The organism is Exiguobacterium sp. J17977 (assembly GCF_018616375.1).
GTDB lineage: Bacteria > Bacillota > Bacilli > Exiguobacteriales > Exiguobacteriaceae > Exiguobacterium > Exiguobacterium mexicanum.
The window spans coordinates 228,794-286,464 of the sequence record NZ_JAEQBB010000001.1 but is presented as its reverse complement, the minus strand read 5'-3'; the positions used below and the strand labels follow the sequence as shown (position 1 = coordinate 286,464).

Sequence of the window (57,671 nt, the reverse complement as noted above, 5' to 3'; positions counted from 1 at the left end):
CGGACGAGTTCGAACAGTTTCTCTTGATGTTTTCGATATGATTGTGTTGAAAAGTTCCCCTCGTTCATAAGTCCCCTACTCTCGTTCATACGTTTTGCATTCATGATAGCATGAAAAGATATATGTATAGGTTTCCAAAATTCAACAGAAAGTCAATTTTCGATTCCCCTGTTTCTTTAGTACAGTTGACGCGTCCGTGACGAAAAATATTGACCTCATTTTTAACGGAATCCAAGGATTGAGCCATTTCCACCATTGCTTGCCGTTTCTGTAAACCCTACAATAAACATGTATTGCTTCACCTGTCGATAATTGTCAAAAGCACTCATAGAGAAGGAAGTGACCCAATGTCCCCTAAGTCCGGCCTCATGTACTCATTCGCAGCCATCGCCGCCGTAACGATCGTCGCCCAGGCCGACGAAGCCGCCGCAGCCAGCTCACACGTCGTCCGTGCCGGTGACACGCTTTGGTCAATCAGCCAACAGCACAACGTGTCACTCGCCAATTTAAAAGCCTTCAACAACTTGAATTCAGACCGTCTCGCCATCGGGCAGACGCTCAAATTAAGCGGGAACACCCCGACCACGGTGAAACCTGCCGCCATACCGTCCACTTCAGGCATGGTCACGACGGCCGCCTTGAACATGCGCCTCGCCGCAGGCACGTGGCATCAAGTGCTCGTCACGATCCCGAAAGGGCAGACGCTCAAGCCGATTCAAACGAGCGGCGCCTGGACGAAAGTCAGCTACGGCGGAAAGACTGGTTGGGTACATAACGGCTACTTGACGGCCTCGTCCGTCAAACCAGCCGCACCGAGCACACCTACGCCAACGACGCCTTCCGCTCCGGCACCGTCAGGAAACGCCACTGTCACGACGGCCGCCTTGAATATGCGCGCTGCCGCGGGCACATGGCATAACGTACTCCTCACGATCCCGAAAGGGCAGTCGCTCACACCGATTCAAACGAGCGGTGCCTGGACGAAAGTCAGCTATGGCGGGAAGACCGGTTGGGTCCATAACGGTTACTTGACGAACTCGTCAGTCAAACCGGCTACACCAACGACGCCGGTCACACCAACTGCGCCGACAACACCGGCCGCGCCGAAAGAAGAGAGCATCAACCAGTCGTACGTCACGACGGCCAACTTGAACGTCCGTCAAGGCCCGGGCATCGGTTACGCCCTCGTCACGAGCATCCCGAACGGCACGACCGTCAAAGCGACGAAGCAGAGCGGCACGTGGGTATACGTCACGTATAACGGCAAGAGCGGTTACGTCAGCACCGGCTACTTGAAACAGACGACGACTGCACCGAGCGCGCCGGTCACACCGAACGCCGGAGACGGCGGCGCGGGCAACGCCTCGTTCGACTATGTCGTGAATACACCATCGCTCAACGTTCGCACGTCGGCCTCGACGAGCTCGGCCATCATCGGCCGTGTCACAGCCGGACAGACGCTCCGGATCGTCCAGACGTCGAACGGATGGCATCAAATCTACATCGGGAATACGACCGGTTTCGTCGCGGCGTCTTACGTCAAAGCGGTGCCGAAAGGGTCTACGGTAAACCCGACTCCGGCTCCGTCACAAGGTGCTGGCCTCGCTGCCATCGCGGTCGCCAAGAAGTATGTCGGCACCCCGTACATCTGGGCGTCATCGAATCCGGCCAACGGCGGATTCGACTGCTCTGGACTCATCTATTACGCCTTCAATCAGGCAGGCTACAGCGTCCCACGCACGAACGTCGCCACATACTGGGCCGGGTCTTATTTCGGAACACAGCTCAGCAAGACGTTCGTCCCGCAAGCGGGCGACCTCGTCTTCTTCGAGAACACGTATACGGCCGGCCCGTCACACATGGGCATCATGATCAATTCAGACACGTTCATCCACGCCGGGACGTACGGCCTCGGCTATAACACGATCAGTAAAGAGCCATACTGGAAGTCACGCGTCATCGGCTACAAACGACCGTGACCTTTGGCGCATTCATTGACCCGACCTTTGTCGGGTTTTTTTTCGTGGGGCAGGATTTCCCTCGAAAGACTCGAACACGAAAGATAGAATGGGAAGAGAAAGAAGGAGGTGTCCGATGGGAAGCAATCGATTCGCTAAAATTCCGTACCGGATTTACACGATGGCCCTCGCCGTCGCTTGTCTCATCGGCGTATTGTTGTTCGGGCTCGGCCTGAGCTATTACTGGAAAGAAAAGCACGTCGCCGTCGACGAGACGGTGCGCGACTTGAATCACGCCTCCGACTTGGCCGGCGTCGAGTCGTATCTCGTCTTGCATCACGCGGCCAAGCTGTACGAGACGAACTCCGAGCAACCGACGGCGCTGCTGTCGGCCCCATACCGCGAACGGGCGCTCCAATATAACGTGCAACTGCTCGACGACTTCGAGACCGGGGTCGACGAGCGCGAACGGGAGGCGTTGCTCCGCTTCTCCGAAGACCTCGAGGACACGTTGAACGAGGACGGATCGAGCCGCTTCGAAGCCGTGCCGTTCGACGTCATCGAGTCGATCAATCGCCGTTGGCTTTATCAAGGGCTCGAACGGACCGCCCAAGAAAATACGGCCTACGAGCTGACTGATGCCATCATGCGCATGCAGATGGCGTACGTCGAAGGCGTCACGAACTTGCTCGCCGAGACACCGGACCAAGATCAGCTCGAGTTCGAGGTCTCGACGATTGCGAACGAGGCCCGGTTGATCGAGGACATCGTCGCGACCGACCCGTCGCTCGGGACGAAATCGGTCGACGACTTGATTGAGAGCGCGCTCGCCCTCGGACGGGTGACGGCCACCAATTCGACACTTGAAGCCCGTTACGTCAACGGGACGAGTTTCTATGAGGATTCGCACGCCGCGCTGCAAGCGGTACGCTCGGCGGCTGACGACACGCTCATGACCGAGCGTGATCGTTACGGCGCGCTCGCTATCGCCGTTCTGCTCATCACACTCCTCTTGTCGGGTGCGCTCTTGTTTGCCCTTTGTTACACGCGCAAGATGTACGCCCACGACTTGGGCCATTTGAAGGCACGCGCCCTCGCCATCGACCCGAGCACCGAACCGGTCGAGGAAACGTTCCCGCCAAGCCATGACTTCCGCGGCATCGAGGACGAACTTCGTGAGATTGCCGTCAGCGTCCATTCGACGGTGCACACGCTCGAGACAAAATCGAACGATTTGCTCCGGTATCACGAGCGCTGGTCGTCCCTTTTCTCCGAGACGGGGCTCGCCATCGCATTAATCGATGACACGTACGACTTCATTGAACGAAACGATGTGTTCCGCCAGTTCTTCGGCGAACGGAACTTGTATGAGATCAATCAGTTGTTCACCGACACGGGACGCCGTCTGTTGCGCGAGGCGCTCGCCGGGGTGACGGAGAACGGGACGAGCGCCCAGTTCATCCTCCACTTGAAAGGCGAACACGTCCGCTTCTTGAACGTCAAAATCATCCCGCTCAAGCGCGGTGAGACGCTCACGTATTACCTCATCCTCGAAGATGAGACCGAGCGCGTCGAACGCGAGCGCAAGGTCGACCGGCTCGTCCGGTTCGACCTCGCCACCGAACTGTATAACGAGTACGGCTTCCTGCGGGCGTGGGAGAAACAGGATATCGAGGGGACGTTCCTGTTGATTAAACTGAACGACTTCCACCACCTCGTCGACTGGTACGACCCGACGTACGCCGACTTGCTCATGACCGAGTTCGCCCGTCACGTCGAGGACCGGCTCGAGAAGTATGCGCATCACTTGTTCGGCCGTTACCGCGACGACACGCTCATGCTGTACGTCCGCGGCTTCAGCACCGTCGATGAACATGAGTTGATGGAGCTGTTCCCGACCGAGCTGTTAATCAATCAGAAACGCCAGACCGTCCACCTCCAAATCGGGGCGACGCATACGACGCCGAACTTTAACGATTGCCTGTTCGAGGCGACGAAGGCGCTACAACACGCCAAAGAGACGCGGACCCCGTTCGTCTGGTACGACGCGAGCATCCTCGCCCAGCTACAATGGGCTGCCTTGATTGAACAGGCGCTCCCGGAAGCGATTGAGCAAGGCTATATCACCGTCGCCTATCAGCCGCAAGTCGAGCTGAAGACGGGCCGGGTCGTCGGGGCCGAGGCGCTCGCCCGCTGGCAGCACCCGGAAATCGGCAACGTGCCGCCGAACGAATTCATCCGCATCGCCGAGCGCTCGGACCAGATTCTGTGGCTGTCGCACTCGATTCTCGATTTGGTCGTCGAACAGCTCGTCGCCTGGCGTGACACCCCGTTCGCCGACATTTCGCTGTCGTACAACTTGTCGGCTCATTCGGTCGATCCGTCGATTGTCACGAAACTGCGCGACTTGATGGTGACGTATCCATGGTTGCCGGATCGATTGAAAATCGAGTTGACCGAGTCGGCCGACATCATGTCACACACGAACGAGCTCGAACGGCTCGAGGACATCTCCGACCTCGGCTATTGCCTCTCGATTGACGACTTCGGGACCGGCTACGCCTCGTTCGAAGCGATTTGGCACTTGCCGATTCAAGAAGTGAAAATCGACCGCATGTACGTCAGCGGCAAAGCGAAGGACAGCACATCGTTCCTCCGTGCCGTTTCCCGGTTCGCGAGTGAACAGAAACTGACCTCACTCGCCGAGGGCATCGAGACGAAACAAGACCTCGACCGCATCATCGCCGAAGGCGTCGAACTCGGGCAAGGTTATTATTACGCCCCGGCCCTCGACGCGACAGCGTTTGAGACGTGGGTGAACGACAAAAGAGGGCATCTCGCCTGAGCGAGCGCCCCGATTCGACCGGTTGACACATGTCAGCCGGTCTTTTGTTTGATGAGATTGAGGACGAGCTTCAACGCGATCAACAGTCCGATGACCGGCAAGATGACCGGTAACGACCCGCGCGGCAACAGCCCGAACACGATGAACGCCGTCATGCCGATGGCGAAGAACAGCTTGACGCCCCGCTCATGACCTTCAAACCGCTCCCAGCGCCAAACGAGCAAAAGCAGCGTCAACGGCGCGAACAAGAACGTCAAGAAGAAGAACGGCATATGCCGTGTATACCAAGGTTGTGTCATTTCAATCGTACCTCCTCATACAACGCTTCCGTCGCCTCGTTCGACTCCACGTTCACATAAATCGGTTTGCCGCTCCAGTCGATGCGTACGGCGGCCTCGATTTCTTGGTCAAGGTAGACGAGTACGTCCTCCCCGCTCGTCGTGCGAAAGTGGCCGGTCAATCGTGAACCGACGGCGGCACCGTTCGTCCGGCGGTCGAGGCTCGGCCGATACGTCAATGTCACGGTCTCGATTTCATCATACGGCACCGTCTCGCCGTAGCTGCCCTCGATGACGAGTGCCGAGTCGGTGAGCGTCACCTCGGTCGGCTGACTGAACCAGAACAGAAGACCACCGACAAAGCCCAAGATGAGCGTCAGGACGAGAACGAGCGGGATGAGTTTCTTCTTGCCCCCAGGCCGAAGTTTTCCATGTTCATCAAAGATATTCCCGTCATACTTTTGGGCGCGCCAAAGCGTGACGACAACAAGCACGACGATGAGCAGAAACAACGGCTCGAGCGGAATGTCGAGACCCGACACGTCAATGGCGACGATGACGAGAAAGATTGTTGCGATGCCGTAACACATGAAGCCGATTAACCGCGCCACCGCCTTGATATTGACGCGTTCCTTGTCCTCACGCTTCATCGTGTTATATCCCGAGATGAGGAAGTGCCAACCCAAGCGATGGACGGCAAATCCGAGCAAAACCAAAATGAGTGCTGCAATCACGAGTCCCCACATACAGGTGTCCCCCTTTCTTCTATAGTCTACGTGAAAACGAGACAGAACGTTTCAAAATCGTGAATCTGCGTCGTATACTCAGGGTAGAACGTTCAAGGAGGAATTCGATGTATCGCACGAAAGCAGATTTTCTACAAGATTGGACCAAATCATCGACCGGCACGCTCGACGTTCTCCGCGCCGTCACCGACGAAGCGCTCGGACAGGAGATTGTGCCTGGCCACAATTCGCTCGGCTGGATCGATTGGCACGTGACGACCGCGCTCGGCTATTTCACGAACTTGCTCGGCTTCCGCTTGTCGGCGCTGAAGAGTTTGACGCAACCCGCTGACGCGTCAGCCATCGCCGACCAGTATGCGCGCTATGCCGACGAGATCCGTCAGGCAGCCGAACAGTTCTCGGACGACTACTTGTTAGAAGAAGTCGACGTCCACGGCGCGAAACAGCCACGCGGTGCCGTCTTGCGCATGATGATTGACCATCAGACGCACCACCGCGGCCAGATGACGGTGTTGCTCCGGCAGGCGGGACTCGCGGTCCCGGGCGTCATGGGACCGACGAAAGAACAGATGCAGGCGTGAAAAAAGGTGAGGCCCCGCGGGGTCTCACCTTTCGTCATGTCGATGACGGTGTATTCGCCTTGTTTTGCATCCGACCGACCCCTTCGTACTGGACGGTACCCGGGTCGCGTGCGTATTTCCACGCGTTGCGCGCATCGATCAACCGCTTCGTCCGCATCCCGTCGAACGCTTCCGGCGTCAACGCGACGAGCTCGTCCCATTCCGTGACGAGGATGGCGACGTCCGCTCCCTCGAGCGCCGCTTCGACCGTCTCGGCTTGGGGGAAGTCCCACTTGGCGAGCGGGTCGTAACCGATGACGTCGACTCCACGCATCTCCAATAGTCGAGCGAGCGTGAGCGATGGCGCGTCACGCATGTCGTCCGTCCCCGGTTTGAAGGCGAGGCCGAGCAAGGCGACCTTGAGGCCGCTCTTCGGTTCGACTTTCGAGGCGACGTACGCCATCTGGGCGTCGTTCGCATGCATGGCGGCACGGATGACCGGCAAGTCGAGCTCGTTCTCGCTCGCCACGTTCAAGAGCGCGTGCATGTCTTTCGGGAAGCACGAGCCCCCGTAGCCGAGACCGGCGTTCAAGAACGAACGCCCGATGCGCGGGTCAAGCCCCATCCCGTCTGCGATTGTCGTGATGTCCGCTCCCGCCTTGTCGGCGAGACGCGCCAAGTCGTTGATGAAACTGATTTTCGTGGCGAGGAATGCGTTCGAGGCGTACTTGATGAACTCGGCATCAACCGGTGACGTGCAAACGATCGGAACACCGAGACGTCCGTAGATGCCCGCCAGTTCCTCACACATCTCGAGGTCGTCACTGCCGATGACGACGCGATGCGGTTTCAACACGTCGGCGAGGGCGCGCCCCTCTTGGAGGAATTCCGGCACGACGGCGAACGTATGGGCCGGATACATGACCGACAGCGTGTCGGTCGTCCCCGGCGGCACCGTGCTGCGGATGATGATTTTATGTTTCGACTTGACCTCGGACAAGGCCGCGTCGACGAACGTCAAGTCACAGCTTCCGTCTTGCTTGCTCGGCGTCCCGACGGCGAGGACGAGGTAGTCGGCCGTTTCCGTGTCGGCAATCGAGTCCGTGAACGTGATTGAACCGTGGTGGTCGCGTAACACGTCTGCCATGCCCGGTTCGTGGAACGGGACGTCCCCGTTCATGAGGCGGAGCAGTCTCGGTTGATCTTTCTCGACACCGATGACTTCATGCCCCGCTTTTGCTAGCCCGCATAAGGTGGCCAGCCCGACATAGCCAAGGCCGATGATTCCAAATTTCACGATAGTTCCTCCTTCAATAGTCTTCTATTAACAGTACCGAAAAGCGGCGAGCAAGGGAAGGCTCTAACACTCTCTGAATATTCTCTGCTATAATGAGTCAAAATGAGGCTAGAAAGGAATAACCGCATGGGATTGCTCGCTTTCTTTTTGATTACGCTCTTCGTGTTCTACTGGTTTCCTATTCGAGGTGGACTTAAGACTTTCCTGCTGATTCTGATCATGATTAGCGGATGGCTCTCGATTTTCGAACTCGTCTCCATCATCGAAGCCCGCCCTTGGGTTGCGGCCCCCGTCCTCGCGCTAATCGGTTTGTTCGTTTGGAAATGGCGCAAAGACAGACGGACGAAACAGAACAAGCACCAAGACATTTGACACGGGTCGAATGTCTTTTTCAATTTCCGTACAATTTTTTTGATAAATATGGGAAAGCAATTTTTTGATGCTATCATACTGTCAGTACATGGTTTTTTTGAAAATAAGGGGAGACTATTATGAATTTTTACGGGCTCGACATCGCACCTTGGATCGAACCACTGGCCCAGTTCGTGTTCTGGTATCCGTTCTTCATGGCGCTGTTTTGGATTTCTGGCGCCCTCTTATTCAGCTTGACGCGTGAGAAAGAGGAAGAACTTGATTTAAACGAGCGGGAATGGCCGCTCATCAGCATCTTGATTCCTTGTTATAACGAAGAAGAGACGATTGCCGAGACGATCGAGTATTTGGACCGTCTCACCTATCCGAACTTTGAGATTATCGCCGTCAACGATGGCAGCCGGGACAAGACCGGCGACATTCTCGTCGGACTCGCCGACGAGTACGAACGTCTACGTGTCATCGACTGTCATGAGAACCGAGGCAAGGCGAACGCGCTACATATGGCCGCCCACGCCGCCCGCTCCGAGTATCTGCTTTGCGTCGACTCGGACGCCTTCCTCAGTGAGGAGGCCCCGTACTATCTCGTCCGCCACTTCTTGAACCGCGGCGAGCGTGTCGGTGCCGTCACCGGCAACCCGCGCATCCGTAACCGCGACACGCTCCTTAGCCGGATGCAGCTCGTCGAATACTCGTCGATTATCGGCTCGATCAAACGGACGCAGCGCGTCATGGGTAAAATCATGACCGTCTCCGGCGTCATCGTCATGTTCCGCAAGAAAGCGTTGCTGTCGGTCGGTCTTTGGGACCGCGACATGATCACCGAGGACATCGCCGTCTCGTGGAAACTCCAGAAGAACTTCTGGGACATCCGCTATGAGCCGCGTGCCCTCTGCTGGATGCTCGTCCCGGAGTCAATCTCCGGCATTTGGAAGCAACGCGTACGCTGGTCGCAAGGCGGGCAGGAAGTCGTCTTGCGTCACTTCGACATCTTCAAAGACTGGCGCCAGCGCCGGATTTGGCCCGTCTATATCGAACAGGTCGTCAGCGTCCTCTGGGCGTATGCGTGGCTCATCGTCACGGTATATCTGTTCGCGACGGCCGATACGTGGCAGGACATGTTGATTTGGTTCACGTACAACTCGTTTGCGCTCGTCCTCGTCAGCCACGTCCAGCTCATCATCTCGCTCTGGAACGACGCCCGTTATGATAAAGTGTTCAAATATTACGTTTGGGCTGCTTGGTATCCGGTCATCTACTGGATGCTCAACACGTTCGTCGTCATCGCGGCGACGCCGAAAGCAATCAGAGCCCGTGTGAAAGGAGGCTACGCGACATGGAGTTCACCAGACCGGGGGACACGGAGAAGCAGCCTGTAAGTGAGTTATATGATTACGAGCAAGAGATTCTCGTCAAGACGAAACAGAACGTGTTCCGTAAACTCATCGAGCTGTTGCTCACGGTCGTGTTCTGGTTCTACACGTTCATCGTCACGTGGTTCTTCCTCAGTGCCGTCGTCGACGTGAACGACCGCTATATCGCCATCCTCAAGACCGCCTTGAACGTCACGAACGCCGACATCCGCGAGCTGCTCTACTTCGGGCTCGTCTCGTCGTTCGTCGCCGCCTTACTTCTCTTTATATGGCGGACATATAACAAGAAAAAATATGGCCCGCTCAACCGCCGACAGATGCCGACAGACACGACGCTCGACGATTGGCTCAAACTCGACTTGATGGAACCGGAAGATATCGCCCGGCTCCAATCCGATAAGGTCATCGTGTTCACCGAAAATCCAGTGAAAGAGTTGAAATGATGCGCTACCTGAAATGGCTGATTGTTCTCTTGATTGTTGGCGGCATCGCCTGGAAAGTCTACGACGTGTCCTCGACGACGCATGAGGACGTGCCCGACGCGGCGCTCCTCCCGACCGAGGATGTCTGTCTCGGGCTCAACTTTCATCGGGTCAAACGACCGAACACGTGGAACAAACTCGTCGAGAACGTGACCGGGTCGTCTGAACTGATTCGCTATAACGTTTACGCCGACGAGTTCGAACAGCAGATGACGTGGCTCCAAGAGGAAGGCGTCCACTTCGCGACGCAGGAAGACTTGCTCAGCTATCGCGCCGGGGAACCGATTCCGGACAAATGCGTCTGGATCTCGTTCGATGACGTCGACCACACCGTCTATGAGAATGCCTTCCCGGTACTAAACGAGAAACAGATTCCGTTCACGCTGTTTATCATCACCGGTCACGTCGGCGAGGCGTTCCAAAACTTGGACCTCGCCCCGTGGTCCGAATTGAAAGACATGCAGGCGAGCGGGCTCGCCGACTTCGGGACGCACACGCACGACATGCATTACGTCAAAGACGGGGGCGCCGTGTTCTTGCCGGAGGACATGCAAGACGAGCTGCGGCAAGATTTGGAGACGAGTATCGCCGCCATCGAGTCAGCGCTCGGGACGCACGTCACGACGATTGCCTATCCGTTCGGCAACACGAGCGACGCCGTCACCGAGACAGTGCAAGACCTCGGTTTCGAACAGGCGTTCATCTTGAGCCCGAACCCGATCACACCTGACAACGATCCGTTCTATTCGAACCGGTATTTGCTCGACGCCGAACTGTTCGAGTTGTTCGTCAAACCGTATTTCGAGCAACACTGACTTGACCCCTCGTCCGATTGACGAGGGGTCATTTTCATTCTTCCGGCAACTCGACTTGGTCCCCGGCTTCAATCGTCCCGTCCATGACCTGTTCCATCTCCTCTAAGCTGAACGCGTCCACGAGCTGGATGCCGTCGACATACACCGTCGGCACATAGGCCACACCGAAGTCGCGCGTGAACAGCCGAGAGTTTTGGATGCCGATATCGACATGGTTCTCGAGTAGTTCGTCCGCGTCGAGGCCAAATTCGGACGCAAGTTCTCGGGCATACGCTTCCGTCCCGAACCCGTCCGATCCAGAGTCGAGCCCGATGCCGCGTTGCACTTCGTAATAGCGGTCCGGGATTAGCCGTTCCACGTTATAATCCACGTTCGCGAGCAGCTGTGACTGTTCGTTCAACAAGACGAGCGGCTGGCCTTTGAACGTCGCCTCACCCGTGTCAATCCAGCGCTCCTCGATTTCCGGCAGTACCTCTTCCATCCACTTCTTGCACCACGGACAACTGTAGTCGAAGACGAACACAATCTCGTGCTCGCCTTCCCCGAGCGCGACCTTTTCTTCGAGCGGGAGCTCGTAGGCCGCATATGTATGGATTTTCGTCGAGTCGACGGCCTCGCTTTGACTGCAGGCTGTAAGAATGACGATAAGTCCGACGAATAAAAACAGAATTCGTTTCATGCATAACCTCCTATTTGTTCAATTGTTCACATATTTAGTTATATCATGTCTGATTGGCAGACTCGAGTGACGTTATGGTGAAATTTGTAAAAAGAAATGACACATAAGAAAACGAGCGGACCGCATGGCCCGCTCGCTTCATTTGACGATGCGTGTCGTCTTCTTCACTTCTTGATACCCGCTTTGTGTCATCTTCACGGTAACAACCACACCTGGTTTCTGACGTGAAATCGTCAGCTTGTAGTTGCCTTTTGAATCCACTTTTGCGGTCTTGCTGACAAGCTTCGTCCCGACATATGCCTGGACGCTTGCTCCTTTATTGCCTTTCCCGGTCATCGTCGTCGCCGTCGATTTCACAGAGTTGACCGTGAACGTCGGGAACGTGTTGAGGACTTTCACAGAAGTACTGCTCGACGTGTTCCCGGCCACGTCTTTCGCGCGCACCGAGACGGTAACACCAGGCTTTGTCGTCTTCACATTGTAGCGATATGAACCCGCACTCGATGCTTTCGTCGTGTACGTGCGTCCGTTATACGTGATATACACGGTCGCGCCTTTCTCGGCTTTCCCGGACACGTACGTCGACTTGTTCGTGAGCGTCGAGACGGTCGGTTTCGTTGGAGCCACACGATCTTTCACTTTCAACGTTGACGTTTTAGTGCCGCCAAATGCATCTTTGGCTACAACTTTAAGTGTTTCGTTTGCTACTGGATAGCGATACAAGACGACCGCAAACTTTCCATCTTTGTCTGCGCGGTTTGTGCCGACTTTTTTTCCGGATGCGTCAAAAACATCGATGGCAGTAAATTTGTCTGCATACCCCGTAAGACTCTTTCGGTTGTTAGAAGCTTCTAGTTTATTTGGAACGATTAACTCCGATGGACCGCTAAAGTTTTTTGAAAGTTCATATTTAGTCGTGCCGTCTGGATTTTTCATTACAATCTTGACATCCATCGGGAATGAAGGCTTAGTAGTTGTTTGAATCAGGCTACTTTGCTGACCATATCTCATTTCACTATCGACCCATTTTTGTCCATTCACATAAATCTCATAGTATCGGTAAGACAACTTTCTATTTTCGTTAGCGAACCAAATTTTAGACCCATCATGATTAACTCGAATGTCTTCAATTTGGTAATCAATTGTGCGTAGATAGTCCTGAACCTTATTGTTTCCTAAGTCAGTAATTGTCAATCGCAAATGACTAGAATATCTCGAGATTGGATAATCTAATACTACTTTAAAGTACCCATCTGAATTCGCAGTTGTTTGTTTAGCTGAAGCACCACTACCGAAATGAATTTTTGCGAATGGCTCTGTTTTACCTTCTATAGCTTGATCTCCATATAAGCTTGGATATAAACCATTTAAATCAGGAGGTGTCATGTCTTTAACGACAAATGAGGTCGGGTCTGCATATAATCCGGATATATTTTCCCCTTCAATGGTAATCCTATCAATCCCTAATTCTTTTAATGTCTTGTTCTCCTGATTTTCAAAGGTGATACTATATACATTTTTATCAAAACGATCATGTTTAGTTACATCGACATCTTGTTTCTTAATCATTTTTCCATTTGAAAAATATGAAACGACAAGACTTTTTAGCAAGTCATCTGTGTGGACTTTAATGACACTTTCGTCTTCAGAAATTTTATTTGCATAACCCGAGCTAAACCTAGGAGGTGTAATATCTTTAGGAGAGATTCTGAATCTAGCATAATCTAATTTATTTTCTCGCTCGACTAAAAAAGCTATAGATACGTCCACTTTTGACTTTTTAGTAAAGCTGAAATTTCCACCTGCATCCGACTTTATGACTTGATCAGACAGATAATTACCGTTTGAATCATATTGATATTCAGTAATTGTAATGGTCGCGTTCGGTTCTGTTTTTCCTTTTATCGTTTGTTCACCTTCAAAAAAGTTTTCAAATGTCGGTTCTTTAATAGGATCAAAAATGCCTTCTACAAAATTCGAGCTTCGATTTTCGTTTATATAGACTCTCGTCTTAAATTTGTCTCCAAACTCGAGTTTGTTAATTGGTTTTCTACTAGATACAAGCGGTTCATTATAAACTTCGATTTCCCCATTCTTTTTCTCGATTTGAACATCAACATAAAGTTGCTCCGTTGTCGAAAAATCACTAAAAATCAAAAGGTTATCGTTAATCATTCTAATAATTGGGTCTGGTAGCGGACGCTCATCTGTTACCGCAATTGTCTTAACTAGTTGTCCATCTCCATTCTTCTGATTTACATAGACGTTAAATGAACCCGAATTAAATTTCGGCAACATCAGCTTTAGATTCCCTTGATTATCCGAAGTTGATTTCAATTCTCCATGATGTTGATTTTGATACTGTACGACAAATGTTTGATTAGGGTATGTCTTTGCTATCAATTCATTTTGCTCAGAAGTGATTGGCTTCGTAAGGTCAAACTTAAATCGACTTGAATCAAAAGCCATCTCACGTGTGAATGTAGCGACGATTTTTCCATTTTTAGATACTTCAATTGTACGAATTGGCGAACCATTAGCTTCAATATAGTTATAAATTCTACCCATCTCATCTGAGACAGCAATCAATTGCCCATCTGCTTTGATTTCAGCATTTGCAAATGTATATCCATATAATTCATAACTACTGAATTCATTTACAGAATAGAACGGGTTATCCGCTGAGGCTTGGAACGGTTCTACACTTGTCGAACCCACTAACTCACGACCTGTTGAAGGTTCAATAATCTTATATTCAAAACCTGTAAGTACATCGTTTTCTGTTAAAGATAGGTAAGTATTAAACTTTCCATTTTCATCAGCTAAAAGTTCAATTTCTTTTTCTTGATTGATTACTAAATTCATCTTTAGATAAGGGACAGTTTTTCCAGAAAGATAACCTGACTCAAATCCAAATTGATTTGATTGGTAAAGATAATTTGGTTTTACATTCACGTCTGGAACAGTCATCGTAGTGCTACGATTGCCATTAAACTGTGTATAGAATTTAACCTCTTTTGCTGCTTTTACTGGAATTGATAAGGTGCCAACATCACTGTAAGAACGTCCATCATATACAGCGACAATCGTATGATCTTCTCGTGACGAAAATTTCATTTCGTTGCTACTTGTGTTAATCCCAAGATATTGCGCCGGATAAACGACAGTAGATGCATCTTGTGAGGCATAAGCAGTCCACTTCCACTCCGCATAACCTTCTTTTGTGATTTGATACAAATGAATATCCGAACTCGTCAGTTTACTAGTGAGGGTATGTGAAAACTGACCCGTCGCATTCGTTTGGAGGTTCACTAATTGACCGTCCACGTTTAACTGGATTTGAGTGTTTGGCTCTGCTTGCCCGGTAATTACTTTACTGTCCTTGCTAAAAGGATCAATGTTATATGTTGTTGCTCCGTGCACACTTTCGCCCATTGGATAGAACGAAAATGTTCCAATCACTAGACACATAATGAATGTAAGCATAGCGATTTTCGATTTCATGATTCTCATTTTCTTGCCGCCTTTTTCTATTCAAATTAAATCCTTATAAAATATATCACCTCCTTCAAATGTTTATCTTTTCACTTTTATAGAACAGGTGAATTCAGCATGACAAAAAACGACAAAAAGAATTGCAGCCGAGTTTTTCTAACTCAAGTGCAATTCTTTTTGAGGTTCTCTCCTAGGTTCATCCCCCATAAACGCCTCCATCGTCACCGCCGTATCGGACGAAATCCCATCCTTCTTAACGACTTTCCCAACCGTCTGAAGGATGATCTTCCAGTCATTGAGGAACGTGACGTTGTCGACATATTTCACGTCGAGGGCGAAACGGTCCTCCCACGATAACCGATTGCGGCCGTTCACTTGGGCAAGTCCTGTCAAACCGGGTCGTACATCGTGACGTCGGCGCTGCTCCTCGTTATAGCGCGGTAAATACTCGACGAGCAGCGGGCGCGGTCCGACGATGGCGATGTCGCCTTTGACGATATTCAGTAAACTCGGCAACTCATCTAAACTGAGCGAACGGAGCGTCTGACCGAACGGGGTCAAACGGACTTCGTCCGGCAATAGCTCGCCATGTTCATCCCGCTCGTCGATCATCGTCCGAAATTTCACCATCTCGAAGATGACGCCATTCTTGCCGGGACGTTTCTGTTTGAACAGTACCGGTCCCCCGAACTTCCACTTGATGAGACCCGCAATCGTCAAAAGAACAGGGCTTAGGACAAGTAACGAAACCATCGCAAGGATTGCGTCTTGTGGGCGCTTCACCAAACGTTCGTACATGGTAATCCCTCCTATCTGAACGAAGAATACATCGAGTCGTAATAGGTTTGATACGCACCAGACACGATTCGCTCAATCCATTCAGGATGATCCACATACCACTGAATCGTTTCCGCAATCCCGTTTTCAAACCGATATCGTGGGGTCCACCCCAATTCATCATCCATCTTGGTCGCGTCGATTGCATAGCGTTGATCATGCCCCGGGCGGTCTTTCACGAATTGAATCAACTCGTCTGACTGGCCGAACGCTTTAATGATGAGTTGAACGAGCTCCAAGTTCGTCTTTTCATTCTGACCGCCGATATTATACACTTCGCCGAAGCGCCCCCGTTCTCGAACGACATCGATGGCTTCACAGTGGTCGCTCACATGAAGCCAATCCCGAATCTGTTGCCCGTCCCCATAAACGGGTAGCGGCAAGTTCGACATACAGTTATGAATCATGAGCGGGATGAGCTTCTCCGGGAATTGATACGGCCCGTAGTTGTTGCTGCATCGGGTCGTCTTGACCGGCAATCCGTACGTCTCGTAATAGGCCCGAACGAGCAGGTCAGAGCTCGCTTTCGAGGCAGAATATGGACTGTTCGGCGCAAGCGGCGAGTCTTCGGTAAAGTAACCGGTCGCGCCGAGCGAACCGTACACCTCATCCGTCGAGACATGGACGAAACAGACGCCTTCCTTATACTCTCGGCTGTATTTATCATCGGGGGCCACTTTCCAATGGCGCATCGCCGTATCGAGCAGCACTTGCGTCCCGAGGACGTTTGTCGTCAAGAACAGCTCGGGCTCGGTGATGCTCCGGTCCACGTGTGATTCCGCGGCGAAGTGGACGACCTCATCTACTTCGTACGTCTCGAATAATCGCGCTATCGCTTGACGGTCACGTATATCAACTTTTTCGAACTGGTAGAGCGGATCTGCTTCGAACTCTTGCAAATTCTCCAAGTTTCCTGCATAGGTGAGCGCATCGACGTTAAGAATGCGGAACGTCGGATGTTTTGCCCGTAAGTGCTTTATGAAATTTGAACCGATGAACCCGGCTCCGCCAGTCACTAGAATCGTTCGCATCTGTTCTCTCCCCTTCCTCGACGAGTGATAAGAGATATTGTCCGTAATCGGTCATCTTGAGTGTCAGCCCGATATCTTTTAGTTCATCCCGTGTGATGAAGCCACGTCGCCAAGCGATTTCCTCGAGACAGGCGATGTAATACCCTTGCCGTTCTTGTACCGTTTGAACGAACACAGCTGCTTTGATCATGCCTTCTGGTGTGCCGGTATCGAGCCAGGCCATTCCCCGGCCGAACAAGACGACGTTCAACTCACCGCGTTCCAGATACATATTATTGATTGACGTTATTTCGAGTTCTCCTCTTTCAGAAGGCTCAACACGTTTGGCGAACTCGACGACTTGGTTGTCATAGAAGTAAAGACCGGGCACCGCATAATTCGACTTTGGTTCAGTCGGTTTTTCTTCAATTGAGACGACTCGATTTTGAGCATCGAATTCAACGACGCCGAAGGCCCGTGGATCTTTTACCGGATAACCAAAGACGGTCGCTCCTTGTTTTTTCGATTGTGCCTGTTTCAAGAATCGAGTCAAATCCGGTCCGTAAAACACGTTATCTCCTAAGATGAGACAGACCGAATCATCACCGATGAAGTCAGCCCCTAAAATAAACGCATCAGCCAAACCGACCGGCTTGGTTTGCACTTTATACGAGATGTCGATCCCGAGTTGATGGCCGTCCCCGAACAAGCGCTCATATCCACCGATGTCTTGTGGCGTCGAGATGAGGAGAATCTCACGAATGCCCGCCAGCATCAACACGGACATCGGATAGTAAATCAACGGTTTGTCGTAAATCGGTAACAGCTGTTTCGAGACGGCTTTCGTCATCGGATAGAGGCGCGTCCCGTTTCCGCCTGCTAGTATGATGCCTTTCATCGTTTCATCACCCTTTCTCGAATCACGGTGCAAATCCGGGTCACGTCTTCTGTGGCAAGGTCCGGATAGAGCGGAAGTGTCAATACCCGTTCGGCAATCTCGCGAGCGACAGGTGTACGGCGGCTCGCGAACCGGTTGTGTTGCCACGCATAATCCGTCACGAGTGGATAGAAATACTTCCGCGTGAAAATTCCTTCTTTCGCCAAGGAGTCGTGCAGCTCGTCCCGCCGATTCTCCGATTCTGTGAAGATGATCGGGTAGTAGGAATGGTTCGTCTCGACGCCTGGTTGAGGTTTCAGGATGCGGATTCCATCGATACTGCTGAGTAATGTGTCATAGAATTCCCGAACTTGCTTGCGACGCGCAATCGTCTCATCGACGTGGCGCAAGTTACATATCCCCATCGCGGCTTGAAACTCGTTCATCTTGGCATTCCCGCCTGGCGCTTGAACCGTCTCAGGCCCGGTGATGCCAAAGTTTTTCAACTGGTCGAAACGCGCTTTCAAGGCCGGGTCGTTATACGTCAAGGCGCCGCCTTCAATCGTATGGAACACTTTCGTGGCGTGGAAGCTGAACATCGACACGTCGCCGAACGTCCCAATCCCGCGTCCGTTCACTTTGACGCCGAACGTATGGGCCGCGTCATAAATCACTTTCAGGTTATGCCGTTTGGCGATTGCCTCGATGGCCTCGACGTCGCACACATTTCCATACACATGGACGGGCAGGATGGCCGAGGTCTTCGTCGTGATCAATCGTTCTAACTTCGTAGCATCGAGCGTAAAATCATCGGCTCGGACATCCCCGTAAACCGGCGTCAGCCCTTTTCGAACCAATGCGTGGCTTGTCGAAGCGAACGTGAACGGTGTCGTGATGACTTCCCCCGTCAGTCCGAGTGCTTCAATCGCCGCCTCGAGTGCCAAGTGTCCGTTCGTGAACAGCGATACGTGTTCGACGCCTAAATAATCGACCAGCTCACGCTCGAGCTGTTGATGTTTGGCCCCGTTGTTCGTCAACCATCCCGTCTCCCATAAGTCACGGATCTCTTCCGTATATTCGTCGAAAGAAGGGAGCACCGATTTCGTGACCGCGATGGCTGTCGGTGTGTGATGAGGCTCAGGCGGTACTGGCCGGGTCGGGAAAGCGGCGGATTGAATGTCTACGATGTGTAACATGAGGCACCTCCTAGGTCACTTGGCGATTGGAGACGAGTGCGTAACGTTCAAGGATGAGTTGAATTTCTTGTTTAGAACAATTCATCATCACGTCGATGATGGACAGGTTCGCCTGAAACGGGAACGGCCCTTGATGATAGGTGATTGGTTGCGTCTCGATAAATGACAGATCGAGTCCCGCCCGTTCAAACACATCGGTATCGTATAGGTCCATGCCGTTAATCGCATTTACATAATGGGACGCCCCTAATCGCTGACACATGTGAAGGATTCGCGCCTGTCCTTTCAAACCGATGCCCGCACACAACTCGGACGACAAGACCATCTTCGTCGAGATGCCCAGATAGCGCGCCACTTCCTCGATCCCGGATGCCACATACTTGCCGACGTTTAGCTCGGGATTGCGGATCACCCGTTCGAGTAACGGGAAGACTTGTTCAAATTGAGAGGCTTTCTGATAGGCGTGTCGCAGCAACTTCAGCTGTTGCTCCGCGACCTCGTCCGGGTGTGCCCGCTCGTGCTCACAGATGAGACGATTTTGGCTCATCTTCTGAACGGATAACACGAACGGATGAGGATTCCCGTCAAGTAGAATGCGATTGCGGTGAATCCAGCCTTTCTTGATGAAATGAACGTCATCATACACGACGAACGTATCGACCGCATGAATCAACTGAAAGTACCCGATGTAAGGAAAGAAGTACGGTTGCATGATGGCCACGTTCATAACGGTTCTCCTTTATGAGATGATTTGTTTCGCGCGCAACGTATCATAGTACCCTTTGGCCGTGACGTCATTTCGATGGAATTTGACGAGTTCCCGTGACAGCATGCCATGTTCAATCAGACGCTCCGGATGTTCGAGGTACTGTTCAATCCCTTGTTCGATTGATTCGACCGTTACGTCACACATGTAACAGTTTTTGCCGTCTACCGAATGATGGGACACGTTATTGATTTGATGGCTGATGACGACGCCCATCCCCGAGGCTCTCGCTTCGATGATCGTCCCGTTCCCGTTCGAATACGTCGCCGGCAAAATCAAGATGTCCGCTTGCTCGTACACTTTCGGCATCTCATCCCACGCCCGAATCTCATTCAAGAAGTGGACGTTTTTCAGGTCGTGCTCGGCGATGTAGGTTTTACACGCCTCGAGCTGTTGACCTGAATGGTTCAAATAAAGCTCAAGGGAATAGCGTTTCGATAAGTTCCGGTATGCCTCTAGCACGAGCAGCGGTTGATAGCGTTCGACGAGTCGATTCGCGAACAACAGCTTGAACGTATCGCCTGGTTGCTTGCGTCTCAAGCCGTGATCGAAGTAGGCGTCGATGTCCTGGGCGTAGGTCGCATGCACAACTTTTTCAGCGTCAAAGCCAAGTTGATTCTTGAATTGCTCGACCGCCACCGTCCCCATCCCGAAATATAGGTCGGCGTCCTTGAACATCCAGTGCAACAGTCTCGTCTTGTATGGATTGTCTTCCGGATTCGTCAGTTTATCAGACGGGTCATCATCATTTTGCAGCGGCCGGAGCGGCTCGCTCATGACGACCGTCTTGATGCCGAACAGTTTGGCGATCCTCACGATGACCGCATGGCCGGCCATGAACCCCCCGAGCAGTATGACGTCCGGTTTGAAGCGAATCAACTCTGGAATCAGGCCGAGGGAGAGGTAGCCGATTTTCGGGAACCATTTCGAATGTTTCAGCACCTGACACTTGTCGCCGAGTGGGATTTTCCACCAGTCCGGGCGATTTTGGTCGAGATGCTCATAAAACCAAAACTCGGCATCGAAATATTCCTCTAAGGCGTAGCACAGTTTCACTTGGTAAGGGGAAGCGATATTCCCGATAAAGACGAGTCTTTGTTTCATCGTTCACCCTCCTTTACGGTTTGACGGGGATCGGTCGTGCCTTTCCACACTTCGCGTCGGATGTAGTCCGTGTAAGAGATCAAGATCCGCACCACTTTATCCGAGACGTTCGGCATACTGTAGTCGCTGACGATGCGAGGCCGTTCCTGTTCCATGACGACCGACAACCCTTGCAAGATTCGCTCTGTCTCGAGACCGACCATCAACACGGCCCCTTCCTCCATCGCTTCCGGCCGCTCGTGCGTTTCGCGGATATTCAATCCTCGCAATCCGAGGATGGAAGACTCTTCGCTGATCGTCCCGCTATCGCTGAGCACCGCCTTGGCGTGCAGCTGCAGGTGATTGTAATCGACAAATCCGAGCGGCTTGAGGAGCCGGACCAATGGATGGAACGAGACGTTCAATTCATCGATGCGCTTCATCGTCCGCGGATGTGTACTGACGATGACGGGAAGTCCGTATTGCGCCGCGATCGCGTTCAAACTGTCGACGAGTGCCAAGAAGTGTTTGTCGGAGTTGACGTTCTCTTCACGATGGGCTGAGACGATGAAGTAGTCGTCCGAGGTCAATTCGAGTCGCTCCAGTACATCTGAGTGTTCAATCGCCTCTCGTTTGGACATCAACACCTCGAACATCGGGCTCCCCGTCTTGATAATCCGTTCCGCCGGCAGCCCTTCGCGGAGAAGGTATTCGCGGGCGATATCGCTATACGTCAAATTGACGTCCGCCGTATGGTCGACAATCTTTCGGTTGATTTCCTCGGGAACGCGCTGGTCGAAACAACGATTGCCCGCCTCCATGTGAAAAATCGGGATTTTCCGTCGTTTGGCCGCGATTGCCGCGAGACAGGAGTTCGTGTCGCCAAGGATCAACACCGCGTCGGGACGTTCGAGCTCGAGCACCGGGTCGACTTGGATGAGGATGTTGCCAATCGTTTCAATCGGACTGCCCGTCGCCGAATTGAGGAAGTAGTCCGGTTTTCGCAAGCCGAAATCTTGGAAGAACACCTCATTCAATTCGTAGTCATAATTTTGTCCCGTATGCACGAGGACGTGCTCGATGGCCTCCGTATGTTCGAGCTTATGAATGACGGCCGACAGGCGTATGATTTCGGGACGCGTCCCGACGATGGTCATCACTTTGAGTCGTTTCATCTTGCACCTCCATGAAGTATGTGTCCGGGTGGTTCGGGTCGTAGACCTCATTCACCCACATGACGGTCACCAGGTCGGTCGTCCCGATATTCTCGATGTTGTGCGTATAGCCGGTCGGGATGTCGAGCACACGCATCATCTCTCCCGTGACGTGATACGTATGCACTTCGTCTGTGCCGACTTTCCGGAAGCGAATCAGCGCCTCGCCGCTGACGACGAGAAACTTCTCGTTTTTCGTATGGTGCCAATGGTTCCCTTTCGTGATTCCCGGCTTCGCCACGTTGATGGACACTTGTCCCCGGTCCGGTGTTCGAATGAATTCGGTGAAGGAACCACGCACATCTTCATTCAGCTTCAAGTCATAAGCGAAGCAGTCAACAGGCAAGTAGCTGAGGTACGTGCTGTAAAGCTGTTTTGTGAACAAATCATCCAGTTTCGGGACGTTTAGGCTCCGCCGACTGTCTTTGAACGTCTGTAACAAGTCGGCGATTCGGCCGAGCTCAATCGGTTCATGGACCGCGACGTCCATCTCATACACAGCGGGCGTTAGTTGTTCCGCATCGAGTAACTCGACTAGATCCATGATCACGTCATCGATATATGCCAGTTGCACGGTACGTGTAGGGTCATGGATTTCTAATGGTAAGTCGCGGGCGACTCGATAGCAGAACGTCGCGACGAAACTGTTATAATTCGGGCGACCCCACTTACCGAATAAGTTCGGGAAGCGGAACAGATAGATGGTGCGTCCCGTCGTCTCATATTCGGCTCTCAGCACACGCTCCGCCGCGAGTTTGCTCCGTCCGTACGGATTGTCCTGAGCCGCTTGAATCGACGAGGCGAACATGATCGGCGCGTCATTGGCATGAGCGGTCAGTGCTGCGACCAAGCGCTCAGTCGCCCCGGTGTTCCCTTCCGCAAAGTCGGCTTCCGTCTCCGAGCGGTTCACACCGGCCAAATGGTAGACGAACTCGGCGGTTCGGCAAAACCGTTGAAATTCGGCTTCTGACGTATCGCGCGTGCACGAATATACGTCGTGTCCCCGCGCGGTCAATTCAGCGATCAGATTCTTGCCGACGAATCCAGATGCTCCCGTTACGAGAATCTTCATGATACTTTCACCCAGCTCGCAAGCTCTTGTTGGATGTAAGGAAGCGTCAACAGGAGCTGCTTCACTTGCTCGACGTTCAACTGTTCCGTGTTCGCCGAGTTGTACTCGCCCTCGACCGTTAACCGCTTGCTGCCCTCGTTGAAGTATTTATCGTAGTTCAAGTCGCGCGTATCGGCCGGGACGCGGTAGAATCCGCCCATGTCTTCCGCGACAACGTTCTCTTCTCGCGTCAATAGCGTCTCGTACGACTTCTCGCCATGCCTTGTGCCGATGACTTTAATCGGGTTATTCGCATGGAACAGTTCGAGCAACGCTTGCGCCAATACCCCAATTGTCGATGCCGGTGACTTTTGGACCATGATGTCTCCCGCGTGCGCATTTTGGAAGGCGAAGACGACGAGTTCGACCGCGTCTTCGAGACTCATCAAGAACCGCGTCATGAACGGGTCGGTCACGGTCAACGGTTCGCCCCGTTTGATTTGATCGACGAAGAGCGGGATGACAGAACCCCTTGATGCCATGACGTTTCCGTAACGTGTGCCACAAATCAACGTCTGGTCCGGTCCGACAGCTTTCGCTTTGGCGACGAACACCTTTTCCATCATCGCTTTGGAAATGCCCATCGCATTGATTGGATAAGCTGCCTTATCGGTCGACAGGCAAATGACTTTTTGAACTTGTTGCTCGATGGCCGCGTTCAAGACGTTGTCTGTTCCTAGCACGTTCGTTTTCACTGCCTCTAGAGGGAAGAACTCACAGGAAGGCACTTGTTTCAACGCCGCCGCGTGGAACACGTAATCGACACCGTACATCGCGTTGCGCACACTGTTCACATCACGCACATCACCGATATAAAACTTGAGTTTGTCGTCATGATATAGTTTGCGCATGTCGTCCTGTTTCTTTTCATCTCGTGAAAAGATACGGATTTCTTTAATATCAGTTTTCAGGAAACGCTGCATGACGGCGTTTCCGAATGATCCTGTGCCTCCAGTGATCAATAACGTCTTGTCTTTAAACATTGCAAATCCTCTCCTTTGTCATGATGTCAGTTGCTTCTAAAGGTGATGGGAAAGTTGAGTTGGAAACAATTGCAATGACGTTGATACTATCGTGTTACCCGACTCTTTGTGAGAATAGGAAAGAAATGTTTATCATTTTTTTGAAAGATGACATGTCTAATGTTTGTATCTCATGAAAAAAGACACCCTTGCTCAGGATGCCTTCGTTGCATGACGGACAAATCCACGCAATAATTCTTTTTCGTCATCCCGAAACGTGAAGACCCACAGAAAGATAAAGTAGATGAGACCGAGCACAATAGCTTTAATGAGGAAGTGCATGAGCGAATCGACAGGCAGATATCGTTGAAGCAAGAAGCCAGAAATCCCTAGAAAAATCAAGGCTGGTGCAAGCTTCACATGACATTCGTAGAAGAATCTCCACATGTTCAATTTTAATACGCGAATATACACCATGTTCATGAAAATCACAGTGCCGACCAAGTTGCCGACTAAAATGGCGCTTGCAGCACCAATCGCACCATAATGCGGTGACAAGATAAGCGATAGGATCACACTGACCGTCGCGACAATGAGCGACGCGAACGCCCGGTACTTGATTTGATTGACCGCAATCAATGTCGTATAGGCGATTTCTTGCGTCAATGTGATGATGCCAGGCAGAATGAGTAATAATGCCACTACATAAGAGGGAAAGAAGTCTGGCCCGACCCAAAGTCCGATGAACTCCCGGCCCATCGTCGCAAAGCTGATGATAATCAAACCGACGATGTATAATTGAATCCGCCCTACGCGGATTAATAGATTGTCGAGTTCGGCCTGACGATTAAACGTGGTCATGCGCGTGACTTTCGGCAGGAATAGAGAACCGATTGCCGAGGAGATGGTCCAGACGTAGCCTTCAATCACCATCCCAATCGAGAACAAGGCGATGGAGGCACTGCTCGCCAAAGCCCCGAGGATGGTCGGTGTGATGTTTAAAATGAAGCGCTGCGCGATGGCAATCACGGTCGTCCATGAGGAGAACGTGAAGATGTCTCGGTACATCGAACGGCTGTTATGCAAAAAATCAATCGCCGTCTCTGTTTTACGCATGAGATAGATTCCTTTTCCGATAATAATCGACAGACCTACGAGCGCATTAACGAAGACAAGCGCGTATAAGCCAAATCCGAATAGGAGCGCACCGACCATCAAGACGACCGTCGATACCTTCTCAATCAAGTTGAACCAGTTGAGGACGACGAATCGTTCGTTCGCGATAAAAATCCCGTTGAACGGTTTGGTCGGAAACAAGACGACGATGTAAAAACCTACCATGACGTACAGGACTTGAAGCGTCTCGATTTCTGAAGCAGATAAACTCGCATAAATCGTGTCGATCATCATATACACACCGATCAGTACGACCCCAATCAATAGCGCGATGCCGATGAACAGTTTGAACGCGACACCGAGAAAGCGAGACGCCCCTTCTGTATCCCCGAGGGCGTGGTATTTTGACAGGAACCGTGACACAGCCGCCTCTAGCCCGAAATCCATGGCGAAGATGCTGACGAGCGACAGCGACAACATGTAGAGCCCGTAGTTCGCCTTCCCAATCTCGGCGATCATCCACGGGGTGTAAAACAGACCCGCCAGGATATTGAATCCGATGGCGACGTAAGACATAAGCACACCAATCTTGATTTGCCGAGAGCTTTTTTGTTCATCAAATTCCACTTTCGTCGTCACCAGATTCCCCTCCTCTTACTTTTGTTGCCAAAAGAACATATAAAGCGGTTCATTGCGGACAAATAAGAGCAGCAGCATCGTGATGGCAACGTAATAGACGAATAAACGCTCTCGACGCTCGAATGAACGGAGTAGCTCAGGAATCAGTAGCATGACGAAGATTGAAAAGTACTGGACAATTCGCATCATCGAAGGATTGATGAACGTTAATGGTAGGAAGCAAAGCGCCAACAGTAACGCATTTAAGTAGTGCGTTACGTTCGGATTGACCGCAATCATTTGTTCACGACGCCAAAGTGAGACAATCGTGATTAAAATCAAAATCATGGAGAAATTGAACGTGCCTGCGCCCGTATAGTAGTCATACTCGTCATAACCGCTAATGGTACGGAAGAACTCGAAGAGTGGAACCCGAAAAACGAACAGGAACGGGATCAGCGCACCCATGAACAACAGATAACGTGATGTGATCGTCTTCGTGGCCAAGAAATAAAACGGAAGGAAGACGAGTGCGGATTGATGAATCGTCGCTGCCAGCAACACGACACCGAGAAATGGCCAAAATCGTCTCGTTTGAATAAAGTAGTAGCCGATCAAAACGGCAATGGCCGTTGCAATCGTTTGGCGGATACCAGTAATGGCAAAGAACGCGTAAAACAGTGTTGAAAAGATTAGAAAACTGAGTAACGGTTCGCTCGAGTTCCGATAAATCCAAATCCCAAACGGAATCAAGAACAGGAGCGCAACCGTCAAGAGATACCATTGATAATTTTCTGTCGCCAGTTGAATTGTTTTTTGCAATAAGTAATAACCTGGATCTCTTCCGTCAGCGGCGCCAAAGAGAATGCTGACAAAATTGTCACCTAGCCGCTCCCACGATATGCCTTTCGTCTCATCAAACATCCATTTGTATTGCATTGTATCGGCACCTACACTGAAGTGTCGAAACCCTGACAAAAGAATCCACTGGCACGTCGCAATCGTCACAAACAGCAACTTTCCGTGCTTGATGCCATCATCACGCAGGAGGAGCGCCGCCCATGCAATCAGAAGCAACATATTAATCAAATAGATCCACATATGACCTCCTCCTGTTCTGCTTATCGATAACGAAGGTTCATCATTCCTCTATAGAGCATCAACACGCGATGATAGATGAACGAAGACGTTTGCAATTTCTTTTGTTCGAATTCACTTAAATGACGGTTTCCAGCAAAACGTTTTAATAAATCCTCTCTCACTTCAGGTTCAGTCGAGCGGTACACCGCTTTAAATACCGTTTTAATCTGAGGCGTGGTAACACTATTTTGGGCATCAAGTCGTACTAACAACTGTTCGAAAAAGCGAGCCGTCTCGATTGGCGCGAGGTCAGCAATTTTTTTGGTCTGTTGTTTTTCATGAATGCGTGTCTTCGAGTGTGGAGTCGTTGTCAATTTGAATTGATACCCTGCTAAAGCCATATCAACCCAACACACCCAGTCTTGAATATATCGATACGTTGTTGGGAATCCTCCCACTTGTTCGAATGCTTGTTTGGGAATAAGTAACGCGCAGCCGCTCAAACAAGCTTTGAGTAAAAGGTAATCAAACATGGCCTCATCCGTGTACAACCCTTTCAACTGTCTTCTTGGACGATGGATGGGATCCCCTGTTTCATTAATCAGTTTCGTACCACAAGACAATATATAGTTCTGAGCTTGATCACCAAGTTTCTGTAGTTCTTGGACTTGATTGTTCACCTTGTCCGGTTCATAAAGATCATCATGACTTAACCAAGAGAACCACTCACCGCGCATGTTCTCGATACCAAGATTTAGTGCGGTCGATACTCCGCCATTTGATTTTTCATAATATCGAATTTGGTCTCCAAAGCTACGGGCAATCGCCGCTGTCGCCCCACCATCTGTCGATCCGTCGTTGACTACAATCACTTCCACACGCTCATACGTTTGAGCGAGGGCACTTTCAATCGTTTCCTTCAAATAGTCCGCTCCATTGTAGACGGGGATGACAATCGAGACGAGTGGACGTTCCATTGTGGATTCCTCCTTTTTTCGTGGACCAAGCTTTCATATACTTCCAAATAATCCGTCACTCGCTCTTCCATTGAAAATGAGGTACGTGCGTGCTCGACACAAGAATCCGTGTAGTGTTCCTTTCCGAGTCGTTTCATTTTTTCGATGGCAGCTATAACGGCCTCTAACCGTTGCGGCTGTATGACTTCACCACATTCAGGAGGAACTAGTTCTGGGTTAGCTGTCGCATCGAGCACAACGACCGGCGTTCCTGAGGCCATCGCTTCCGCGGTCACTTTCCCGAATGATTCTTCGACCGATAAGTTGAGGAACACATCTGCGAGCGCATAATAGTCAGCCAACTCCTCGATACGATTCGTTGAAGGAATATGAATCACATTCACAGGTAACGTGATGTCGGGAAGGTCGCCGACGAGCAACAATTGTGCTTCTGGCAATGCCTGTGCCACCTGCAAAAAGTCAGATAGCCCTTTCGAGTCGTCCCATGAGCTAGCGACGCCTAGTAGAACGAAACGGTTCTCTAACCCAAGCGCCGAACGTAACCTTGATGTGTCCCGGGGGTAGAAAATATCGAGGTCGACCCAGTTATAAATCCGCCGAATCATCTTTGCATTCCCGAGAAATGAAAATCGTGCTTCAATCGTGATCCAATCCGAGACGCCGATGACGGCTAATCGCGAGATGTTTTCGAACCATCGTTTTTTGTCTTTCCACATTTCAGCAGTCCGATCAAGACCCCAACTTGGATTATCAAGCGCAAGTCTAGGACAGCTCCCGCATCCATCTCGCCAACGCTCACAACCGCTTCGCGTATAATGCGTGCACTTCCCGGTGTAAAACCAACAATCATGTAGCGTCAGTACTGTCGGCGTGTCAGTATGACTGAGCCAATTAAACAATGTCTCGAGATGGATATAATTGCCGTGGAGGTTGTGCAAATGCACGACGTCAGGCTTGTACGATTCGATATAATCGATGAGTTCTGCCGTCGCCCCTTTTGAGAAATAGCCTTGTTTCCCACTCAAACGAGACAAGAGCGCATGTCGTTTTTGATCGAAGGATGAACCGATGCGGAACCCACTTCCCGTATCTGGACCTGTCGCATAAGCGACGACACTCTCATGCCCATGGGCCACCGCTACGGACGAAATCTCTTTACAAATCCGTCCCGTGCTTTTTTCTTCATGAATGGCATTGATGTGTAAAATCCGCATGGTTCTCCCTCCCTCCTTACTCGTACGTATAGGCGTAATAGGCGTCCTTGCCGCCTCGTTCCCGCTTGTTCATAACGATTCCAAGCATGTGAGCACCAGACAAGACGAGCTGTTCTTTCGCCTTTAAGACGAGGTCGCGGTTTGAATTGTCACAACCTACGACGAGAATGGTTCCATCGGTCTCACTTGCCAACAGTCGACTGTCCGCCACGTGCATGAGTGGAGGAGCGTCCAAGATAACCAAGTCGTACTTTTCCTTCACCTCATCCAATAGTTGCTTCATCATTGGAGAAGCCAATAACTCAGATGGGTTCGGCGGAATCGGTCCCGCTGCCAGTAAATGAAGTTTTGGCACTTTCGTCATTTGAACCGCACGCTCAAACGATGTCCGTTTAGCGAGGACGGTAGACATACCGGTTTGCCCCGCTAGTTGGAATGTGAAGTGGACCGTCGGCTTCCGCATATCACAGTCCATGAGCAACACCCGTTTTCCGAGCTGCGCATAGACGATGGCCAAGTTCGAAGCCGTCGTTGATTTCCCTTCACCTGGCGACGCCGACGTGACAACAATCGTCTGTAACGTCGCACCAAGTGCCGTGAACTGTAGGTTGGTCCGAATCGTTCGATATTGTTCGGCGATCGGGGATTTAGGATTTGCCAATGTGATGAGGCTACGCCCAGAATCACGATGTTTGTCTTGTCTCTTTGACAGGTGGAACATGTGGGTCATCTCCTTTCGGTTCTTTGGCAGCTTCAGCTTTTGCCTTCACCGCTTTGGGATTCATATCCCGTTTTTCAATGACCGGAATTGAACCAATCACTGGCATGGACAAAATCAGTTCTGCCTCACGCTCATCGTGAATCCGTTTATCAAACGCATGGCGAATGAGAGCGAGCGCTCCTCCGATCACGAAACCAGCAAGTAGACCCATCGCGGTGTTCATAACGAGGTTAGGCGCAATCGGTTCTCCTGGTATGACAGCCTCTGATAAGATGCGAACGTTGTCGATGTTCATTAAATCTGGAATCTCACTCGCGAATACGCGCGTGATGACATTTGCAATTTCAGTTGCCACGACGGGATCAACGTATTGGACGACGATGTTGATGACTTGCGAGTCCTCTTCACTTTCTACTAAAAGAATCTCACTGATGTCTGTCGGTGCTTCAGGCACTCTTTCTTGTACTTCGTTCAAGATGGCTGGACTGCGCATGATGACGCGGTACGTGTTTACGAGCGATAGTGAAGAAGATACTTGGGCACTGTCAATCACGTTCGTACCGGCTTCTTCTTTAGGTACAATCAATACTTGTGTCGAAGCCTCATAAGTCGGTGCAATCACATACTGACTTAAATAATAGGCTGCCCCTCCTCCAATGAGCATCATCAACACGAGAAGTAAAAAGTTTTTCTTTAGGACTCCAAATATTTCTGAGAGTAACATCGTTTGACTTTTCACACGTAAGCCCTCCTTCAGACAAAGTTGCCTATACCATAATCTAATCGAGATGATGAGATCGTTCTATGTCTTTACTTCTTACCCGACGTTCTCTGCAAATCGAAAAGAAATGTCTACCATCTTTTCATGAACTATCACGTCGGCTTATCTTGAAGGAATTGAGAATAGATGCGTCGCATCTCCGTCTTCGAGCGGTCGACGTCGAACGCCTTGACCGACTCGCTGTTATGGAGCCCCATCTGGTGAGACAAGTCGAAATCGAGCTGCATCGTCCGGATGGCCTGGGCGAATCCGGCCATGTCTTCCGGCGAACATTTGTAGCCGGTCACACCGTCGATCGAATAGTCGTTGATGCCGTGCACGTTCGACGTGATGAGCGGGAGTCCGGCCGCCATCGCCTCGAGCGCGGCCATGCCGAGCCCTTCCCGTTTCGACGGGAAGACGAAGCAGTCCGCCGCCTTCATCACTTCGATGACGTCATCGCGGAAACCGAGCAAGGTCACTTGCCGCTCGAGCCCGAGCTCCTGGATGAGCCGCTCGAGGTGGTCCTTGTTGTCACCCGTCCCGGCAATCAAATAGCGGAGCGTCGGTTCTTTGAGCGAGGCGATGGCGCGGATAATCGTTTCGTGGTTCTTATTCTCATTCAACTCGCCGACCGACAACAAGACGAAATCGGTGTCACTGTCGATGCCGAGTCCACGACGTTTCAGCGGACGGTCGATTGTGACCGCCTCGATCCGTTTCGTGTCGACGCCGATGCCGGGGATGCGAAACGTGTGTGACGTCTTGAACGTCTGCGCCCGCGAGAAATCTTCCTCGTTGATGGTGACAATCGTATCGGTCATTCGGGCGAGCGTCCGCTCGACCGGATAATACAGCATCCAATTGAGCGACGGGCTGCCTTTGAAGAAATGGAAGCCGTGCGCCGTATACATGCACGGCGTGTGCGTCTGGCGGGCGACGAGCCGACCGACGACCCCGCCGATTGGCGAGTGACAGTGGACGAAGTGATAGCGGTTTGCCGTCATGACGGCTTTCAATTGTTGATAGGCACGGACGTGGCTGTTCATCCGCTTGATGTCACGCTCGAAATCGATTTGGAACAGCGTGACGCCATTCGCCTCTAGGTCCTGCTTGATGCGGGCAATCTTCTCAGGCGAATACATGCTACCCCACTCGAAGTTCGTGGCGACGTCGACTTGATAGCCCATCTCTTGAAGCATACGGATATTGTCGCGGTTGAAGCTCTCAATCATTGAGACGACCGAGGCGACCATGAGCACTCGTTTCATCGTTCTTCCCTCCTCATACACGTTTCCGAAGATAATCGACGCCACGCAACATCAAGACGAGCGGCACGGTCTGTTCGTGTTTACAAAGCTGGAAGAACGTCCGCCATTTCACATCGAAATGATGCATGTCCATCTGCGAATAGGCGCGCTTATACTCTTCTTGCCGGAGCACTTGTTTCAGCGACTCGGCCTGGGCGAAGAGTGACTTCGGTGCCGCGAGCTCGTTCAAGCCGATGCCAATCATGCTGAGGGCGATTCGATTATAGAGGGCGTGATTGTACTCCTCTCCGAGCTGATGCGTCTCGATGTAGCGCATCAAAATATGAAAGAACTGCAGGCGCGAGGAGATGAGGTTTTTGTTATACACACTCGTCTCCGATGCGGCATTGGTTTTTCGGTAATGATAGACCGGATAGTCGATGTAAATGAATCGCTGGCAATGCTCCAACGCTTGGATTTGAAAATATAAATCGATGAATGTCCCGTATGGACCGCCGAATGACAAATGTTTGATGAGGTCCCGGTGATAGAGTGTGATGCAATTTGAATTGAGCGCATCTACCGTTTCCGGGTGCGCGAGCTCGTCACCGACGAGTCCGAATAAACGGCGGTGAACATAGCGTCTCGTCTGCACTGCGTCATACGACAAATAATCCGCTTCAAAGATTCGTTTAGGGAGGGAACGGTCTGTGTATTCGCGGACGTACGTCCCCATGACCGCGTCGGCACGTTCAGCTTCCGCGTGCTCGACCATTAATCGAATCGCATCTAAATCGAGCCAATCGTCACTGTCGATGAACATGATGTACTCGCCCGATGCCAATTGTAGGCCACGATTACGGCAAGAGGAGCATCCACGATTCGTCTGACTGATGACACGTACACGTGGGTCTTTGTCGTAGCTCAAGGCGATTTCAAGACTACGATCCGTACTGCCATCATCGATACAAATAATGTCGAGGTGTGGATACGTTTGGTGAATAAGGCTATCCAGACACTGTCTCAAGTAGACGCTTGTGTTATAGATGGGCACAACCAAACTGACGAGCGGGGTAAGACTTGGCATGTGGGTCACTCCTTCTAGGTTGTCGTTTCATGATGTGAGTGGAAGGCTATGATTCTATCCTCGTTGTTCCCGTAAGCCCTTTCTGGTAACTGACAAACAGAATGAGTCGTGGATAATCTTTTCGTGAAGTATAAAAAATGAAAAAAGCCGACCTTTGGTCAGCTTCGCATGTCAGTGAAGTTGTTCTTGCCGCAAGTTTCGGATTATGTTCTCGAACAGCCGCTCGTTCACCCGGTCCGACACGTACGAATTGTGCGGGGTGAGCGTCACCCATTCGAAGTTATAGAGCGCATGATCCGACGGGAGCGGCTCGGTCTCGAAGACGTCCAAGGCGACCCCGAAGAACTTGCCTTCCTCGAGCGCCGCGATGAGCGCCGACTCGTCGATAATCGACCCGCGCGCGACGTTCAACAGGACGGCATCCTCTTTCATGGACGCAATCGCTTCCGCGTCGATGACATGATACGTATCGTCGGTGAGCGGTAAGGCGATGACGATGACGTCACTCTCCGCCAAAACGTCGTGCAGCTCATCCATCAACACGTAACGGTCGACGAACGGCACGTGCTTCTCCCGATGCCCGACGCCGATGAGGGTCATATCGAACGCCCGGAGCCGTGTCGCAATCGCTTCCCCAACATGGCCAAGACCAAGTAGCGCCACGGTCTTCCCGGTCAGCTCACGCAAGCGCCGTTCCTTTTCCCAATGCCGGTTCGCCTGTTTCTCCCGAAACGCGGCCCCGTGCTTCATGAAATCGAGCAACTGCCAAACGACCCATTCGGCCATCGGTACGGCGTACGTGTCGCCGGCGTTGTAGATACGGATGTCTCGTTCCTCGAGTTCGTCGAGCGGCAAACGGTCGAGTCCTGCGCTGATCGCTTGAACGAACCGCAGCCGTTTGAAATCCGCACATTGGCGATATTGGAACACATTGTTACAAATCAAACCCTCGACCTGTGAGACATCGATGTCCGACACGTCCGCCTCTTCCCGAAGCATCGTCACCGTATAGCCAAGTCGTTCGAGTGTCGCGAGTTGTTCAGGAGTCAACCGCACTCCTGTCGATAGCAAATTCATGACAAGATTCCTTTCCGATTTTGGATTTCCGCCGTGATGGCATCGACGGTCGAGACGAGACTCAACCGATTCAATTCCAACCACTCCGGTGTCGCGTGTTCGAGCTGTTGCTCGTACGCTCTAATTCTCCATACCCCTTCTTGGAATAGTTGTGCCTGTTTCGCATCAAATTTCCCGACCGATCCGATATTACAAAAACTGCGCGATAAAATCGCGAGTGACGAACCGAGTCGGACATGCTCCCCGAGCACTTTTTCAGCCGGAAGCTTACCTTCTCCGATTCGAGCGACGCCGCCAAAACCGAACGGGATTCCGGCCGCTTGGAGTTGATGTGTCACCGCTTCGACCGTACCATCGGCGAGTGGTTCGAACAGGAAGCTCTGCCCGTAACTGAGATGCAGGTCGTTCAATCCGATATGGACGTAGTCGATGCCCGATAGTTTGAGCACGTCCGGCATACAGGCGATAGCCTCTTTCGTTTCACATAGCAGACAGACTTCGGCCCGTTTGTCGACGAAATCGATAAACGCCGCCACTTCGGCGGCCGTCTTATAGTAAGGAAGCATGACGACATCGGCCCCGCGATTGATGACTTCATTAATCTCATAACGTGAACCTTGGAAAATCGGATTGACGCGGACGAGCAGCTCGGCATGTTTCAACACCGCACGCAGGCGGCTCACGTCACGGATGGCATGGCGTGAAATGACCGTATCGAGATGACCTTGGCGTTCTTCTTTTCCGTTTAGTTCTAAGTCGACGAACACCCAATCGACCCCGTTCTGTTCAGCGAGCAGGGCAATGTTCGGTTCATTCGTGATATACATCAGTTTTAAAGACATGGCGAGCACTCCTCTCATCAATTGATTACTTTAGGGAATTAGCCCGTCCGAAAAACAACAAAACGGAAATCCGGATAATGCTTTTGCAATCCAAACCTTTCATATAATGTTATTTATTTATCGTCTGCCTCGCCATACCTGCATGGGACACTTATGAGGAATATGCTTTGACATCAAACTATGCTCGTAACTTCTTTCTGATTTTGTTTTAAATATGGCGAATCGGAAATAACTAACGTACAGAACCATATTTTCGACAGTTTTCGGCAAAAGGGGTGACCAATTATGGAATGGATTGTGATATTTGGTGCGGGCGGTCATGCACAAGTGCTTATCGATATTCTCGAATTGATGGGTGTCTATCGGATTGCAGGAATTTATGATGACAGCCCCAGTATGCTAGGCAAGTTCATCGCCGGATATCCGGTGTTAGGATTGATTGATTCTAAGCTTGTGGCAAACAAGGGGATTATCGGAGTCGGAGTGAATCATAATCGTGAGCAGATAGCCGAGAAAATCTTACAGAACAACTCGGACTTCGAGTTCATCAACGCCATCCACCCGAGCGCCGTCATCGGCAAGAACGTCACCCTAGGTGAAGGGACGGCCGTCATGGCCGGTAGCGTCATCAATCCGAACGCCGTCATCGGCCCGCACAGCATCGTCAACACGATGACATCGGTCGATCACGACTGTGTGCTCGAACCGTTCGCCTCGGTCGCCCCGGGCGCCCATCTCGGTGGCAACGTCCATGTCGGCACCCGGACGTTCATCGGCATGAGCGCAACGGTCATCCACAACGTCCACATCGGGCACGACACGGTCATCGGCGCCGGGGCCACGGTCGTCAAGGACATCCCGAATCACGTCGTCGCCTACGGGTCACCGGCCAAACCGATTCGAGGCCGGGTCATGAACGAACGCTATCTTTAAGCAAAAACGAGGCCACCCCGCGCCGGGTGACCTCGTTTTTTCATTTCAACTCACGATGGAGCTCGCGGTCGGTGATATAGTCCGGCTCGAGTTTCAAGATGACCCGGTCGAAGGCGCGCTGGAGACCGAACATCCCCATGCAGAGCACTGCGAACAAGATAAAAAAGGACGGACCCGGCGAGCCGGAATCGTACCAGCCGAGAAGCGCGTACAGCATAATCAATCCGCCTAACGTCAGCCAAAACGGCAACCGGACGAGCCGCTGATACGTCGCATTGTCGTTGAACGAGGCTCGAATCGTGCCGAGTTTCCATTCGCGAATGGCCAACGGAATGACGCCTAGAAATCCGATACCGAGAACGACGAATTCGTATTGAGACACGTACTGGACGAGCGTTCCCGTGATGATGGCCGAAGCGGCCCCAATGATGAATGTCTTTGCATTTCCTTGCCGTGCGTAATCGACGAGGCGGCGGATATGTTGTTCACGTCTCATGGTCAAAGCTCCTTTAGTTAGTGTTAATGTATGTACGAATCCTTCCCTACGTTGGTTTCAATTCAAAATGATTCCCATCTATAGAAGTAAAAAATCTCACTTGTGACAGATTGAAGAAATCTGAAAATTCCTAAATGTAAGCGTTGACATTTTGTTTTGGCACGTGCTACATTTCAAGTATCAAATAACAACTGAACGGTCTCCTGCGCAGGAATGTTACCTTTAGTGGGCATAACCTGACTCGAGTCAGATGGTAGACGTGATTTCACGTATCTCCTCTGACACGGGTCAGGTTTTTTATTTGACGCAAACCAAAAATCTAATGAAAAAGGAAGGTATGGACATGAAGTATGAACAGCTCGCACGCGACATTATCCAACAAGTCGGCGGCAAAGAGAACGTCAACAGCGTCGTCCACTGTATCACCCGTTTGCGCTTCAAATTAAAAGACGAAAGCAAGGCCAACACGGAAGCCATCAAAAATATGGACGGTGTCGTCACCGTCATGAAGAGCGGCGGTCAATACCAGGTCGTCATCGGCAACCACGTCCCGGACGTGTATAAAGCGGTCGTCGAAGTCGGCGGTTTCCAAAACCAGTCACCGATTGAAGAAGAGGAAGGCCCGAAAGGATCATTGTTCAGCCGGTTCATCGATATCATCTCTAGCATCTTCACCCCTGTCCTCGGCGTCTTGGCCGCGACCGGGATGATCAAAGGGTTCAACGCCCTCTTCGTCGCCCTCGGTTGGCTCGACGCCACATCCGGCACGTATCAGCTGTTGAACGCCATCGGCGATTCGCTGTTCTACTTCTTCCCAATCTTCCTCGGCTATACGGCCATTAAGAAGTTCGGCGGCAGTCCATTCATCGGGATGGCCATCGGGGCGGCGCTCGTCTATCCGACGCTGTCGACGCTCACGGCCGGTGATCCGCTCTACACCGTCTTCGCCGGCACGATGTTCGAGTCACCGATTCATATCACGTTCCTCGGTGTGCCGGTCATCTTGATGACATACTCGACATCGGTCATTCCAATCATCGTCGCGGCGTTCTTCGCAGCGAAGCTTGAGAAGTTCTTGAAGACGGTCATCCCGGACGTCATCAAAATGTTCATCGTTCCGTTATTGACATTGCTCATCATCGTCCCGCTCACGTTCATCTTGATCGGACCGATCGCGACTTGGGCTGGGATGTTGCTCGGTAGCGCCACGGTCGCTGTCTACAATTTGAGCCCACTCATCGCCGGGATCTTCCTCGGTGGTCTCTGGCAAGTATTCGTCATCTTCGGCCTTCACTGGGGACTCGTCCCGGTCGCCATCAACAACTTAACGTCACTCGGGGCTGACCCTGTACTCGCACTCGTCTTCGCGGCCTCATTCGCGCAAATCGGTGCCGTACTCGCAGTCTTCCTCCGAATCAAAAATCAAAAAATCAAAACGCTCTCGATTCCGGCCTTCATCTCAGGCATTTTCGGTGTCACTGAGCCAGCCATTTATGGGGTCACGCTCCCACTTAAAAAACCGTTCATCATGAGCTGTATCGGTGGTGCCGTCGGTGGTGGAATCATGGGTGTCATGGGCACGCAAGTTTATATCATCGGTGGTCTCGGCGTCTTCGGTTACCCGTCGAACATCTCACCGGAAGGCATCACGACCGGCTTCTACGGCTCACTCATCGGGACGGCCGTCGCCTTCGTCGTCGGTTTCGTCTTGACGTACTTGTTCGGTGGCGTCAATAAAGCGGTCGCCGCAACGTCACAACCAGAAGTCACACCGGTCTCACAAGAAGTATCAGCCACGAAAGTCGGCCAAGAACAAATCCTTAGCCCGCTCGCGGGGAACGTCGTTAACTTGAAAGACATCTCGGACGTCGCCTTCTCATCGGGCTCGCTCGGTCAAGGCGTTGCCATCGAACCGACGGAAGGCAAGCTCGTCGCTCCTGTCTCGGGTACGGTGTCTGCCCTCTTCCCGACACATCACGCCATCGGCATCACGACCGAGACAGGAGCCGAGGTGCTCATCCATATCGGTATGGACACGGTCCAACTCGAAGGCAAACACTTCAAGGCACACGTCACGCAAGGCGAGTTCGTCGAGAAAGGACAGCTGTTGATTGAGTTCGACCTCGACGCAATCAAACGCTCTGGCCGTGCCCTCACGACACCGGTCATCGTCACGAACCGAAAAGTGATTTCTCCGAGCCGTGCCGCAAGCGTTCGCTCAGGCGAAGCCTTGTTTGTCATCAACGAATAAATGTGGGAGGGCTCGTCCCTCCTCTATCTGAGAAAGGATGGATTTAATGAGTTTTCCAAACGGATTTTTATGGGGCGGCGCCATCGCCGCGAACCAAGCAGAAGGTGCGTACTTAGAAGGTGGCAAAGGCTTGACGACGGTCGACTTGTTGCCGACTGGCAAGAAGCGGTTCGACGTCATGTTCGGCGACTTGCCGTCACTTGAGCCGGTGCCGGGCGAGTTTTATCCGTCACACGAGGCAATCGACTTCTATCACCGTTATAAAGAAGATATCGCTCTGTTCGCCGAGATGGGCTTCAAGGCACTCCGCCTGTCAATCTCATGGGCCCGCATCTTCCCGAACGGTGACGACGCCGAGCCGAACGAGGCCGGTCTACAATTTTATGACGACGTCTTCGACAAGCTGTTGAAGCACGGCATCGAGCCGGTCGTCACGATTGCCCACTTCGACGTGCCGGTCAGCCTCATCCAAAACTACGGCAGTTGGCGTGACCGCCGTGTCGTCGATTTCTTCGAGACGTACGCGACGACGCTGTTCACCCGCTATAACGGCAAGGTGAAGTATTGGATGACGTTCAACGAGATCAATATGTTGCTCCACTTGCCGTTCATCGGCGCCGGTCTCGTCTTCGAAGACGGGGAGGACAAGCAGCAAGTGAAATACCAGGCGGCCCATCATCAGCTCGTCGCGAGTGCGAAAGCGGTCAAGGCGGCGCACACCATCAATCCTGACATGCAAGTCGGCTGCATGCTCGCGGCCGGTCAGACATACGCCTACTCGTGCAACCCGGACGACGTCTTGGACGCGATGGACAAGGACCGTGAATCGTTCTTTTTCATCGATGTCCAGTCGCGCGGCGAGTACCCGGGCTATGCCAAACGTTTCCTCGACGAAAACGGCATCACGCTCCAAATGGAAGACGGCGACCTCGAGTTGTTGAAACAGCATACGGTCGACTATATCGGCTTCAGCTATTATGCGAGCCGGACGACGAGCACGGACCCGGAAATCAACGCATCGACCGAAGGCAACATTTTCAGCTCACTCGAGAACCCGTTCCTCGAGAAGTCGGAATGGGGTTGGACGATTGACCCGACCGGCTTCCGCATCACGGCGAACCAACTGTACGACCGCTACCAGAAACCTCTGTTTGTCGTCGAGAACGGACTCGGTGCCGTCGATACGCCGGACGCGAACGGATACGTCGAGGACGATTACCGCATCGACTATATGGCGAAACATATCGAACAGATGCATGAGGCCATCAAGGACGGCGTCGAGATTCTCGGCTATACGAGTTGGGGTCCGATCGACTTGGTCAGTGCCTCGACCGGCGAGATGAAAAAACGGTACGGCTTCATCTACGTCGACAAGGACAATGAGGGTAACGGCTCCCTCACCCGCTCGAAGAAGAAGAGCTTTGATTGGTATAAGCAAGTCATCGCGACGAACGGCGAAAAAGTGACGCCTACCGTCAAAACCACATAAGCATGCGAATCGAACCGGTCCCGTTGACTGGTTCGTTTTTTGTTAAAAAGATTTTCACCGTAAACGCTTGCATAAAAATATTTTTCATATTATGATTCAGGTGAAAATAATTTTAAGGGGGATTTATCTCATGTCACGTCTATTCGAACGGGCACAACAATTCGGGAAATCATTTATGTTGCCCATCGCAGTCTTACCTGCTGCGGGACTATTACTCGGGATCGGAGGTGCGCTCTCGAACCCGAACACGGTCCAGGCGTATCCATTCCTCGACATCACCTGGCTCCAGCATTTGTTCACCATCATGGCCGCTGCCGGGTCGATCGTCTTCGCCAACTTGGCTGTTCTGTTCGCGATCGGGGTCGCGGTAGGGCTCGCCAAGTCGGATAAAGGGACGGCCGGACTCGCCGCCATGCTCGGCTATTTGATCATGAACGCCACCATCAACGCCATGCTTCAAATCACGGGTGAGTTGATGGAGACGGATCTCGCCAGTGCCGGCCAAGGGATGGCGCTCGGGATTCAAACGCTCGAGACCGGAGTCTTCGGCGGGATTTTAATCGGGATCGTGACGGCGCTCTTGCATAACCGTTACAACAAGCAAGTGCTGCCGCAGTTCCTCGGCTTCTTCAGTGGATCGCGCTTCGTGCCGATCATCACGTCGTTCGTCGCCATCGGGGTCGGAATTGGGCTCTACTTCATCTGGCCGACGGTCCAAAGCGGTATCTTCTCGCTCGGCGGACTCGTCGACAAGACCGGTTACATCGGGACATTCATCTACGGCTTCGTGCTCCGGATGCTCGGACCGTTCGGGTTGCACCACATCTTCTACATCCCGTTTTGGACGACCGGCCTCGGGGGCTCAATGGTCATCGACGGGACGTTGATTGAAGGGACGCAGAAAATCTTCTTCGCCCAGCTCGCCGACCCGAGCACGACGCAGTTCTATGAAGGCACGGCCCGCTTCATGTCAGGTCGCTTCATCACGATGATGTTCGGTCTGCTCGGTGCCGCGCTCGCCATGTATCACTGTGCGAAACCGGAACAGAAGAAAGTCGTCTTCGGTCTCTTGTTCTCGGCGGCTCTCACGTCATTCTTGACGGGGATCACCGAACCGCTCGAGTTCGCCTTCTTGTTCGTGGCGCCTGTCCTCTACTTGGTCCACGCCATCTTTGACGGGCTCGCCTTCATGATGGCCCACATCTTCGAGATCACGATTGGTCAAACGTTCTCAGGTGGGTTCATCGACTTTATCTTATTCGGGATTTTACAGGGAAATGACAAGACGAACTGGATGCTCGTACCGGTCATCGGTGCCTTCTGGTTCTTGCTCTACTACGTGACGTTCCGCTTCCTCATCACGAAGTTCAACTTCATGACGCCGGGACGTTCAGACGAGACAGCTGTGAAAGCAGCCGACGTCGACGCATCAGACCGCACGACAGCCATCATTGCCGCGCTCGGCGGAGATGCCAACATCGATACGGTCGACTGCTGTGCGACGCGCCTCCGCGTCACCGTCAACGACCACCAACACGTCCGCGAGGATTTGTTGAAGGCGACGGGCGCCCACGGGGTCGTGCAAAAAGGAAATGGGATTCAAGTAATTTACGGTCCTTCTGTTACAATTATTAAGAATGAAGTCCAAGAGGCGTTAGGCCGGGGCGAATAACGAATTGTGTTGGAGGGAACAGCCGTGTGGGAACAAATGAAAGACGTCTATCCAGAGATGACGGACAGTGAGAAAAAGATTGCCGATTACCTCATGACAAATATGAACGACGCCATCGAGTTGACGATCACCGAGTTGGCGCAAGCCATCCAAACGTCACCTGGGACCGTGACCCGGTTCTGTAAAACGATTGGGGTCGGTAGCTATTCGGCACTGAAGCTCATGATGCAAAAGACATTGACGGAAACGAACTTGCCCCAGACGGCGACGTCCCTCGAACCGATGCAGCGGTCGTATATCGAATTGATTCAGACGACCGCCCATTTGATCGATCAAGACGAACTCCTCGCCATCTGCGACCATATCCGACGTTGCCGTTCGGTCCACTTATACGGGCTCGGTAACGCCGGTCTCGTCGCCCAAGAGATGGAGTATCGCTTGCGGCGGATGGGACTGCTCGCCACGACGGCGTTCGATAGCCACAGCATGGTCATGGACGCCTCGATCGCGACGAAAGACGACTTGATTATCGCCTTCTCGAACAGCGGCGAGAGCCGTGAGGTCGTCCAAGCCGTCCAGCTCGCCAAAGAATCAGGCTGCACGACGATCGCCTTTGTCGGCTATCAGCACTCCCCGCTCGCCGAGCTCGTCGACCATCGACTGCTGACGGCCGGCGCTTCGGGCGAGGCGTTCTTAATCAACACACAGCTCCCGCTCCTCTTCACAGCAGATGCGGTGACGAAGACGTTGATGGAAACAAATGAAGACTTAAAAGCGCATTATCTAAAAACACTGAAAGCGCTCGACCGACTTAAAGAAAGAAGTGATTAAACATGACCGATTTACCAACCGGATTGATTGTCTCGTGCCAAGCACTCGAGGATGAACCGCTCCATAGCGATTTCATCATGGGCCGGATGGCCATCGCGGCCGTCCAAGGCGGCGCCAAAGGCATCCGTGCCAACTCGGCGAAAGACATCCGTGAAATCAAACAGCAAGTGAACGTGCCGATCATCGGGATCGTCAAACGCGACTATGCGGACAGCGACGTATTCATCACGGCGACGATGAAAGAAGTCGAGGAGCTGACCGAGGTCGGCGTCGACGTCATCGCCCTCGATGCGACACACCGCCTGCGTCCCGGCAACATGACGCTGCAAGAACTCGTCCACGCCATCCGTTCGATTTATCCGAATCAACTCCTCATGGCCGACTGTGCGACGCTTGAGGATTGTATCGAAGCGGATCGACTCGGCTTCGACTACATCTCGACGACGCTCCACGGCTATACGGCCGAGACGAACGGCTCGCTCCTCTTCCACGACGACTTCAAGTTTTTGAAAGACGTGCTCGATCACGTCACACAACCGGTCGTCGCCGAAGGCAACATCTTGACGCCAGAGATGGCAAAACTCTGCATGGACCTCGGTACACACGCTGTCGTCGTCGGCGGTGCCATCACACGGCCGCAACAGATTACGGCGCGGTTTGAAGAGGCGATGTCTTCTTCATTGCACACAAAATAAAAAGAGTGTCTCCTGTTTCGAATTGAAACAAGAGACACTTTTTTTATAGCAATACATAAATCAACTTCTTAAAAAGTTTCGGACATCATCCGCATTCCGCATGACATCATCCGTCGGCACGTCGAGTAAATCCGCCAACTCGGCACTCGCATCGAGACGCACGCTCACTCGCTCCGTTTCATCAAAGGCGATTGCCGAAAGCCGTCGGTACTCCTCATATTGTCGGAAGATGGTTTGAAGCACCGCCTGATACTCTACATGCATCATCGCGATCGCAGCCTCATATGTGGCGCGCACCTGCTCCGCATTCGTATATAACCCTTCTTTGAACGTATCCATCAACTCATTCAATTTATGGAGCGAAGCGACCAATTCATCAATTGCATACATCAACGTGGCCACGACGATACCGGTCAGGATTCCGCCAATCAATCCACCAATCAATTGGGCAAACATTGCGAACGGTGTTGTTTGTAGATACGTCACGAATGACTCTGTCAATAATACGCCGACGGTCGTTGCCACCGCTGCGACGACGAGCTTTGTCGCTTCTTTGATGGCCGTCTGCGACGTCATGCCTTCGGGTGGTTGGCACAACAACTTGAACGCACTCCATAACCCGGTCACACCGTCATTGATCAGACGCGCCAAATTCTTCGACGTCGTCATGAACGTGTTGATGAACACCGTCAACAGATTCCCCATAAACCCACCGATGAAGCCGTCTTTGAACGCTGTGGCAAACCGCTTCATCTGTTGCATCATATGAACATAGACACGCTCTAAACATTGTTTGAACGCTTCAATCCGCGCGTCCCAATTCGTGAACTGTTTAAACGACTTGAAGAATCCCTTTAGCTCCTTGAACAAGATGTGTTGCAACTCGTAGAGAAACAGCCCAATCGCTTGTTTCGCTCCGACCCGTAGTCCTTGGCTCGCTCCAGTTTTCGCCAGATTCTTTGCATAGTAGGTGTGTTTCGCTTTCGTGACGGACTTTTTGACATGTTTCTTGGCCTCGATATATTTCTCCATCGCAGCCTGTTCGTCCACGCCATAGCGGTCTCGGTTCGTCTGAGTCGGGTCTTTCGGGTTCGGTGAATCGAGCCAGACTTTAAAATCCTTGTCCCCTTTTGACTGATTGAGGCTTCCGTTCGTCCAGGCCAAGTTCTGCTCATCGACTGCCATCTTGCCTCGTTCTTCGTCGGTCATATAGAGACGGGCCTCATCGTTTTGATGAATTTCCGAAGCCGACACGACATGGTCACGGTGGGCTTGTCCATCTTTGTTCAATGTCCGACCTGTATATGCATCCGTAATGGAATCACTTTCTTTAAATTCCTTTGCGCGCATCTTCGAAAAATCTTTCTCATATATGTCATTACGTGTTTTTTTAGAATATTCTCGAGAGAAACGATTTTCTATTTCTTTATCTTTATCGTTGGTAAAAACGCCTTCTTTCGCGTTATGGAGTGTCGTCACGTTCCCGCCATTTTGGTAATCGTTCAAAAATGGACCGAGCCCGAATTCTTGAATGACTTTTGTGAAAGCGATCTCTTTATATTGCTTCATCAAAATTTGAAGGTGAGATTCCTCCAATTTCGGTGACTCATTCAAATCGATATCAAAATTAGTTTGAAGCGATTCGGTAAATGCCTGACTCATACCGCACCACCCACTTTCTTGTTCAATAGTTTGGATGCACTTCCCAATGTGTTAATCAAAACCCCAAGCCGTTCTAATAAATCTTGGTCTTGATCAATTCTGCGCATATCCCAACCATACGCATCAAGTTTCGGCTCAATCTCATTCAATAAGCGATTTAATCCCACGCGGTTCTGAACCGTTAACTTACTCAGTTCACTAACCTCTTTTTCATTCCCTTTTAGTGAAACTCGTTCTTTTTTCAAGACTGTCGCTTTTTCTAAAGCCTCACGTCCGAGTTTTTTATTCTTTCCGTTTTGAAAAACGCTAGCAGCAATCAAAATACCCCACCCAACCGGTCCTGCCAAGCCCATCAATCCACTTCCGACGGCTAGTCCACCACCTGTTGCCAACACACTTCCTCCTAACCAAGCCATCGAGGCGTTTGCGGCCAAGCTACCGCTGATCGCTGCCCCAGTTGAAACAGTTCGGAACGTGGTGGCGATTGCCGCAGCCGTGCTGGGTGTCATGCTGATTGTAGCGGCGCTCATAGCAATCGTCTCTGCTGTAGATACCATCTTTTGCGTAGCCGCAATTTCGGTTTGTACCTCTAACAAGAATGTATCGAAACGTCTGTATTCGATTTCAATTTTATCGACCTCAAGTTCCATTTCGACAGTTTTGTTCTTGAGTTGATTAATAGCGTCCCAGTTAAAACCAATGATGGATTTCAACCGTTTCCGCTCACCAAACAATTCCTCTGAAGCTTTTATGACATCAATCTTGGCTGTTTCGTAAGCACGTTCTGCTTGTTTATACGTTTCGATGGAATCCTCTCGGAATTTGCGATTTAACATATCATTCTTCACTCCCGCTCACTATTTTCACATGTTGGAATATAAAACCAAATTCACTATTTCTTTGTTAGTATAAGGATTATACAGCTTGGATGCAGGCACTTTTTTGTTAAAGGGGGAGATGTTTTTATAGTTTCGTAAATATTGGGTCATCAAAAAACACGATCAGGCAGCTATATGCTTAGCCAAGCCCCATCGCGTTTCTTTTGAGATTGCATCTCTGTCGAATCCACTCTTCGCTTACAAGAAATCTGTCTTCGCGGTAATCGGATAATCATTTGCTTCCCACTCATGATCTTGCTCTAATGTCGCATCGGATACTAAGAAATAATCGTAACCGATCTCACCCACTCGATTCGGGACGGGATCGTTCCACGTCGTGTCCAAGTGATACCAAGCGCCGTCGAGCTTCACGAGATTCCATGCGTGTAACCCGGTCTGGACCTCGCCAGAGATATACTTCGCTTCCACACCTGCGGCTTCCAACAACAAGAGTGTCGTCAACGCATACCCTTCGCACACGCCTTCCCCATTAAACAGAATCGAATATGGCGTATATGGACTCGCTTGGCTGTCTAAATTGTAGGCCGTGTTCAAGACAACATAATCGTTTATGTATTTCACTTTCTCAAAGTCGCTCAATCCGACCGGCATCTCGGCGACGACTTGGTCGACTCTTGCCTCAATCTGTTTCGCTTCCTCGATGTTCATATCGTAAGCCAACTCGACGTCCAGGTCGACATAACCGCCATGATCGCGATATTCGGTCTCTCCACCGCGTGACAGGCGGAACACGTAAATATGGTTCATCTCGAGCCAGTCCCACGCCTCGTCCATCGTCTGTTCAAAGTCTCGACTCTTGCCAATATAACTGATGCTGAACGTTTCATCGAATTGACTCATGTGGTAAGCGAGCGCCTGACCGAGTTCCTCTGATAATGCGACTTGCGCCGGCAACTCGAACGTCTCGTCAAGGATGGTGGCCGACGAACTCGCCACTTGTGTTGAACCGGGCCAATCCATCGTTTGCGCCTCATGATAGGCTGCATACCCGCCGACTAGGCAAATGCTTAACATCATTAACGCCAACACGCTCCACCCGGTCACAGTCACATAAGACCAGATGGCCGAGCGTTTGTTTTTGATCAACCGATTCAACTCATCGCTGACCAGTTGCTCCAAGTCAGTTCGTTTCATCTTCACTTGTGAGTGGATTTGAAACACGACTTTTCGATAGAGAGGATCGAGCAGTTCGAACTGTCGGGCCGGGTGATGCTCTGCCTGTTTCAATTCATCGTGGATGGTATGAAGTTCTCGCCGTAATGCCCGATGGACGAGTCTAGCAACACGTCCTGCTCGGAACAAGAGGACGGCCACGCCCCCACTTAATCCAATCATCAATATGTACATCATCATCATATCTGTCGCTCCCTACACTCGATTACCAGTTAGAATATTTTCCCTACCTCGTACACTCTATAAGTATATAATAACTGTATAAACAATATATGGAAGGTGATAGTTGATGAACATTAATACATATTTGAAAGAATACGCCAACACCTTACTTGGTGACGGCACACATATCGCACCGAGCGTACCCGACAAAAAATTGAACGGAGCCATTAAGAATTACGCAGAGGACGCGCTCCCAGAACACGTTGTTGCCTTGTATGATTCGACGCTCTTCAAGAGCGGCAAAGAAGGCATGCTATTTTTAGGAGACCGCTTCTATTTCAAACCGTTGCTCGAAAAACCGATTTGCGTCTACTACAAAGATTTGCAGCGCGTCGAGTTGGACCGTGAAGTTACGTATAAAAATGATAAGCGAAAAGAGAAACTTCACATCGTCATGCACACCGAGCAATATGACTACAGTCTGTCCGACAAACTCGCCACGTATAACGTCGAAGGCGTCGTCGAGCTATTGAACGGGATCGCCGCGTTAAAAGACAAAGAAGACGAGCTCGTCAACGTCTCACAAGTCACCCCGCTCGCCGACTTGCCGGAAACGTATAAGCTCACGTACTTGAAAGTGTTGGCCAACTTCACGTTCGTCGATGATCAACAGATTGACGCTCAAGAGTATAGCGAACTGATGTCACTCGTCACCCGCATCCACCTCAGTTCGGACTATCGGTTGCAACTTCGCGCCTACTTGAGTAATCCAGCCGAACATGCACCAACACTCACGTTGATTGACGAGTTACGCGACTTGTCGACGACCATCGACTTTTCCATCGTCGAGAAATCGTTATTCAAAGACCTTCTCTATCTCTTCAAATTGAAACGTCCGCTTTCGGCTTGGTTCGAGAACAAGTTTCTTGGCGAGTTGAAAGAAGTGCTCTCCATCTCACGCGAAGAAATCGAACTCATCTCAAGCGCCATCCAAAGCGACGAGGACATTTTGACATTCCGCAAAAACGACTCAGAGATTGCCAAGTCGATGAAAGACTTGGCAGCCAAAGCGGCCGCGGTCGGCGTTCCGCTCACAGCCATCTATTTATCAGGATCGGTCGTCGGCTTGAGCGCTGCCGGATTGACGTCTGGTCTGGCCTCCCTCGGCATGGGTGGACTCCTCGGCTTCTCAAGCATGTTCACGGGCATCGGCGTGTTGGTCGTCATCGGCGTCGGCACGTACCAGGGCTTGAAAAAAATCACGGGCATGAAAGACATTGAGAACAACAAACAGCGCGAGTTCATGCTACAGGCCATCATCCGCAATACGCAACAGACGCTCAACTGCCTGCTTGAGGACATCAATGAGATTTCAAACCGTCTCGTCGTGGCCATCCAACACGGGAACGCCAACTCGGAGAAAATCAATCAACTCTCGAATATGTTGCAGATGCTCAGTCAGAGTGCACAGTTCAGCGCCGACAAACAAGTCCACTCTCAAAAAGAACAAATCATCACGCAACTGCCTCCGAAATTGAGCACCGTTCGGTTGGACGAGTTGACGTCGAAACCGACGTATCAGAAACTACGCGACTACGTGTATGCGTGTTATGCGCCGCAACCAATCCAGCTCGATGATTTGACGTTCAGTTCCGAGGAAGAGCTCGTCTTGAAAGAGACGCTCACCCTTGAAGAATTGGAACAGTTACATGAATCGTTCCAAGCGATCGGTTACTTTGAAATGTCCGGCGGCGGTCTGGCCGAAGTAACTGGTGGGGCGAAGCGTCTCGTGAAGAACGTCTTCGGTGACAAATGAACCGGTCCAATCAAGACATGATTAATCAGGCAAAAGCGTTACTCGTCCAACAACATCAAGCCGCACAGGCTGAGCAACGTTTAGGTGACATCCATGGACACTTGAATCAACTTGAAGACGCGCAAGACGCTCAATCGGCAGTGCTCGACAATTTGTTCGAGGATATGATGCGACTCATGAATGGACAGGTACCACAAACAGCAGCACCGCAATTGGCGCCGCTGGCCGTACGGACGTTCGATGACTTGGAACCCGTGCAAGTCTCGGACGGCTCTTGGGATATGTATTTGTCCGAACTCGATACGTATGCGACGCGACATGATGTGACGGGGCTCAATGATCCGTTCGCCCATCTGTTGACGGCACGACAGCGTCATGAGTTGGCGACGACGTTCAAAGAAAAGTTCTTGCTGAAGGAAGCGGAATGTGACCGCTACGACTACATGATCGCGTCCTTCAGCGGTCTCGTCGCTGGGTTGATTGACAGTTTCTTCGTCGGCTCCCCGACGGACAGTAAACTCGGGAAGTGGTCAGATGAGAAGGTCGACAACGTCGTCATCAAGTTCGCGAACCTCGTCTGGAAACAAGATAAACAGAACGGGGCCCGCCTTCGCAAGCAACCGGATTCGATTGCGAGCGCCATCGGTTTTTTGGAGCGCCGCTTCAAAGTGAATTATGACGCACGTTACGCACAAGATTTGAAGATGGGTGACTCGACACTGAATATGCGTCCGTCGGACCACCATTTGAAATCGCTCGCCCACGCTCCGGACATCATCGGCTTATTCTTCTCGATTTTGGATCAGTTCACTGGCAAGGCAAGCTTCGTCTCGGACGGTCGACTGCTTCGACTCGAGCCGAAAGAAGACGGTACGCAAAGGCTACAAGGTGGCAATCTACTAGCTAAACTGTTCGCCGGGTTTGCCAACTGGTTTGGTCATCTCTTATCTGACGTATCAGGGTCAAGTGGTGTGCGCGGACACGACAACGGTCGTCGCGGCGCCGGTATCCCGCTTCCGTTCTTTGAACTGTTCCAATTCGCCGATTTTGGACAAGTGTCGCATAACGAACAGAAGCTCTCGTTCGCCGACTTCTCGACAAAAGTGTTCGAGAGCGGCTATGATGCGCGTCACGGTGTCGCGATGGCGGTACCGGTCGTCTTCAACGAACTCGTCATTCGCCTGCTTTGGGGCTTGAAGAGCCTGTTTTATCACAAGAACGGCTGGCTCGCCTCGATTCCCATTGGCAATAAGCCGACACTTCGGAAGATGTTGCTCGTGGGCCATGGCGCTCTGTGCCTGACCGATGGAATGGACGCCTATATCCGAAGTGGCAACGTCCCGATTTTATTTGCGACGCGTTTGAACTACGTCGCCTGGAGCCGCTTCGCGTTCGCCTCAATGCAAGAACTGAAGCATGTGCTCGGGAAAGACGTGTACGACTGGAAAGCAGTTGATGCCCACCTTGAGCAAGAATGGAAGAAGCTTAGCGGCGAATATTGATGATAAAGGAGTTCTTATGACCTACTCACTCGACACCATCTTACAGCTTGAAAATACGCCTGAATTCAATAAACTTGATCAACAATTCAATGAGTTCAACCCATTCAAAGTACTCCGCGTCGCTAAATACGAAATTCGTCATTCGAACGTCCTCGCTTGGTTGTTCGACCCGAACGAGAATCATCGGCTCGGAAGCTTTTTCTTACGCAAAGTACTCATGAATCTTGTAACGAGAGCCGATAACGATAATAAAATTGATGAGTTCCCCTATCTATCATTCGCTCATGCATCATTATCCGATATCGTTGTCCACCGCGAGTGGTCCACCAATGGGAATGGCGCGGTCGACTTGCTCATTGAAATTCCGACTTTGAACATCGTCCTACTTATCGAAAACAAAGTACATTCAGTTGAATCAGCAGGTCAGTTGGCTCGTTATTTAACAAACGTCAAGGAATACTATCCAGAATGGCACGTTCTCCCTGTCTTTTTGACGTTGTCAGGTGATACGCCATCGCACGATGCATACTGGATGTTAACGTATGAAGACGTACTCCACATCATCAAACAAGAGCTGACATTGAACAAAGCGACAATTGCCGACAACATTCACGATTTCTTATCATACTATGTCGCCCTGCTCGAAGAACGACTCGTAGATGACGAAAAGACAATGGAGACGGCGCTACAACTGTATCAAGATTATGCATCTGCAATTCACTTATTGTATGCCAATGCCAATCCGGCGAAGCATAAACAAATCGAACTCCGCCAAGCGGTGAAGACGCTCGCCACGTTCGACGCTGAGACAAAGCGTCACTTGCTCCTCATCTATAATCGAAAGTGCCAGACCATCGACTATATCTTCGAGACGGGAAGTGATCTCGTCCGTCAGGCATTTCTAGAGTTTGTGAAAGAACAAGGGATAACGACATATTCGGCCCATCCCCGTGTACCCAACTTTGTTATGAATGATTGGTTGACGAATTTAGAACAGATGGACCGGTTGAACCGCTATTGGCTCAACTATGGACTGATTATCTGGTTCGAACGAAAAGGCAGCAAGCGCCTCAAACTTTATGTCGAGGTCGGACCGATTGACTACACCGAACGTCTCCCGCTCCTAGAAGCACTCGAAGCGCAAAACATCTCGTTTTGGAAGTCTGGGAAACAAGAAGGTAAGAAGTTCACGCGCATTTATACTGAGACGACCGACGTCTCCGATTGGACAAACGCAGCTGTCGTAAAAGATGCGATGACATCACTCATCGACGATTCGTCGTTCCGCTCGTTCAGTGAGACAGTGACCGATGTGTTAAATAAGCTCTATAGTATTGATATTAATTCAAATTCTATTTAAACAATTGCGTATAATTTTTTTCTTTTTTACAAGTATTATTTTTTATACTTGTACTTAATATGGTTCCTGAAATAAACATAAGAATATCAAAGGAGATTATTTAGAGTGTTTACTTTAACTAAATTACAAGTCATAAAAAATAAAAGTTATATTTTCGATGTAACTTTTACAAATAACCTTATCGAAAGAAATAAACCTCTCTCAACCGTAATTATCGGAGAGAACGGGGCTGGTAAAAGTTATTTACTAACAATTATTTCTGAAATACTTCGAAGTCTCGACTATTCCACTCGAAAAAGTGATATTTCATTGAGCTATGATGAGTATCATTTAGAATACTATATCTCTAACGATAAATTTAAAATTGAAATTATAAACAAACAAATAAGTGCATTTAAAAATCATTTACGGGTCGATATTAGCCAAGTTAATTTACCGTTAAAAGTACTAGCAACTTCATTTATGGTAAATGATAAATTCACTTTTTCTCCTTACGACTCTAGAAAAAACGAAATCTATAGGTATTTGGGGATTCGAAGAACTTCAAATGCCACTTGGACTACATCAATAATCAACAGAGTAGCAAATAATTTAATACTCAATGCTGAAAATATGAACTTTATTGAAAACCTAAATGACATTTTCACTTTTATGAAGTTTGACTCTAGAGTTTCTATTTTGTTCGAACCTGTTAATAAAACTCTATTCTCCAGAAAATTACCCTATTCCACATTGAAAAATAAAATAGACACATTCATAGAAAAAAATGATTACCGATCAGATTCAATAAGAAAATATACGGAAGAAGACATTCATGAAATCGAACACTATATAAACACTATTTCAAAAAGAAGAACTAGAATAAAGTTAAACAATAAAACTTGTTTAGAATTTTCAATCGATTTTCGAAACTCTTCTTTAGATAGAGATTACTTATCAGAAGATTATAAAATTTTATTAAAATTAATTGAGTTAAAGTTGATTAAATCCCCTATTCTAAAGTTTTATAAGGATGATGATTTTGAATTCGAGTATGCCTCTTCTGGCGAAAAACATTTATTATTCACCTTAATAAATATTGCTGCCGAATTGGAGGAAAATTCTTTAGTCCTTATCGATGAGCCTGAACTAAGCCTCCACCCAAATTGGCAAATAAATTATATTGATACTTTGAAAAAAATCTTCAAAAAAATGAAAAGTTGCCATTTTGTAATGGCAACACATTCACATTATCTGGTTTCAGATTTAGAAAGTGATTCTTCTTCGTTAGTCCATTTAAAATTATTTCGAGAAGATAGGGAACTAAGACGTGAAGCAACATTATTAGATTTCGACACTTACGGATTATCAGCAGAAAACATTTTGTACAATGTTTTTGGTGTTAGGACTACTAGAAATTTATATTTTGAAGTTGAATTAAGAGAATTAGTAAATTTAATAAAAGTGAAATCCAAAGATTATAACAGAATCATTTTTTTAAAATCAAAAATCAACTCCTATATTGTAGATCAAAATGATCCAATCAACCTTTTGATACTTGAAGTAGAAAGGTATTTGAGCCATGATTCCTAATATCGAAGGTCGAACAAGATATTCTAAATCAGTGAAAAGGCACTTAAAGAAAATTAAGCCCTGGAAGGAGGGAGAATGGGATAAAACCAACAAAAATATTAAGTTGTTGAAATCCCAACTTAGATCACAGCTTATGGTATTACAAGATTCTAAATGTGCATACTGTGGATTGAAACTTAACGAAACATCATCTCCAGAACTAGAACATATTGCACCAAAAGGAGGGAAAATACGGCCACAATACATTGAATTCACCTTTACTCCTCTTAACCTTGTTTTAGCTTGCCACCTTTGTAACTCACCAATAAAAAAAGGCACAGTAGATCCTATACTGCAGTTAAATACTAATTACAAACAGTGTGTTTTTAAAATATATCACCCCTTTTTTGATAATCCTAACAACCACTTTGACTATGTCGGCTCAGGTTTAGGAATAGTACTACAAGAAAAAACTATAAAAGGGAAAGATACGATAGATATGTTTGATTTGAACAGTGAGGCTCATATAACAGCAAGAGCTAAAGCTGTACTATATGATTTCTTAAGTGAATCTCTTGACAGTAAAGAAGGAGAAAATTTAATAAATGATATACTAACATATAAAAAATAATTAAAATCACTTCTATGACGTCTTACAAAAATTTTAACGGTGTCTCAAGTTTCTCATTATAATATATTCATTTCGCATTATAAAAACTAGACATGATTGTTTTATTTGAGAAATTATTTAATTAATAAAAAGAGGATTCAGTCACAAACTCGGTGACTGAATCCTCTTTCAAGTCGTTACAACTCAAATTTCAAAATAACGTGATATTTGAAAGATAATTTAGGATAGAAAATTGTAATTTACTTCAGCCTTCCACCCCAAACCGATAAACCGTCCTCGAGTGATACAACTCCTCCGGTTTCAGTTCAATCGATGTGGCGATGTCTGGATGGTTTGGTGCGTCCGGGAACGCTTGTGCTTCTAAACAAATCGCACTATGCTTCTGCCGCCCCTCGAGCGTCACCGGAGTCTCTTCACTGAGGAAGTTCGCCGTATAGACGACCATGACCGGCTGGTTCGTCTCAACATCCATGACGCGACCGCTCACTGGATCATGCAGCCGGGTCATCCCGTCCTTCAAGAGGAACGGATGATCAAGTCCGCCAGCCTTCACAATCGCCTCGTCCTCCGACGAAATTGCCTCATCGACTTGCTTCCCGTCACGGAAGTCGAACGGTGTCGCCTCCACCTCGAGCAATTCTCCCGTCGGCAGCGACTCGTCATCGAGTTTCGCGACGTGGTCGGCCGGCAGCGTCAACACATGGTCGTGAATCGTCGGCCGTCCGCCGAGATTGAAATAGTTGTGATGGTTCAAGTTGACCCACGTCCGTTCGTCCGTCTGGGCCGTCATCGTGACGACGAGCTCGTTGTCGTCCGTCAACTCATAGACGACTTTGAACGTGACGTTGCCAGGATACCCTTCTTCCCCATCCGGGCTTACATACGTAAAGGTAATCGCCTGTCCCTCGACATCCATGTCCCAATGCCGGAATGTGATGCCGTCGTCTCCGCCGTGGATATGATGCGGAGCCTCGCTTGGGGTCAAGGCCACACCATCGATCTCCGCATCGCGAATCCGTCCGGCAATCCGTCCGACGACAGAACCGAGATAAACCGGGTTCTCCAGGTATTGTTCGGGACTGCCATATTTCAAAATGACGGAGTCCATGTTCCCCTCACGGTCCGGCGCCGTCAACTCGGTCATGGCACACCCGTACGAAATGGCTGATAAACGCATGCCGTTCTTGTTTTCAATCGTTGCTTCTCTCAACTGTCTCACCTACTTTGATTAGATTCTCAACTATGCTACTTGTTCCCTCCCTTTCCGTTGGATAATCCCATCAAAAAAACCGCCACAATCTCGTGGCGGTCGAGTCGCTTATTGTTGGCTACTGTTGCGGAGAATGAGTTCTGTCGGCAATACGACTTTCTTGCCGATTTTCCGTCCGTTCAACCGTTCTAGCAACAGCTCGACGCTCGTCTCTCCCATCATCTCCGTATGGACATGAATCGTCGACAAGGCCGGATAGACGTACTTCGAGACACTAATATCGTTGATGCTGATCATCGAGACGTCGTGCGGGACCCGGACCCCTTTTTCATGAAGGGCACGCAGGGCACCGATCGCCAACGTATCGCTCGCAATCAGCAATGCTTTTGGCACCTCGTCTTCGGTAATCATCGCATTCATCATCCGATATCCGTCGTCCGCCAAAAACTTGCCGACCATCATCCGTTCCGGCAAGAAGACGTCGTGATTTTTCATGAACTGGACATACGTCTGTTCCCGCGCATCCGCAAAAATCTCGGACCCGTCGCGTGACGTCTCTCGTCCACCGATATAACCGATGTCCGTCACCCCTTGATGCCAAAAGTGATGGAGAATCTTTAGGGTCGCCTTCGAAAAATCAGTCACGACAGAATCATAGCGCTCGTCTTCAGGCGTGTAGTCGACGAACACGATGGCGTCCGCTGCTTTTTTCAACGACTCGATTTCTTGATGGCTGTACTTTCCGACCGCAATGATCCCTTCTACATTCGCTTGGCTGACGTCTTCCAACTGTTGATACGTGTATTTTTGAACGTCGAGGCCTTGTTGGCGACAGGCATTTTCAATGCCATGACGAATGGCCATATAGTAAAGATCGTTCAATTCTTCTTCTTCCGTGAACCAGTGAACCAAAGCTACTTTTTGGACGCGTGTCCGTTTGGTACCCTTCTTTTGATAATCCATTTGTTCGGCAATCTCAAATATACGTTGTTTCGTCTCTGCTGTCACCGACAGAGATGGGTCCAAATTGAGTACACGCGAGACGGTCGCGATGGACACGTTCGCTCGCTTCGCTATGTCTTTAATCGTAGCCATGTGCTTCTCCCCTATACTAGTCCGTCGTCACCTGGTATACCGTTGTCGCCCGATACGTCTCTCCGGGAGACAAGATGGCGCTTGAGGTAGTGACTTCATTGATTTCATTTGGTAACCGTTGTGCTTCAAGACAAATCGCCCCGTATTGTGGGATGATTGCCTCTTCTACTGTAATGGTGCCATCCAATTGATTGCCGCTATAGACGACGAGGACCGGCAAGTCCGTTCGCATCGTTAATCGTCGCCCAGTGTCGCGGTCAAGCAGTGACGCTTGAGGCAACTCGTCTGTCTCATTCAACAAGAAAGGATGATCATACCCGCCTTGCGCGTGCTCTAACTGTTCATCCAGTCGATGAAAGCCGGATCCGAGCAGACGAGGCGAACGAAAATCAAATAAGGTACCTTCGACCGGGATCCTTTCACCTGTCGGAATCGAGTCTGGTCGAATCGGCGCGAACGCGTCAGCCGCGATACTCAGTTCTTGCGCCGCCACCGTTTCACCGATTTTTCCAAGTTGGAAATACGTGTGGTTCGTCAGATTGCAGACGGTCGGTTCGGTCGTCGTCGCTTCATATGAAATGACGAGCTCCCCTTCATCCGTCAGCTCATACGTCACTTGAACGGTGAGTTCACCTGGGTAGCCCTCCTCAAGATGTGGGCTCGTCCGCTTCAAGACGAGTGCTTGCTCGCGTTGCTCAACCTGCCAGATGTGACGATCAAATCCGCGCACCCCACCGTGAAGGTGATTCGCGCCATCATTTTTTGCCAAGCGATACATCTCATTCTCAATCCGGAACGTCCCATCTGCGATTCGACCGGCGTGACGACCGATAATTGCTCCAAAATATGGCGAGTGCTCGACATACTCCTCGATTGTGTCAAAACCGAGGACGATATTCGATTGTTGACCGTCACGTTCCGGTACCATCCAACTCCGAATGATTCCGCCGTAGTTCAATACGGAAACAGTGTGATTGTTTTGGTTAGATATAGTATATTCGAAAATTGGTTCATTGTTCAAATGCCCGAACAGACGCCGCATCCCGCAACCCTCCTTGTGTGTGCATCGAGTCGATGAAACGTTTCACGCCCTCGTATCCCGTTTCATCTTGTTTATATACGCCGCAATCCTCTAAACCTTTCAAGAACTTCCGACCGACTTGTTCGTAAACGAGCGTCTCGACGTCATGCATAGGCATTTGTTTTAATGAATCCGCCCACGCTTGATGCATCGGTTCGACCGATGCCGGGCGTCCCTCCACATAGCGGATGACTTCTCGTAACTCTGCTTTCAACCGTGCCGGCAAGACCGCGAGTCCCATCACTTCAATCAATCCAATGTTCTCTCGTTTAATGTGATGGACGTCCTCATGTGGATGGAACAGCCCCATCGGATGGTCTGCGGTCGTCCGATTGTTGCGGAGAACGAGATCGAGTTCGAATGCATCGCCTCGGCGACGCGCAATCGGCGTGATCGTGTTATGTGGTTGATCCGTTTCGGCGAGAATGTCGAGCGATTCATCCGAATAGCCCCGCCAATGAGCG

The 57,671-nt window shown here is 50.5% G+C and carries 51 protein-coding genes (2 of these 51 running past the window's edge); 18 read left to right on the top strand and 33 right to left on the bottom strand.

Features of this window, described 5'->3' with window-relative positions; all coding sequences use genetic code 11:
* Positions 1-68 carry the 5' end (the start) of a sensor domain-containing phosphodiesterase gene (locus KNO58_RS01425; protein WP_214751420.1) on the bottom strand. Its footprint begins 1,786 nt before the window's first position, so 68 of the gene's 1,854 nt are visible here — the first part of the coding sequence; its start codon is at positions 66-68; its stop codon lies beyond the left edge, outside the window.
* Positions 69-347: 279 nt separating this feature from the next.
* On the opposite strand from KNO58_RS01425, the gene KNO58_RS01420 reads away from it, so the two are divergent.
* Together KNO58_RS01420 and KNO58_RS01415 are read left to right on the top strand one after the other, a co-directional pair.
* Positions 348-1,979 carry a C40 family peptidase gene (locus tag KNO58_RS01420; RefSeq protein ID WP_251026011.1) on the top strand — a complete coding sequence of 544 codons (1,632 nt, stop codon included), beginning with the start codon at positions 348-350 and terminating at the stop codon, positions 1,977-1,979.
* 115 nt (positions 1,980-2,094) lie between these two features.
* Positions 2,095-4,803, top strand: coding sequence for an EAL domain-containing protein (locus KNO58_RS01415; protein ID WP_214751418.1), 2,709 nt, complete (start codon positions 2,095-2,097; stop codon positions 4,801-4,803).
* Positions 4,804-4,835: 32 nt separating this feature from the next.
* On the opposite strand, the gene KNO58_RS01410 is transcribed toward KNO58_RS01415, so the two are convergent.
* A complete protein-coding gene (locus KNO58_RS01410) occupies positions 4,836-5,102 on the bottom strand; it encodes a hypothetical protein (protein WP_214718193.1) in 267 nt (88 codons plus the stop codon).
* On the bottom strand, positions 5,099-5,827 hold the full coding sequence (locus tag KNO58_RS01405; RefSeq protein WP_214751415.1) for a DUF3784 domain-containing protein: 729 nt from the start codon (positions 5,825-5,827) through the stop codon (positions 5,099-5,101). The genes KNO58_RS01410 and KNO58_RS01405 overlap by 4 nt, the downstream gene beginning before the upstream one ends.
* Positions 5,828-5,934: 107 nt before the next feature.
* Here KNO58_RS01405 and KNO58_RS01400 point away from each other — a divergent pair, with 107 nt between their 5' ends.
* Positions 5,935-6,408, top strand: coding sequence for a DinB family protein (locus KNO58_RS01400; protein WP_214751412.1), 474 nt, complete (start codon positions 5,935-5,937; stop codon positions 6,406-6,408).
* A 34-nt stretch (positions 6,409-6,442) separates the two neighbouring features.
* On the opposite strand, the gene KNO58_RS01395 is transcribed toward KNO58_RS01400, so the two are convergent.
* A complete protein-coding gene (locus KNO58_RS01395; protein WP_214751409.1) occupies positions 6,443-7,684 on the bottom strand; it encodes a UDP-glucose dehydrogenase family protein in 1,242 nt (413 codons plus the stop codon).
* Positions 7,685-7,810: 126 nt separating this feature from the next.
* Between KNO58_RS01395 and KNO58_RS01390 the strand changes: the two genes are divergently transcribed.
* The 4 genes from KNO58_RS01390 (at position 7,811) to KNO58_RS01375 (ending at position 10,726) form a co-directional block, all read left to right on the top strand.
* Positions 7,811-8,056 (top strand): hypothetical protein, encoded by a 246-nt coding sequence (locus KNO58_RS01390; RefSeq protein WP_214718212.1) that lies wholly within the window; start codon positions 7,811-7,813, stop codon positions 8,054-8,056.
* A 119-nt stretch (positions 8,057-8,175) separates the two neighbouring features.
* Entirely contained in the window at positions 8,176-9,435 is a 1,260-nt protein-coding gene (gene pgaC, locus KNO58_RS01385) for a poly-beta-1,6-N-acetyl-D-glucosamine synthase (protein ID WP_214751406.1), read from the top strand.
* Positions 9,393-9,872 (top strand): poly-beta-1,6-N-acetyl-D-glucosamine biosynthesis protein PgaD, encoded by a 480-nt coding sequence (gene pgaD, locus KNO58_RS01380; protein WP_214751404.1) that lies wholly within the window; start codon positions 9,393-9,395, stop codon positions 9,870-9,872. Before pgaC ends, pgaD begins: the two co-directional genes overlap by 43 nt.
* Complete coding sequence (locus KNO58_RS01375; RefSeq protein WP_214751402.1) at positions 9,872-10,726, top strand: polysaccharide deacetylase family protein; 855 nt, start codon at positions 9,872-9,874, stop codon at positions 10,724-10,726. Before pgaD ends, KNO58_RS01375 begins: the two co-directional genes overlap by 1 nt.
* Positions 10,727-10,760: 34 nt before the next feature.
* Here KNO58_RS01375 and KNO58_RS01370 read toward each other — a convergent pair whose 3' ends face one another.
* The 21 genes from KNO58_RS01370 to KNO58_RS01270 all read right to left on the bottom strand — a co-directional run bounded on the left by KNO58_RS01370 (position 10,761) and on the right by KNO58_RS01270 (position 34,698).
* The gene (locus KNO58_RS01370) at positions 10,761-11,405 is read right to left on the bottom strand and encodes a thioredoxin domain-containing protein (RefSeq protein WP_214751399.1); all 645 of its coding nucleotides are present in this window, start codon (positions 11,403-11,405) and stop codon (positions 10,761-10,763) included.
* Between the two features lie 138 nt (positions 11,406-11,543).
* Positions 11,544-14,918 carry an Ig-like domain-containing protein gene (locus tag KNO58_RS01365; RefSeq protein WP_214751396.1) on the bottom strand — a complete coding sequence of 1,125 codons (3,375 nt, stop codon included), beginning with the start codon at positions 14,916-14,918 and terminating at the stop codon, positions 11,544-11,546.
* Positions 14,919-15,056: 138 nt separating this feature from the next.
* Positions 15,057-15,698: a sugar transferase gene (locus KNO58_RS01360; protein ID WP_214751394.1), complete on the bottom strand. Its 642-nt coding sequence runs from the start codon at positions 15,696-15,698 to the stop codon at positions 15,057-15,059.
* 11 nt (positions 15,699-15,709) lie between these two features.
* Positions 15,710-16,768, bottom strand: a complete 1,059-nt coding sequence (rfbB, locus tag KNO58_RS01355; protein ID WP_214751392.1) for a dTDP-glucose 4,6-dehydratase — start codon at positions 16,766-16,768, stop codon at positions 15,710-15,712.
* Entirely contained in the window at positions 16,674-17,645 is a 972-nt protein-coding gene (rfbA, locus tag KNO58_RS01350) for a glucose-1-phosphate thymidylyltransferase RfbA (RefSeq protein WP_214751390.1), read from the bottom strand. Before rfbA ends, rfbB begins: the two co-directional genes overlap by 95 nt.
* Complete coding sequence (locus KNO58_RS01345) at positions 17,642-18,820, bottom strand: DegT/DnrJ/EryC1/StrS family aminotransferase (protein ID WP_214751388.1); 1,179 nt, start codon at positions 18,818-18,820, stop codon at positions 17,642-17,644. Before KNO58_RS01345 ends, rfbA begins: the two co-directional genes overlap by 4 nt.
* A gap of 10 nt (positions 18,821-18,830) precedes the next feature.
* Entirely contained in the window at positions 18,831-19,547 is a 717-nt protein-coding gene (locus tag KNO58_RS01340; RefSeq protein WP_214751386.1) for a WbqC family protein, read from the bottom strand.
* Between the two features lie 12 nt (positions 19,548-19,559).
* Positions 19,560-20,690 carry a glycosyltransferase family 4 protein gene (locus KNO58_RS01335; RefSeq protein WP_214751384.1) on the bottom strand — a complete coding sequence of 377 codons (1,131 nt, stop codon included), beginning with the start codon at positions 20,688-20,690 and terminating at the stop codon, positions 19,560-19,562.
* Entirely contained in the window at positions 20,687-21,844 is a 1,158-nt protein-coding gene (wecB, locus tag KNO58_RS01330; protein ID WP_214751382.1) for a non-hydrolyzing UDP-N-acetylglucosamine 2-epimerase, read from the bottom strand. Before wecB ends, KNO58_RS01335 begins: the two co-directional genes overlap by 4 nt.
* The gene (locus KNO58_RS01325) at positions 21,771-22,955 is read right to left on the bottom strand and encodes a polysaccharide biosynthesis C-terminal domain-containing protein (RefSeq protein ID WP_214751380.1); all 1,185 of its coding nucleotides are present in this window, start codon (positions 22,953-22,955) and stop codon (positions 21,771-21,773) included. Before KNO58_RS01325 ends, wecB begins: the two co-directional genes overlap by 74 nt.
* Positions 22,952-23,977 (bottom strand): polysaccharide biosynthesis protein, encoded by a 1,026-nt coding sequence (locus KNO58_RS01320; protein ID WP_214751378.1) that lies wholly within the window; start codon positions 23,975-23,977, stop codon positions 22,952-22,954. The genes KNO58_RS01325 and KNO58_RS01320 overlap by 4 nt, the downstream gene beginning before the upstream one ends.
* A gap of 192 nt (positions 23,978-24,169) precedes the next feature.
* Positions 24,170-25,711 carry an oligosaccharide flippase family protein gene (locus KNO58_RS01315; protein ID WP_214751376.1) on the bottom strand — a complete coding sequence of 514 codons (1,542 nt, stop codon included), beginning with the start codon at positions 25,709-25,711 and terminating at the stop codon, positions 24,170-24,172.
* 15 nt (positions 25,712-25,726) lie between these two features.
* Positions 25,727-26,791, bottom strand: coding sequence for an EpsG family protein (locus KNO58_RS01310; RefSeq protein ID WP_214751374.1), 1,065 nt, complete (start codon positions 26,789-26,791; stop codon positions 25,727-25,729).
* A gap of 20 nt (positions 26,792-26,811) precedes the next feature.
* Positions 26,812-27,747, bottom strand: coding sequence for a glycosyltransferase family 2 protein (locus tag KNO58_RS01305; RefSeq protein ID WP_214751372.1), 936 nt, complete (start codon positions 27,745-27,747; stop codon positions 26,812-26,814).
* Complete coding sequence (locus KNO58_RS01300) at positions 27,690-28,961, bottom strand: glycosyltransferase (RefSeq protein WP_214751370.1); 1,272 nt, start codon at positions 28,959-28,961, stop codon at positions 27,690-27,692. Before KNO58_RS01300 ends, KNO58_RS01305 begins: the two co-directional genes overlap by 58 nt.
* A gap of 16 nt (positions 28,962-28,977) precedes the next feature.
* The gene (locus KNO58_RS01295) at positions 28,978-29,682 is read right to left on the bottom strand and encodes a CpsD/CapB family tyrosine-protein kinase (protein ID WP_021066340.1); all 705 of its coding nucleotides are present in this window, start codon (positions 29,680-29,682) and stop codon (positions 28,978-28,980) included.
* The gene (locus KNO58_RS01290) at positions 29,645-30,421 is read right to left on the bottom strand and encodes a YveK family protein (RefSeq protein WP_214751368.1); all 777 of its coding nucleotides are present in this window, start codon (positions 30,419-30,421) and stop codon (positions 29,645-29,647) included. Before KNO58_RS01290 ends, KNO58_RS01295 begins: the two co-directional genes overlap by 38 nt.
* Before the next feature lie 134 nt (positions 30,422-30,555).
* On the bottom strand, positions 30,556-31,713 hold the full coding sequence (locus tag KNO58_RS01285; protein WP_214751366.1) for a glycosyltransferase family 4 protein: 1,158 nt from the start codon (positions 31,711-31,713) through the stop codon (positions 30,556-30,558).
* Positions 31,714-31,726: 13 nt separating this feature from the next.
* Positions 31,727-32,779 carry a glycosyltransferase family 2 protein gene (locus KNO58_RS01280; RefSeq protein ID WP_214751364.1) on the bottom strand — a complete coding sequence of 351 codons (1,053 nt, stop codon included), beginning with the start codon at positions 32,777-32,779 and terminating at the stop codon, positions 31,727-31,729.
* Positions 32,780-32,950: 171 nt separating this feature from the next.
* Entirely contained in the window at positions 32,951-33,856 is a 906-nt protein-coding gene (locus KNO58_RS01275; RefSeq protein WP_214751362.1) for an NAD(P)-dependent oxidoreductase, read from the bottom strand.
* The gene (locus tag KNO58_RS01270) at positions 33,853-34,698 is read right to left on the bottom strand and encodes an aldolase/citrate lyase family protein (protein ID WP_214751360.1); all 846 of its coding nucleotides are present in this window, start codon (positions 34,696-34,698) and stop codon (positions 33,853-33,855) included. The genes KNO58_RS01275 and KNO58_RS01270 overlap by 4 nt, the downstream gene beginning before the upstream one ends.
* 285 nt (positions 34,699-34,983) lie before the next feature.
* Between KNO58_RS01270 and KNO58_RS01265 the strand changes: the two genes are divergently transcribed.
* On the top strand, positions 34,984-35,631 hold the full coding sequence (locus KNO58_RS01265; protein ID WP_214751358.1) for an acetyltransferase: 648 nt from the start codon (positions 34,984-34,986) through the stop codon (positions 35,629-35,631).
* A 40-nt stretch (positions 35,632-35,671) separates the two neighbouring features.
* Here the strand turns inward: KNO58_RS01265 and KNO58_RS01260 are convergent, their stop codons facing one another.
* Positions 35,672-36,127 (bottom strand): hypothetical protein, encoded by a 456-nt coding sequence (locus KNO58_RS01260; protein WP_214751356.1) that lies wholly within the window; start codon positions 36,125-36,127, stop codon positions 35,672-35,674.
* Between the two features lie 343 nt (positions 36,128-36,470).
* Here KNO58_RS01260 and KNO58_RS01255 point away from each other — a divergent pair, with 343 nt between their 5' ends.
* The 5 genes from KNO58_RS01255 to KNO58_RS01235 all read left to right on the top strand — a co-directional run bounded on the left by KNO58_RS01255 (position 36,471) and on the right by KNO58_RS01235 (position 43,065).
* A complete protein-coding gene (locus KNO58_RS01255; RefSeq protein WP_214751354.1) occupies positions 36,471-38,378 on the top strand; it encodes a beta-glucoside-specific PTS transporter subunit IIABC in 1,908 nt (635 codons plus the stop codon).
* Between the two features lie 37 nt (positions 38,379-38,415).
* Positions 38,416-39,867: a 6-phospho-beta-glucosidase gene (locus KNO58_RS01250; protein WP_214751352.1), complete on the top strand. Its 1,452-nt coding sequence runs from the start codon at positions 38,416-38,418 to the stop codon at positions 39,865-39,867.
* A 130-nt stretch (positions 39,868-39,997) separates the two neighbouring features.
* Complete coding sequence (locus KNO58_RS01245) at positions 39,998-41,539, top strand: maltose/glucose-specific PTS transporter subunit IIC (RefSeq protein WP_214751350.1); 1,542 nt, start codon at positions 39,998-40,000, stop codon at positions 41,537-41,539.
* Positions 41,540-41,563: 24 nt separating this feature from the next.
* Positions 41,564-42,370: a MurR/RpiR family transcriptional regulator gene (locus KNO58_RS01240; RefSeq protein ID WP_024370726.1), complete on the top strand. Its 807-nt coding sequence runs from the start codon at positions 41,564-41,566 to the stop codon at positions 42,368-42,370.
* Between the two features lie 2 nt (positions 42,371-42,372).
* Entirely contained in the window at positions 42,373-43,065 is a 693-nt protein-coding gene (locus KNO58_RS01235) for an N-acetylmannosamine-6-phosphate 2-epimerase (RefSeq protein WP_214751348.1), read from the top strand.
* A gap of 60 nt (positions 43,066-43,125) precedes the next feature.
* Here the strand turns inward: KNO58_RS01235 and KNO58_RS01230 are convergent, their stop codons facing one another.
* From KNO58_RS01230 to KNO58_RS01220, 3 genes are all read right to left on the bottom strand, one after another.
* Positions 43,126-44,727, bottom strand: a complete 1,602-nt coding sequence (locus tag KNO58_RS01230; RefSeq protein WP_214751346.1) for a hypothetical protein — start codon at positions 44,725-44,727, stop codon at positions 43,126-43,128.
* A complete protein-coding gene (locus tag KNO58_RS01225) occupies positions 44,724-45,563 on the bottom strand; it encodes a hypothetical protein (protein ID WP_214751344.1) in 840 nt (279 codons plus the stop codon). The genes KNO58_RS01230 and KNO58_RS01225 overlap by 4 nt, the downstream gene beginning before the upstream one ends.
* A gap of 240 nt (positions 45,564-45,803) precedes the next feature.
* Complete coding sequence (locus KNO58_RS01220; protein WP_214751342.1) at positions 45,804-46,982, bottom strand: transglutaminase domain-containing protein; 1,179 nt, start codon at positions 46,980-46,982, stop codon at positions 45,804-45,806.
* A 106-nt stretch (positions 46,983-47,088) separates the two neighbouring features.
* On the opposite strand from KNO58_RS01220, the gene KNO58_RS01215 reads away from it, so the two are divergent.
* The 5 genes from KNO58_RS01215 (at position 47,089) to KNO58_RS01195 (ending at position 53,821) form a co-directional block, all read left to right on the top strand.
* Positions 47,089-48,777, top strand: coding sequence for a hypothetical protein (locus KNO58_RS01215; RefSeq protein ID WP_214751340.1), 1,689 nt, complete (start codon positions 47,089-47,091; stop codon positions 48,775-48,777).
* Positions 48,778-48,794: 17 nt separating this feature from the next.
* On the top strand, positions 48,795-50,279 hold the full coding sequence (locus tag KNO58_RS01210; protein ID WP_214751338.1) for a hypothetical protein: 1,485 nt from the start codon (positions 48,795-48,797) through the stop codon (positions 50,277-50,279).
* A 16-nt stretch (positions 50,280-50,295) separates the two neighbouring features.
* A complete protein-coding gene (locus tag KNO58_RS01205) occupies positions 50,296-51,639 on the top strand; it encodes a PDDEXK-like family protein (protein ID WP_214751336.1) in 1,344 nt (447 codons plus the stop codon).
* A 105-nt stretch (positions 51,640-51,744) separates the two neighbouring features.
* Positions 51,745-53,211: an AAA family ATPase gene (locus KNO58_RS01200; RefSeq protein ID WP_214751333.1), complete on the top strand. Its 1,467-nt coding sequence runs from the start codon at positions 51,745-51,747 to the stop codon at positions 53,209-53,211.
* The gene (locus KNO58_RS01195; protein ID WP_214751330.1) at positions 53,201-53,821 is read left to right on the top strand and encodes an HNH endonuclease family protein; all 621 of its coding nucleotides are present in this window, start codon (positions 53,201-53,203) and stop codon (positions 53,819-53,821) included. Before KNO58_RS01200 ends, KNO58_RS01195 begins: the two co-directional genes overlap by 11 nt.
* Before the next feature lie 244 nt (positions 53,822-54,065).
* Here the strand turns inward: KNO58_RS01195 and KNO58_RS01190 are convergent, their stop codons facing one another.
* The 4 genes from KNO58_RS01190 to KNO58_RS01175 all read right to left on the bottom strand — a co-directional run.
* Positions 54,066-55,031 carry an aldose epimerase family protein gene (locus tag KNO58_RS01190; RefSeq protein WP_214751328.1) on the bottom strand — a complete coding sequence of 322 codons (966 nt, stop codon included), beginning with the start codon at positions 55,029-55,031 and terminating at the stop codon, positions 54,066-54,068.
* A 108-nt stretch (positions 55,032-55,139) separates the two neighbouring features.
* The gene (locus tag KNO58_RS01185) at positions 55,140-56,126 is read right to left on the bottom strand and encodes a LacI family DNA-binding transcriptional regulator (protein ID WP_214714280.1); all 987 of its coding nucleotides are present in this window, start codon (positions 56,124-56,126) and stop codon (positions 55,140-55,142) included.
* Positions 56,127-56,142: 16 nt separating this feature from the next.
* Positions 56,143-57,168: an aldose epimerase family protein gene (locus KNO58_RS01180; protein WP_214751326.1), complete on the bottom strand. Its 1,026-nt coding sequence runs from the start codon at positions 57,166-57,168 to the stop codon at positions 56,143-56,145.
* Positions 57,137-57,671: the 3' portion of a UDP-glucose--hexose-1-phosphate uridylyltransferase gene (locus KNO58_RS01175; RefSeq protein ID WP_214751324.1), read on the bottom strand. It continues 980 nt past the right edge of the window; 535 of the gene's 1,515 nt are visible here — the last part of the coding sequence; its start codon lies beyond the right edge, outside the window — the gene reads right to left on this strand; the stop codon is at positions 57,137-57,139. Before KNO58_RS01175 ends, KNO58_RS01180 begins: the two co-directional genes overlap by 32 nt.

Excerpts from the sequence above, each read along its gene's own strand:
- KNO58_RS01420 (WP_251026011.1), top strand. The coding sequence starts at position 348 with ATGTCCCCTAAGTCCGGCCTCATGTACTCATTCGCAGCCATCGCCGCC.
- KNO58_RS01415 (WP_214751418.1), top strand. The coding sequence starts at position 2,095 with ATGGGAAGCAATCGATTCGCTAAAATTCCGTACCGGATTTACACGATG.
- KNO58_RS01410 (WP_214718193.1), bottom strand. The coding sequence starts at position 5,102 with ATGACACAACCTTGGTATACACGGCATATGCCGTTCTTCTTCTTGACG.
- KNO58_RS01405 (WP_214751415.1), bottom strand. The coding sequence starts at position 5,827 with ATGTGGGGACTCGTGATTGCAGCACTCATTTTGGTTTTGCTCGGATTT.
- KNO58_RS01400 (WP_214751412.1), top strand. The coding sequence starts at position 5,935 with ATGTATCGCACGAAAGCAGATTTTCTACAAGATTGGACCAAATCATCG.
- KNO58_RS01390 (WP_214718212.1), top strand. The coding sequence starts at position 7,811 with ATGGGATTGCTCGCTTTCTTTTTGATTACGCTCTTCGTGTTCTACTGG.
- pgaC (WP_214751406.1), top strand. The coding sequence starts at position 8,176 with ATGAATTTTTACGGGCTCGACATCGCACCTTGGATCGAACCACTGGCC.
- pgaD (WP_214751404.1), top strand. The coding sequence starts at position 9,393 with ATGGAGTTCACCAGACCGGGGGACACGGAGAAGCAGCCTGTAAGTGAG.
- KNO58_RS01375 (WP_214751402.1), top strand. The coding sequence starts at position 9,872 with ATGCGCTACCTGAAATGGCTGATTGTTCTCTTGATTGTTGGCGGCATC.
- KNO58_RS01370 (WP_214751399.1), bottom strand. The coding sequence starts at position 11,405 with ATGAAACGAATTCTGTTTTTATTCGTCGGACTTATCGTCATTCTTACA.
- KNO58_RS01365 (WP_214751396.1), bottom strand. The coding sequence starts at position 14,918 with ATGAGAATCATGAAATCGAAAATCGCTATGCTTACATTCATTATGTGT.
- KNO58_RS01360 (WP_214751394.1), bottom strand. The coding sequence starts at position 15,698 with ATGTACGAACGTTTGGTGAAGCGCCCACAAGACGCAATCCTTGCGATG.
- rfbB (WP_214751392.1), bottom strand. The coding sequence starts at position 16,768 with ATGCGAACGATTCTAGTGACTGGCGGAGCCGGGTTCATCGGTTCAAAT.
- rfbA (WP_214751390.1), bottom strand. The coding sequence starts at position 17,645 with ATGAAAGGCATCATACTAGCAGGCGGAAACGGGACGCGCCTCTATCCG.
- KNO58_RS01345 (WP_214751388.1), bottom strand. The coding sequence starts at position 18,820 with ATGTTACACATCGTAGACATTCAATCCGCCGCTTTCCCGACCCGGCCA.
- KNO58_RS01340 (WP_214751386.1), bottom strand. The coding sequence starts at position 19,547 with ATGAACGTGGCCATCATGCAACCGTACTTCTTTCCTTACATCGGGTAC.
- KNO58_RS01335 (WP_214751384.1), bottom strand. The coding sequence starts at position 20,690 with ATGAAACAAAGACTCGTCTTTATCGGGAATATCGCTTCCCCTTACCAA.
- wecB (WP_214751382.1), bottom strand. The coding sequence starts at position 21,844 with ATGAAACGACTCAAAGTGATGACCATCGTCGGGACGCGTCCCGAAATC.
- KNO58_RS01325 (WP_214751380.1), bottom strand. The coding sequence starts at position 22,955 with ATGAAGATTCTCGTAACGGGAGCATCTGGATTCGTCGGCAAGAATCTG.
- KNO58_RS01320 (WP_214751378.1), bottom strand. The coding sequence starts at position 23,977 with ATGTTTAAAGACAAGACGTTATTGATCACTGGAGGCACAGGATCATTC.
- KNO58_RS01310 (WP_214751374.1), bottom strand. The coding sequence starts at position 26,791 with ATGTGGATCTATTTGATTAATATGTTGCTTCTGATTGCATGGGCGGCG.
- KNO58_RS01305 (WP_214751372.1), bottom strand. The coding sequence starts at position 27,747 with ATGGAACGTCCACTCGTCTCGATTGTCATCCCCGTCTACAATGGAGCG.
- KNO58_RS01300 (WP_214751370.1), bottom strand. The coding sequence starts at position 28,961 with ATGCGGATTTTACACATCAATGCCATTCATGAAGAAAAAAGCACGGGA.
- KNO58_RS01295 (WP_021066340.1), bottom strand. The coding sequence starts at position 29,682 with ATGTTCCACCTGTCAAAGAGACAAGACAAACATCGTGATTCTGGGCGT.
- KNO58_RS01285 (WP_214751366.1), bottom strand. The coding sequence starts at position 31,713 with ATGAAACGAGTGCTCATGGTCGCCTCGGTCGTCTCAATGATTGAGAGC.
- KNO58_RS01280 (WP_214751364.1), bottom strand. The coding sequence starts at position 32,779 with ATGCCAAGTCTTACCCCGCTCGTCAGTTTGGTTGTGCCCATCTATAAC.
- KNO58_RS01275 (WP_214751362.1), bottom strand. The coding sequence starts at position 33,856 with ATGAATTTGCTATCGACAGGAGTGCGGTTGACTCCTGAACAACTCGCG.
- KNO58_RS01270 (WP_214751360.1), bottom strand. The coding sequence starts at position 34,698 with ATGTCTTTAAAACTGATGTATATCACGAATGAACCGAACATTGCCCTG.
- KNO58_RS01265 (WP_214751358.1), top strand. The coding sequence starts at position 34,984 with ATGGAATGGATTGTGATATTTGGTGCGGGCGGTCATGCACAAGTGCTT.
- KNO58_RS01260 (WP_214751356.1), bottom strand. The coding sequence starts at position 36,127 with ATGAGACGTGAACAACATATCCGCCGCCTCGTCGATTACGCACGGCAA.
- KNO58_RS01255 (WP_214751354.1), top strand. The coding sequence starts at position 36,471 with ATGAAGTATGAACAGCTCGCACGCGACATTATCCAACAAGTCGGCGGC.
- KNO58_RS01250 (WP_214751352.1), top strand. The coding sequence starts at position 38,416 with ATGGATTTAATGAGTTTTCCAAACGGATTTTTATGGGGCGGCGCCATC.
- KNO58_RS01245 (WP_214751350.1), top strand. The coding sequence starts at position 39,998 with ATGTCACGTCTATTCGAACGGGCACAACAATTCGGGAAATCATTTATG.
- KNO58_RS01235 (WP_214751348.1), top strand. The coding sequence starts at position 42,373 with ATGACCGATTTACCAACCGGATTGATTGTCTCGTGCCAAGCACTCGAG.
- KNO58_RS01230 (WP_214751346.1), bottom strand. The coding sequence starts at position 44,727 with ATGAGTCAGGCATTTACCGAATCGCTTCAAACTAATTTTGATATCGAT.
- KNO58_RS01225 (WP_214751344.1), bottom strand. The coding sequence starts at position 45,563 with ATGTTAAATCGCAAATTCCGAGAGGATTCCATCGAAACGTATAAACAA.
- KNO58_RS01220 (WP_214751342.1), bottom strand. The coding sequence starts at position 46,982 with ATGATGATGATGTACATATTGATGATTGGATTAAGTGGGGGCGTGGCC.
- KNO58_RS01215 (WP_214751340.1), top strand. The coding sequence starts at position 47,089 with ATGAACATTAATACATATTTGAAAGAATACGCCAACACCTTACTTGGT.
- KNO58_RS01210 (WP_214751338.1), top strand. The coding sequence starts at position 48,795 with ATGATTAATCAGGCAAAAGCGTTACTCGTCCAACAACATCAAGCCGCA.
- KNO58_RS01205 (WP_214751336.1), top strand. The coding sequence starts at position 50,296 with ATGACCTACTCACTCGACACCATCTTACAGCTTGAAAATACGCCTGAA.
- KNO58_RS01195 (WP_214751330.1), top strand. The coding sequence starts at position 53,201 with ATGATTCCTAATATCGAAGGTCGAACAAGATATTCTAAATCAGTGAAA.
- KNO58_RS01185 (WP_214714280.1), bottom strand. The coding sequence starts at position 56,126 with ATGGCTACGATTAAAGACATAGCGAAGCGAGCGAACGTGTCCATCGCG.
- KNO58_RS01180 (WP_214751326.1), bottom strand. The coding sequence starts at position 57,168 with ATGCGGCGTCTGTTCGGGCATTTGAACAATGAACCAATTTTCGAATAT.